Below are 51795 nucleotides of genomic sequence, written 5' to 3'. Positions count from 1 at the left end.
ATGCAATGAGTCTCAGCCGAAACGGATCAAGCCCGACCGCCTCTACCCGCTCGGGGCTTTGCCGCGCCGCGTTTAGCGCAAGCCCAAAGGGCGATTTTACGAGCCGCACGTTTAGCCAAAGGACTAAGCCCAGAATTGCAAAACAGATTCCGAAGAACTGTATGGGATCAAGCGTGTTCATACCCGGGAACGAATTTCGAATGTAGATGGAAAGGCCGTCTTCTCCGCCATAGGCGGGCCAGCTGATTGCAAAGAAAAAAAACATCTGCCCGAAGGCCAGAGTGATCATGATGAAATAAACGCCTGAAGTTCGAAGCGACAGAAGCCCGATAATAAAGGCGGTAGCACCTGAAAACAGTATTGCCACCAACCAGATCACAGGCATTAGCTTGGTGCCAGAAATCGTGAACGGCCATTCCATCAATGGCGAATACGTCTGCGCGTGAAAAGCCAGAATACCCATCGCATAGCCGCCAATCCCAAAGAAGACCGCGTGTCCGAGGCTCACGAGTCCTCCCAGCCCAAGCGCGATATTGAGACCAACCGCAGACAGAGCGAAGATGACCGCTCGGGTCGCCAATGTAATTGTGAATGGTTCGTCCGAGACCCAAGCCCAAAGCGGCACACAAAGAAGCAGGCTCATGAGAATGACGTTTAGTGCTTTTTCTGTGATCATGCTCTTGCCCCGAACAGCCCGGTCGGTCTCCAGATCAGCACGCCGGCCATAAGAACGTAAATCGACATTGATGCCAATGCCGAACCAGTCGACGTTGCAACATCTGGCGCCATGAACAGTTTGAACAGTTCCGGCAAGAAGATGCCGCCCAGGGTATCGGTCAAACCAACCAGCAAACTGCCGATAAGCGCCCCCCGAATGGACCCGATGCCCCCGATCACTATGACGACGAAAGCGAGTATCAGGATCGGCTCACCCATTCCGATCTGGACCGATTGGATGGCACCTACAAGTGCTCCCGCTAATCCGGCGAGCGCTGCTCCGAGCGCGAAGACAAACGTGTACAAGCGACCAATATCAACGCCGAGTGCTGCAATCATTTCGCGGTCATTTTCTCCGGCACGAATCTGAATGCCAATGCGGGTCCGTGAGATGAAGAGCCACAGCCCAACCGCCACGAAAAGCCCTACAAGGATGAGCACGAGGCGATAGAGCGGATACTGAATGCCGCCTGGCAATGAAACGGGACCGGACAGATAGCTTGGAATTTCGAGAAACAGCGGGAATGAACCGAAGATCCATCGCGTACCCTCGGAGAAAATCAGTATCAGCGCAAAAGTCGCAAGCACTTGCTCGAGGTGATCACGGGCATAGAGCCGACGAATGACTGCCAATTCGACGATGACCCCGGCCATGGCCGCCGCAGAAATGGCAGCTGCAACGGCCGCCAAGAAAGACCCCGTCGCCGCAGCGGCCGCCGCAGCTGCAAAAGCGCCGACCATGTAGAGTGATCCGTGCGCAAGATTTATTAGGCCCATCACGCCGAAGATCAGCGTCAGGCCTGCTGCCATGAGAAAGAGCATGAAGCCGAACTGTATTCCGTTCAGAATCTGCTCGGCGATAAGGATGAAAGTCACGGTTTGAGCAAAAACGGGCCGCCGCCATTTAGTTGGGGGCGGCCTCAGGTTACATTTTACAATCTGCCGCGTAGGCGTCCGAGTGGTTTTCCAACGCCACACCAATGATCCGGTTGGTGAAAACATCCCCTTCCTGAATGACTTCGCGCGCGTAGATAGTCTGAATCGGATGGTGGTTTGGACCAAATTCAAAGTCGCCACGCGTGCTGTCGAATTCGGCCGCGCGCAATGCATCTCTGAACGCGTCTTGATCCGAGACATCAGCCGATCCGAGCGCCGAAACGATCAACTGTGCCGTGTCAAAGCCCTGGCTTGCGTAGAGAGACGGAAGCCGCCCGTACTCGGCCAAAAAGCTTTCAACGAACGCGGCATTTGTTGGATTGTCGATATCCTTGTTCCATTGGCTGGTATTCACAATCCCAAGTGCTGCGGGCCCGACGGCTTGAAGGATGCCCTGATCGAACGAAAACGCCGGACCCACGACGGGCAGATCAACCCCGCTATCTGCGTATTGCTTGAGAAACGAAATCCCCATTCCGCCGGGAAGGAAGAAAAAGACACTGTCTGCGCCGGACGCACGGATTTGAGCAATCTCGGCAGCATAATCCGTTTGGCCAAGCTCGGTATAAATCTCACCGGCAAGATCGCCTTGGAAGAACCGCTTGTACCCAGTCAAAGCGTCCTTGCCCGCCGGATAGTTCGGCGCGAGAATGAAGCTATTGCTATGCCCTGCTGTGTTGGCATAGGCGCCAGCTGCTTCGTGCAGGTTGTCGTTCTGCCAAGCAACGTTGAAGTAATTTTCGTGACAGCCCTGACCGGCCAGCGCCGACGGCCCCGCGTTCGGCGACAAATAGAACTTACCTTGGGCCGTTGCCGCCGGAACAACCGCCATTGCGAGGTTCGACCAGATTATGCCCGTCAGGATATCCACCTTCTCGGATTGGATCATCTTGTCAGCAAGCTGTACGGCAACGTCGGGTTTTCGTTGATCATCTTCGACGACGACCTCGATATCATCTCGCCCAGATTGCTTGATACCCAGCATGAAACCGTCGCGCACATCGATCCCCAAGCCGGCTCCACCGCCGGACAGAGTGGTAATCATGCCAACCTTGGTCTCTGCGAATGCCCCTGTGGCCAGCAACCCTATGGATGCGGCAATGGCAATCGATTTATACGTCATAAGTTTCCCCTATGTTATTTTTCACTGTCACCGGCAGGATTTGTCCGGCCAGGTTTGAAGTTGTACAGCGATTACAGCTTTAGCAATCAGTCATTATTGAGATGCTTTCCTGCTCAGAAAGGCAATGTCCAGTGCAAGTTTTCAATATCTAAGGCCCATATTGGTTATTAGTACCTAAATTCTCAGAAATTGGGGACGCATTGCGAGGCGGAAAGCTAAGCTGGAGCCCCTTATCCGTTATCCTAAAATGCTATTTGCTAAATTGCCGTGTCGCCACACGGAGACAACGGTTGCGGTCAATTAGTATGCTGCAGGGATAGAACCAGACACTTGCTGCGACGTGCATGAACGTCTAATTTGCGGACAAAGCGATGGTTCGCTGCGACTGCGCAAGTGTCCGCCCCCGTTCGGTGAGGTTAGGAGGATCGTTTTTGTCCCTCAGGACGTTTCAGCCAGTACAATTCGAAGCACTACGGCACAGACTCTACCATGCGCACTGCCAACGCATATGTTATCATGAATTTGTGGCACAACTTCAATGACCCGCGCGCCAAGCGTTTAGAGATTCTTCGCAGCATATTCCTGACAACCGCCGCATCTTCGTGCATGATGAAAAAATAGGCAGACTCTTTTTTGCCTTCCTGGAAGTGCTTGAATTCTCAAGGGGCGCGCTTTGGAAATATTGGTTAACGGCATAAACACGGTTCTTTGGAACTACGTATTGATCTACGGTCTTCTTGGGACCGGTATCTTTTTTACAATTCGACTCGGTGCGCTTCAGTTTCTCCATTTTGGGGAAATGTTGCGCGTCCTGACGTCTGCGAAGAGCACGGACAAAAGAGGTATTACTCCTTTTCAAGCGCTGACAGTAAGTTTAGCCTCACGCGTCGGCACTGGAAACCTTGCTGGCGTAGCGGTCGCTCTGACCTTGGGAGGTCCAGGCGCAATCTTTTGGATGTGGATCGTGGCATTGGTTGGAATGGCCACCGCGTATTCCGAAAGTACTTTGGCTCAACTCTACAAAGTCACGTCTTCTAACGGAAGGTTCAGGGGAGGTCCTGCGTTCTACATGGCCAACGCCCTGAACGCTCCTTGGGCTGGAGTCATTTTCTCAATCTGCCTGATTGTCAGCTTTGGTTTGGTTTTTGTCGCCGTCCAATCCAACTCGATTGCTGAAGCTTTCGAGGGCGCGTTCGGGTTAAACAAATTGGTCGTTGGCATAGCGCTGGCCGCAGCCGCAGCGGTAGTCATATTCGGTGGAATAAGAACCATCGCAAAGTTTGCAGAGATCGTTGTACCGCTCATGGCAGGTCTCTACCTCTTGCTTGCCTGTATTGTCGTAGTCCTGAACATTTCCGAAGTACCCGCTATGTTGTGGTCGATTGTTGCAGGTGCGTTTGGCCTTCAGGAAGCTGCAGGAGGCGTGACAGGAGGCGTCATGGCTGCTGCGCTTAACGGTATCAAACGGGGGCTTTTCTCCAACGAAGCGGGCATGGGCTCAGCACCAAACATTGCAGCAGTTGCAACACCTGATCCCCACCACCCTTCCAGCCAAGGTTTCGTCCAGGCATTTGGGTGTTTTGTGGATACGATTTTGGTCGCAACGGCAACTGCACTGCTTATTCTTCTGTCGGGCGCGATCGAAATTGATGGACCTACCGGAATGCGACTGACTCAAGACGCGGCAGCGGTCCATCTCGGCGAAATCGGCCGCCACTTTATCGCGATTGCTATCGTCTTTTTTGGCTTCACATCCATACTTGGTAACTACTCATATGCCGAAAACGCGATGACCTTCCTAAAATTGGAAGGCAAATTACCGATTTACATCTTGCGTTTGGGTTGCCTTGCAATGGTTGTCTGGGGCGCTGTGCAAGCTGTTGCCACTGTGTTCAACTTCGCGGATGCGGCCATGGGAATAATGGCGACCATCAATTTGATAGCAATAGTGCTGCTGTCTGGAACCGTCTACAGACTAACGGTCGATTATTTCTCGCAACGCCGACAGAACGTTGAACCTCGCTTTGTCGCAAGCAAATTTCCCGAGCTGAGTAAGGGCGTAGATCACACTGTCTGGACGGAGGAGATCCATGCCGACAATCAAAACCACTGAAAGCGAAAGGCTTCAGGAAGTCTTGGACGATATCGCAGATCGCATTGCCGGCATGTCCGACAGGGGGAAGGTAGCACAGTATATTCCAGAACTCGCCACAGTTGATCTGAACCAATTCGGTATTGCCGTTGCACCCATCAACGGTCCGCTAGTGTCTGCTGGGGACGCGGGCACGCTGTTTTCAATCCAAAGCACCTCAAAAGTGTTCTCGCTTACTTTGGCGCTGCAACAGGTTGGCGCCACCTTGTGGCAAAGAGTTGGCCGAGAACCTTCCGGCGATCCGTTCAATTCGATCGTTCAGCTTGAACACGAGCGCGGAATTCCAAGGAACCCGTTTATCAACCCCGGTGCGATCGTAGTGGCCGATATTCTGCTCGAAAACCGTTCTGCTGACGAGGCTATCAACGACCTTTTGACGTTGTGCCGAGAGCTTTCGGAGGACAACTCGATTGAGGTTGATGTGTCGGTTGCGGACTCAGAGATCCGAACCGGTTCCAGAAATCGTGCGCTTGCCCATTTTATGCAGGCGGAAGGCAACCTTAAGGCTCCCGTAGAGGATGTTCTGTCGCTCTACTTTCGACAGTGTAGCATCGCCATGTCTTGCGAACAGCTGGCGCTAGCAGGTCGTTTTCTTGCGGCGGCGGGTCAAAATCCGGCTACCGGCGCCACAGTATTGTCAGCGCAAAGAGCAAGAAGAGTTACTGCGCTCATGATGATGTGTGGATCCTACGATGCCTCGGGCGAATTTGCCTTCCGTGTTGGCCTTCCAGCGAAAAGCGGTGTTGGCGGCGGAATCCTGTGCGTTGTACCTGGTATCGCATCTGTTGTCGCCTGGGGCCCCGGGCTCGATCAAAAAGGCAATTCCCATTTAGCAACAATCGCCTTTCAAGAACTTGTACGCGCCACGGGGTGGTCCATTTTCGGACCAAGTGTATGACCCGGATTGGGTGAACCGGTTCCAAATGAATTTAGTTCCACTTTAGTGACCGGCAGAGGACACAACTGAAGTCAGACCGGTATGGGTGGCGGCGATGTCAGACGAGTGATCCGAGAATAGGTTTACAGCACTTTGAGCGGCGATCATCTTTTCATGGATAGAAGCTTAGAAAGCCCCCTACCCGCATCAAACCAAGTTCTTATGACAAGACTGCTCCAAGGGTAACTTCTCGGCAATCAACTCGCGCGACTTGTTATCCAATGGTTATAAGGCCTTAGCTAGATTTTCTGGCAAGACCGAGGCGCTGCTGTCAATCACTCCGCTTTCTGCAAACTGCCAATTAAGCCTGCCTCACAGAAACTCAAAAGGTTCAAGGTCATGCTCTCGCGATCCGCCTCGCCAATGTTTCCGCTTAGGGCCAAAATTCGCCACTGCGACGTACACAGGGCGAGCATTGAAGACACGGCAAACACCAACGCGCCCGCAACTCGTTCTGGACTAGCCTCAGGGTGTTTTGAGCACAGCTTTTCTACAACCCTCATGGCCACAGGATCAAAGTGTGTTTGAGCCAATTCTCGCCACCGTGTATCAGCCGATACAATCGCCACTATTCGAGCATAGGCAAGCCACTGAGGATCTCCGCTGAATGCTCGCGAAACGAGCGGCAGCATGAAGGCTGACAACAAATCACCGACACTCCAGTCCGACTGTGCGTCCAACAATTCAATTCTAGAGAGTCGCTCTTCAGAGAGTTCGGAAGCCCGGCGCGCCACTATGCGCTCGAACAGCTCTTCTTTAGGACCCCCGTGAAAATTCACATTGGCCTTTCGAACACCTGCGCGTTCAGCAATGTCTCGAATTGAAGCGCCCTCGAATCCCCTCTCAGCAAAAACCTGTTCTGCAGCATCGAAGATTCGTTCTCTCGCGGCGACGGATCGCCGCGACGGAGCTCTTTTTCTTTCTTTTACAGCATGTTGTGGCATCTCAAAAACCAGTTTGCCTTATTTAGAACGTTCGTTCAAGATAAATACTGTCGCAGGAGGAGACGCGAATGGAACAGGCGCAGGTGAGAGCGGGCCAGCTGGTTGAGGCAAAGGCCCGCCCCGAAGAGTGTTTTGCTTTGATCGGTGCGGGGCCAATGGGCCTTGCAATGGCAAAGACGCTTGTCGAGCAGGGAGTGCCATTTCAAGGATTTGAACTGGCCGACGATGTGGGTGGTCTGTGGAACATCGATGCACCTCGGTCCACGATGTACGAGACCGCCCATCTCATTTCTTCTAAGCGCATGACGGAATTCACTGATTTCCCGATGCTGGAGGATACGGCAGAATATCCGTCACATCGCGAAATGAAGACCTATTTCCAAGACTTCGCAAAAGCGTTTGACCTGTATCAGCACTTTCATTTCGGAGCTGAAGTTCTCAAGACCGAACCATTGGAACGCGGCGGATGGGAAATAACCTGGCGAGACAAGACCGGCACCCATCATATCCAAAATTTTGCAGGGTTAATGATTGCCAACGGCACGCTGTCAGAACCCAACATGCCCGAATTCCAGGGTGAATTCACAGGTGAGCTCATCCATGCGTCCGAGTACCGCTATCCCACCCAATTTGCCGGTAAGCGCGTTCTGGTTGTTGGCGCGGGCAACTCCGGTTGCGACATAGCGGTCGATGCCATTCACCATGGCGTATCTTGCGACCTCTCTATGCGCCGCGGGTACTACTTTGTTCCCAAATATGTCTTCGGAGTCCCTGCTGACACCATGGGGGGTAAGATCCGCCTGCCCATGTGGCTTAAGCGAAAAGTCGATGGCGCGATCCTGAAATGGTTTGTCGGTGATCCGCAGAAATACGGGTTTCCGAAGCCGGACTACGCTCTTTACGAGTCGCATCCAGTGGTCAATTCCCTCATTCTGTTCCACGCGGGTCATGGCGATCTGAAGGTCCGTCCGGATATTGAGCGTTTGGACGGCAAAACCGTTCATTTCCGCGATGGAACCTCGGCTGAATACGACATGATACTGGCCGCGACCGGGTACAAGCTTCACTACCCATTCATCGGCAAGAAACATCTCAATTGGAAGGGTTCCGCGCCTCACCTCTACCTAAACTGCATGCACCCAGAACGAGATGACCTGTTTGTTCTTGGCATGGTTGAAGCATCGGGGTTGGGCTGGCAAGGACGTCATGAGCAAGCCGAAATGATCGCTCGTTACATAGCTGGATTGCGGTCAGGCAACTCTGCGGCGCAGGCAATCCGCTCCACCAAGTCCGATGGATATGAGAGAGCAACAGGAGGTATGAACTACATCGACCTTCCGCGCATGGCCTACTACGTGGACAAAGCGACCTACCGGAGAGAGGTAACGGGCCAAATCGCTGCACTCAAGGCGGCTGAAGTATGAACGGAATAGATCAGGTCGTTCTGAATTTTGATGCCGGAAATCTTAGGGTTCTCAATGCCATCCTAGCGATCGTCATGTTCTCGATCGCGCTGGATTTGCGTACGGACGACTTTCGACGCATTGCAGGTGCACCCAAGCCCCTCATTGTTGGTCTTGTGTCACAGTTTCTGGTACTTCCAGCGCTTACTTTTCTAATGATAGTCGCACTGCGGCCGATGCCATCTGTTGCGATGGGCCTTATCCTCGTTGCTGCGTGCCCTGGTGGGAACATATCAAATTTCATGACCCACCGGGCGAAAGGAAATGTGGCGCTATCGGTTTCAATGACCGCTTTCGCGACGGTCGGAGCCATCGTCGTAACACCCGCAAACATTGCATTTTGGGGTAACCTTTATGGCCCGACGCGCGAGATCCTGCAGCGCACTGAAATCGACCCAGTCGCCGTCGCAATAACGGTCGGGTTCATGCTGATCCTACCATTGGTCCTGGGAATGCTAGTAAACGCGCGGTTAAAACCATTGGCTGATCGCATTCGCCGCCCAATGCAATGGCTCTCAATGGCCATCTTTATTGCCTTCATTGTGCTCGCGCTGGCTGCCAATTGGGCGAATTTTCTTCAGGTCGCCGGAGCCGTCATTGGTCTCGTAGTTGTCCACAATGCGCTGGCATTCCTTGGAGGGTACACAACGGCAACGATCACAGGGTTGTCCGAGCGGGATCGCCGTTCAGTTACAATTGAAACAGGTATTCAGAATTCGGGGCTGGGGCTCATCCTGATCTTTGCCTTTTTTGGAGGAATGGGAGGTATGGCTGTTGCCGCCGCTTTGTGGGGCATATGGCACGCGATTTCTGGCTTGGTTCTTGCGGGCTTCTTCGCAAGGCAGGAGCTTCCGGTATGAAGCGCCTTCTCATCACTGGCGCTGCTGGTGCAGTCGGAACAGCGCTGCTAAGTCGTCTGGCGCATAAGGACAACTATGCCGTCATAGCTACGGATATCCGAGAACCAGCAAAATTGCCGCCTAACGCGCGGTTCATCAAGATAGATGTGACCAGTAGCGACCCACACGACGTCATCATGTCAGAACGCCCCGACACGGTCGTGCATCTTGCTTCGATTGTAACCCCCGGGCCAGACACAACGCGGGACCTCGAGTACCAGGTCGATGTTGAAGGTACGCGGAAAGTTCTTGATGCCTCCATCTCCGCGGGAGTACAGCGACTGGTCGTTACGTCCTCTGGCGCGGCCTATGGCTATCACGCCGACAATCCTGCGCTATTGCGAGAAACGGACGCAATTCGCGGCAATCGGGAATTCGCGTATTCTTGGCACAAAAGACTGGTCGAGGAGATGCTGGCAGACGCGAGAAAAACAGCCCCGGAATTAGAGCAAGTCGTATTGAGGGTTGGGACGGTTCTCGGGAACCATATCGAGAACCAGATAACGTCTCTGTTCCAAAAGCCTCGCCTACTTGGGCTGAAAGGATCAGAAAGCCCCTTTGTCTTCATATGGGACAAGGACCTGGCAGAAATACTGCTGCGCGCATCGACAAACGGGCCTGCGGGCATTTTCAACGTCTCTGGCGACGGTGCGCTTACTGTTTCCCAAATCGCCAAGGCCATGGGCAAGACTGTGCGCTGGTTGCCGCCAAAGTTGGTCAAGATGGCACTGGCCGTGGCCCGACCCGTAGGGCTTTCTCGCTATGGTCCTGAACAAGTTCGATTTCTGCAGTTTCGACCTGTGCTGGACAACACTGCACTTAAGGTGAAGTTCGGCTATCAACCCAAATACTCAAGTGCAGAAGCATTTGAGCTCTGGTGGGAGCACGCGAAGTGAAAAAAACTGCAGTCATAACTGGCGGTGCTGGCGGACTGGGGCAGGCTTTATTTGAGGCATTGCGAGAACAAGGTTGGCATACCGTAATCATTGACCTTACAGGCCCACGCCTCGACGCTTTGGTTGATGACAAAGATCTTAGTGTCTACGCTTGTGACCTGACAAAACCTAAGCAGTGTGCAGATGTATGCACTCAGATTTTGAAGGATAGACCTTCAATTGACATGGTTATTTACAACGCAGGGGTTACGCAAATCTCGGCGTTTTCCGACAGTGACATGAGCTCTCATCGCGACCTCTTTGAGATCAATTATTTTTCTGCAATTGAGTGCGCTCGGCATTTCCTATTTGCACTAAGAAAGTCCAAGGGAACGCATCTGGCGATCTCATCAGTCGCGGGGTTTGCGCCACTCTTCCATAGAACTGCCTACGCCGCCAGCAAGCATGCAATGGAAGGGTTTTTTAAGTCTCTGAGAGCCGAGGAAACCAGTCACGGGGTGTCCGTTACTATTGCTGCACCTTCCTTTGTTGCAACGAACATCGGGCAAACAGAAAAAGATGCTAAGGGTTTCGCCCGTCCGGGATCCGCAACTGACGGTGTTGACTATATGACGCCACAAAACGCAGCCCAGATCATTCTTGACGGGACTCGAAAACGAAAAGCATTTGTGCCCGTTGGTCGAGTTGCAACCCTATCGAACGCCATGAACCGGTTAGCTCCGTCGCTATTCTTCCGCCAAATGATGCGCACAATTGGAAGGAGTTAGTTCTCTGAGGGTGCCATCAGATGAATTCGAAACAGTCTCAACTAGGCCAGCAGAGCTTTCTTTCATTCCGCGCCAAGTTCGCGTCAATCGGCGAGAGCAGCGGCGCGTGTCAGCTTGAAGGCACCTAGGCTGGTGAGAGACCGCTCCTGGTTAAAGTGGTTGTAGAGGGAGGAGTGAATGGCGGCGAATTTCTGTAAACTTTGCATACGCCAAAAACGCTGTATCCCGCGTTCTTTTCCTCAATGTTATTCATGCCACCGACTATCGACCTTCCTTCTTCCAATCCAGCCCGAGACAAAACTACGACCGTTTAGAAATGCCAAAAGCGGTCATTCTGGCTCATTGCAGCATCCCACAAAATGGGCTCTGAGCGGAAGATAAACCGGAGAGTTCGAAAGTCTGCTTGGGAGCGGCGAGCGGACGATCCCGTCCGCCTATTTGGTTACATATCGATGCTTTCGGCAGCATTAAGGGCGTCTTCAAGCTCGACGCCAAGGTAACGGACTGTGCGGTCTACTTTGCTGTGACCGAGCAGAAGTTGAACGGCACGTAGGTTTCCAGTTTTTCTGTATATCAAAGCCGCTTTTGTGCGCCTCAGCGAATGCGTGCCATAGTTAGATGGATCGAGACCAATCGCTAACAATCATTCCCGGACAAGCCTAGCGTATTGCCTTGTTGAATTATGCGTTAAAGCGTGTACACGACTCGGAAAAATATACCGTTTTCCTCTCGTGGACGGCGAAGAGATCTAATGCGATACGACTTCACGTTTATTCTCTGTCACTTCAAAATGCACTGGCTTTGAAGTTTTGCTTTGAACAACGGACACCCGATCACGAACAGTATTGCCAACGGCGAGATCGTTAAACCTAAGGCGGACGAGATCGCACCCGCGCTTACTTGCTATCGACGCCAAGATTATACTCAACGAGGTTTCTCAGCTTGTTTGCGAGTTTGAGCCGGGCACGAATGGCCCAGACCTGCTTCTACTGCGATAGCCGCTTCTGTCCGACTAGTCTGCCTTTATCCCAAGGCGGGCGGCGCGTTGTGACAACGGGAAGTAGAATTTTTGGCATCTTCGGTCTCCGCCCATTCCCCTTCGTCCCAAACATCGAGGCCGTGCCGACAGTTGAAGTCTAGTTGCTGCTCGCGTGCCTTCAGCACAGGAAAGTCCTCAGGTTTCAGGAACTGCCACCGCCGGTCTACTTAACCATCAAATCAGCTGCCTGCCGCAACGGGTCGGTGCATTCGTCGAGATTGAACCTCAGCGGGCCAACACCATGATGGAGACTGCCCGCAACGTGGATATGACCAACGGCATAGCTGGTCTGGAAGAACTTGCATCCTCGTTCTACGAACTGGCTGACAGGTTAATGCCCAACGAGACCCACGAAGCCCTGGCCGAAGCGGTGTACCAACACCAAGCTGGGTGTGATGGACGGAAGGTGATGGTTGGCGGCACACCTGTATCACTTGAAGTTGCTGTGAAGCAGCAGATCATACGTTTCATCCGACGTTAGCAACAGCGGGCCTGAGTATCTTGCATGGGGGGGGACGTCACTCAAAATTGGTAGGATATCCAAAAACATTGACCGGATTTCAATAGTTAAGTCACTCCGCAAGGCATTACCTAAAAGCTAGCTCGGAATACCGAAACAACCGTAAGATACTTAAGTGATGTATTGACGGAAACTTTTGCTGATTTCGCTCTAGTCATCGCACTGCTGTTCACGCTGTGGCTTTACGTCTATTTGCCCATGCGTATGGCAAGCAACAGGCATCGCAACCCATGGCTGTGGCTTTTGATCAGCATATTTTTCACACCGATTTTCGCAATAATCGGGATACTTTTGTTACAGGAAATCTGCCCCAAAAACCGACGCGAAGGACACGAATTATGCCCGACCACGAAGAAAACGACCTTGGATGGAACAACGCCGTGAATCGCCCTAAGACAAAATGGGAAGCTCGGGCTGATGGGGTAGTCGCCGCGACAAAGCTGACGATACTGGGCGTGATCGTTCTCGCAGCCATTATTGCGATGCTTTCCTAGTGTTTCGCCCTGCTTAGAGAGAAATAAACGAAGCCATCAATTGTTAGAAAAATGAAGAAAACTGAGGTCCGACGTGAATTCCCTTTCAAGCCAGCTGACTAACAAAGGGGCTTCTGCACAGGCAATGGATACACACTAAGGCAAGCGAACGACTGCTAAGGCCGCGGTTCTAGCTACAAGCGTATCAGTTACAAAACGTCCCGCGGTAGCAGCGGGTCGACACGCAGACTCGGTCGCCGAGCAGTCTATATGTGAACAACATCACTGAACACAAAACCGAAAGCCGCCATAGTCAACACTGTAACGAGTTAGCGTTCATGGTGTGTTTCGAACGCGAGATCGGTTTCTCCTCCCTGAGATAGGGGCGCGCTTTGTTTCCAGCGCGCCCCGTCTTTTTTTGGAACGATGTCACGTTTACCGGCCCAACTCGGGCTTGCGTAGAAGCCGCGCGGTACGACTTTGTCAAACGCTCTCACCGTCCTACAATTTGGGTGTGAACAAACGAAGCGAATGGCCATGCTGGAAGACAAGCGCAAAGATCTTGACTCGGAAAAGCAGAAACAACTCCTGCGGAAGTTGGTTGAAGATCTGAGTAAACAGCAGATCGACCTCTACTATCAGCCCACAAGCGAAATCGCCGCGTTTCTTGAGAAACAGATCGAAAGCGGTGAGTCTCTGCTGGCAGAAGACAGGGCGCTTCTACGTCGGTTGAGCCGCCGCGATATCGAAGTGCTTCTCAGCCTACACTGATAGATTTGCCAAAATTTTCTGCTAGAGAAAGTGGTGGGCGACCCTGGAATCGAACCAGGCGTGCGTCTCCGCGAGGGAGTTACAGTCCCCTGCCACACCTTGCGGCCTGTCGCCCACTGTCAGGCGTTGCACCTGACGTGGAGGCGTGATTACTAGCGCACCAAAGGAGCGTCAACAGGAAAATACCGCTTTGACGCAGGAAATCGAACGCCCGGCCCGGAGGCCAATAAAATGAAGAAACCCAAGTGGGTCGTGGAAAAGGAACAGGCGCGCAAAGCAACCGCTTCGGAAACGGTTTGGCTGTTTGGTCTGCACGCCGTGCGCGATGCGTTGATGAACCCGAAACGGCAGAAATTGCGCCTGATTGTGACCCGAAACGCCCGTGACAAGCTGGCAGACGCCATTGATTTTGCGGGCACCGAGGCCGAGATGGTCGATCCAAGAAAGTTCAACGCTCCGATTGATCAGGGATCAGTCCATCAGGGTGCCGCCCTTGAGGTCAAGCCGCTGGAATGGGGCGGGTTGACCGAAAACTGTATCGGGCGCGAACACCCTCGCGTGATTTTGCTGGATCGGGTGACAGACCCGCACAACGTCGGGGCGATTCTGCGCTCGGCCGAGGTGCTGGGCGCCAGTGCTGTGATCGGGACTCGGCACCATTCCGCGCCTGAGACTGGGGCGCTGGCCAAAACCGCGAGCGGCGCTTTGGAGCGTCAGCCCTATTTGCGGGTCCGCAATCTGGCCGACGCGATTGTCGAGTTGCAGGGCATGGGCTTTCTGGTGCTGGGTCTCGATGGTGAGGCCGAAGATACGATCGAGGCCGCCATAGGGGATCAACGTGATCGTCCAGTGGCGCTGGTGCTGGGTGCAGAAGGCCCTGGATTGCGGCAAAAGACCAAGGAAACCGTGGACAAACTGGTGAAAATTGACGCAGCCGGTGGTTTTGGATCTTTGAACGTCTCAAATGCGGCGGCGATCGCCCTATATGCCTCACGGTATACAGGATAGGAGCGCGTCATTTCTGGCCCATCGAAAATCGCCACCTGCTGCTATTGCGGGACCCGAGCGGCGCTTGTCCTGAAGGGAAAGCAGCGGCATGAGCTGAGCTGCTCCAGCTGCGGCGCGCCGTTGCATGACCTCAAGATGTTGCCCAAGCGCAAGGTGATCGAAAGCGCGCGAAGAAAACATGCAGTATCCCATACCGCCCCGCCGAAATCCAACCGCAAGAAAAAGAAGAAAACCTTGTTTTCGCGCGTGATGGATGAGGCCTGGGATGTGATCGAGGATATCTTCGACTGATCCTCACGCCTTGGAATGATCACAACCGCGTCATCTGGGGTGTCTCGCAGCACAAAACGTTGCAGGTTGAGACGCTGAGTCCATGAATCCGTTATGCCTATGCCAATCCGCCACGCTCTCATTGGCGCGCTGAGCGCCACTCTTCTCACTTCTGCCGCTATTGCGCAGCCCATGCCCGTATATTTCGCGCCCGAGGGGGCTGCGATGGCGGGATACGATCCAGTGTCCTATTTTCAGGGTGACGTACCCGTGCAGGGCCGCCCCGAAATTTCGGTGACCTGGAAGGGAGCCGAATGGCATTTCGCATCCCTCGAAAACCGCGCGCTGTTTGAGTCGAATCCGCGCGCCTTTGCCCCTCAATTCGGGGGGTATTGTTCCTACGCGATGGCACAGGGCATCCTCAAGGGAACCGATCCGGGGGCCTGGCAGGTGGTAGATGGGCGCCTATACTTGACGTTTTCGCCTGAAATTGAGCGGAAATGGCGTGAGGATCAGTTGGAATACATCCATCAGGCCGAAGGGAACTGGCCTGAGATTCTGTATCGAGAATAGGCAACCTTCCGCCATTTGTGAAAAGTCATCACAAAAATGAGCGCTCCCTCTTTTTTTTAACCAAAACATGCCTAAATGTCACAGTGACCGCGGAACGGAACTGCCGCGGGTCATTTCACTGTCCCTCGTTCCAACAACTAGCGCCCAAGGTTTCTTGGGCGCTTTTTTCTTTTTCAGCCGTCGCATAGGGTAGCGGTATGGCTGACTATTCTGATGAGTTCCTGAGATCCATACTGAAGCACACCAAGACCGTTGCCGTGGTCGGGGTGTCCATGAACGAGGTGCGGCCGAGTTTCTACGTGGCCCGCTATCTGTCGCTGAAAGGCTTTACAGTAATCCCGGTCAATCCCGGCCATGCGGGAAAGCAGCTTTTCGGTCAAACCGTGCGCGCCAGCCTGTCAGGTATCACAGAAGATGTTGATATGGTGGATATCTTCCGCCGCTCTGAGGCTGTGCCTCCGATCGTGGATGAGGCGCTGGAGGTATTCCAATCCCTGCGCACCATCTGGATGCAAATCGGTGTTGAACACGCAGAGGCTGCCGCCAAGGCTGAGGCGCGCGGCGTGGATGTGGTGATGAATCGCTGCCCCAAAATCGAATATCAGCGCCTGTTCGGAGAACTGCGCATGGGCGGCTTTAGCACTGGTATCATTTCATCCAAGCTATAGCGTTACTGCGCCTGGTAGGGTTTGAGGCGGGCCACCTGCTCTTGCCTGCGCTTTTCCAGAACAACCTCGCGCGGGACCCAGTCATATCTTGTGTCTTCCTGCAGCGGAGACCAGAAAAGAACCCCGCCATAACGCCACGGGTCCAAAACCACGCCATCATAGAGCGACTCGCCGCGCGCGCTGATAATGGCTGTACTGTGGTCGATTCGCAGTGGATTGTCGGCATTGGCGATGGCGCGATGCATGTCCAGCGTTTGGAAGTTCTCTTGCTTCAACCGCCGCTCGATATCTTCGGCCCAGTGCCAGCATAACCCACGCGGGCGCAGGCCCTTGTTGACCTTGGCATTGTGGATCAACGGAGGATCGGTGATCTCGTATTCCTGCACCAGCTGCGCGGTGTAAGAATACGCAATGCGGGCGGCCCGGTTGGCCTCAGCCGGATCAATATCGGGGCCGAGGCTTTGGATTTCCGAAGCAAGACGCTGAACTTCATCCCCGGTGGACGGCGGCGGGGCCGCACAGGCGCCCAAAGTCACGAGGGCCAGAACGCAGGCCAAAGCTCTGATCATTGTGATGTCCCTCGCCCGATAGACCGTGAAACATGATCATAGAACCGCTTCGGCGCGGACGGAAGACTGAGCTTAACTTTTTGGGCGTGCGGCCTTTTCGGCGATACCGCTAAGGCCCTGACGCCGAGCCAGCTCCGACAGCACATCGTCCAGCGCAACGTCGCGCGCGGCCAGCATGACCAGAAGGTGATACAGCACGTCGGCGGCCTCGGCCGTTAGCCCGTCCTTGTCGTTCTTGACGGCTTCGATGATGGCCTCAACAGCCTCCTCGCCGAATTTCTCAGCGCATTTTTCTGGGCCCTTGGCCAGCAGCTTTGCTGTCCAGCTGCTCTCCGGGTCCGCCCCTTTGCGCGCCTCGATTGTGGCGGCCAGATCGTGCAGAATGCTCATGTCAGCCTCATCGGGATACCGGCGGCGGCCATGCGTTCTTTGGCCTCGCGGATGGTGTATTCACCAAAATGGAAGATCGAGGCCGCAAGTACGGCGCTCGCCCCGCCCTCGGTGACGCCTTCGACGAGATGGTCCAGATTGCCAACCCCACCCGATGCGATCACAGGCACATCCACCGCGTCGCTGATTGCGCGGGTTAGCGGCAGGTTGAACCCTGACTTGGTTCCGTCCCGATCCATCGAGGTCAGCAGGATTTCTCCAGCACCTTTGGCAACCACGGTTTTCGCGAACTCGACCGCGTCGATGCCGGTGGGCTTGCGGCCACCATGGGTGAAGATCTCCCATTTTCCGGGGCTGACGGTTTTGGCGTCGATCGCGCAAACGATACACTGGCTGCCGAACTGGTCTGCCGCCTCGGCAATCACATCTGGGTTGGCAACAGCGGCGGAATTGAAGCTGACCTTGTCCGCCCCCGCCAGCAGCAGGGCACGCACATCATCCTTGGTCCGCACGCCACCACCTACGGTCAGGGGAACAAAGCACTGCTCGGCCGTGCGCTGAACCACGTCGAACATGGTGCCGCGGTTTTCATGCGTGGCGTGAATGTCCAGAAAACAGATCTCATCCGCGCCGGCGGCGTCATAGGCCTTGGCCGATTCCACCGGGTCGCCTGCATCGCGCAGACCCACGAAATTCACACCTTTGACCACGCGGCCATCGGCGACATCCAGACAGGGAATGATACGGGTTTTCAGCATGCGCTTTCCTTTGTTGCCCGCACCCTTACCGGCAAAGCCCCGCCGATGCCAGACTTGTGATTGTCACCCCTCTCAAACCTGTGAAAACTGTCCCCAAATTCATCAGGAGATCAACAAGATGCGAAACCTTATTCTGACCACTACCTTCCTTTTTGCAGGAGCAGTTGCCGCAATGGCTGACGATATCATCAAAGTAGAAACCGCAAAATCCGTGCCCGAGGCGCTGGACGCCCTCGAAGCCGCAGTGGGGAACGCAGGCGCGACGGTCTTTGCCCGCATCGACCACGCAGCCGGTGCCGAAAAGGTTGGTACGCCAATTCCGCCCAATCAGGTGCTGATCTTCGGCAACCCAGCCCTCGGGACACCCGCGATGCAGATCGACCCGCGTGCAGGCCTGTTCCTGCCGCTAAAAGTGCAGGCCTATGAGGATGCGAACGGGCAGGTCTGGCTGGCCTATGAAGACCCAAAAGAGACGATGGATGAACTTGACGAAGTCGAAAACTCGCCCGTGATCGAAAAAATGCGCGGCGCGTTGAAGAAACTGACCTCGGCTGCCGCGCAGTAAGGCATTTAGCTCAGGGCGCGAATGGCCTCAGCCAAGTCAATCGCGCCATCATACAGCGCCCGGCCCGAGATAGCGCCGTTCAGTTCAACTCCGCAATCGCGCAGGGCGATGAGATCGTCCAATGAACTGACACCACCCGAGGCAATGACCGGGATGGAGACGGCTTGGGCCAGCGCGGCTGTGGCTTCGATATTCGGGCCTTGCATCGCGCCATCGCGGTTGATGTCGGTATAGATGATTGCCGCAACGCCAGCATCTTCGAAGCTGCGGGCCAGATCGGCGACCTGCACGTCCGTTTCCTCGGCCCAGCCTTTGGTTGCGACCATGCCGTTGCGGGCGTCGATGCCCACTGCGACCTTGCCGGGGAAGACGTTTGCGGCCTCACGCACCAGATCGGGGTTTTCGACTGCAACGGTGCCCAGAATGACCCGTGCCAAACCCTTTTCGATCCAAGTCTCGATCGTTGCCATGTCGCGGATGCCGCCACCCAATTGGGCGGGCACGTTGCAAGCCTTCAGGATCGCCTCGACCGGAGCGGCGTTGACCGGCTCGCCCGCGAAGGCGCCGTTCAGGTCGACAAGGTGCAGCCACTCACATCCTGCATCAACAAAGGCACGGGCCTGCGCGGCGGGGTCCTCGTTGAAAACGGTGGCTTTGTCCATTTCTCCGCGCAGCAGGCGAACAGCGTTGCCGTCTTTCAGGTCGATGGCGGGATACAGGATCATGTCGGGCGGCCTTATCTGAATGTTACACGGGCGGCGTATCGCACAAGCGGGTTAGCGACGCAAAGTCAATCTTGCCCGTAGCCCGACACCGGGCCAGAGTGAACCCAAATCAGGGAGGTTATCATGAAGAAACTTGCACTTTCGATTGCTTTTGCATCGCTGGCCACAGGCGCGATGGCGGCAGATCCGGCGGATGGGCTTTGGAAAACACAACCGGGCGACACAGGTGGGTACCTGCACGTGTCGATCAGCGAATGCGGCAGCGCAATTTGCGGCACTATCGACAGCGCCTTTGATGGAAATGGCGACCAGATACTGGACTATGAAAACCTGGGCAAACAGATCATCTGGGACATGGTTGCAGAAGGCAGTGGCAGCTATGACAACGGCAAGATCTGGGCCCCGGATCGCGACAAGACCTACAACTCCAAAATGACGCTGGACAGCCAGAACCAGCTGACGGTCAAAGGCTGTGTCGCAGGCGGGTTGGTCTGCCGGGGGCAGACCTGGACCCGCATTCAGTAACGCCCTAGGGCGCCCAAGTCAGGAAGTTGCCGATCATGCGCAGGCCAATATCCTGGCTTTTCTCGGGGTGAAATTGCATCCCAAGCATCGTGTCGCGGCCGATCACGGCCGTGACGTCCTGCCCATAGTCCACATAAGCCAGCCTTTCCGCCGGATCCGTGACACGGAAATGGTAGGAGTGGACGAAATAGACATGATCGCCGGATTTCACACCATTAAACACCGGGTGATCGCTATCCAAAACCAGATCGTTCCAGCCCATATGCGGCACCTTGAGCGAAGCGTCCGAAGGCTCAATCCGCAGCACGTCCCCAGCGACCCAATCCAAACCATCGGTTGCGGTAAATTCATGGCCTTTCGAGGCCATCAACTGCATCCCGACGCAGATACCAAGGAAAGGGCGGCCTTTCTGTTCGACCGCTTCAACCATCGCGTCATAGATGCCCTTGTGTCCACGCAGCTCGGCGGCGCAGGCCGGGAACGCTCCGTCTCCGGGTAGCACGAGCCGGTCCGCGCGCGCGACAACATCCGCGTCCGAGGTCACAACGACCTCACCCGCGTTCAGTTCTTTCGCCATACGCTGAAAAGCTTTTTCGGCCGAGTGCAGGTTGCCGCTCTCGTAGTCGATGATCGCGGTGAGCATTTGAGTCCTTTCTGTGCGCAACTTGTCCGAAAACCGGTGCCCACTTTTCGGGCTACGCTTACAACGCGCCCTTCGTTGACGGAATCGCATCCGCCTTGCGCGGGTCGGTTTCGACCGCATCCCGCAGGGCGCGGGCAACGGCCTTAAAGGCAGCCTCGGCGATGTGGTGGCTGTTGAAACCGTGCAGCTGATCAATGTGCAGTGTGATGCCGCCATGGGTGCTGAGCGCCTGAAAAAACTCGCGCACCAGTTCGGTGTCGAACGTGCCGATCTTCTGGGTCGGCAGGTCCACGTTCCAGATCAGGAACGGGCGCGCTGACAGGTCCAGCGCACAACGCACCTGAGCGTCGTCCATGGGCAAGTGACACTCGCCGTAGCGGCGGATGCCTTTCTTGTCGCTCAGTGCCTGCGTCAGAGCCTGACCCAGCGCGATGCCGGTGTCTTCGACCGTGTGGTGGTCGTCGATGTGATAGTCGCCCTTGGCGCGGATCGTCATGTCGATCAGCGAATGACGCGCCAACTGATCCAGCATGTGGTCAAAGAAGCCAACGCCGGTCTGGTTGTCATACTGGCCGGTGCCGTCCAGATTGACCTCGACCGAGATCTCGGTCTCGGCGGTCTGACGGCTGATCTTTGCGCTGCGCATGGGCGAATTCCTTTTGCTACAGGCGCGCTTATAGACGGGGTTGGGCGGGTTGATCCAGTGCCCGCAGCGCATTCGCTTCAAACTGTTGCAGGGGATTGCACACAGGTCCGGGCCGTGCCAGCCTGCCTGAAACTCAAGTCAAAAGGCCCGGCACATGTCCACCTGCGTTTTTATCCAGATCCGCTGCAAACCCGGTACCACCTACAAGGTCGCCGAAGAGATCGCCCTGCGCGAGATTCACTCAGAGCTTTATTCCACCAGCGGCGAATACGACCTGCTGCTGAAGCTCTATATCCCCGAAACCGAGGATGTGGGCCATTTCATCAACGAACACCTGCTGGTGATTCCAAACATCGAACGATCCTTGACCACGATGACGTTCAAAGCGTTCTGATCTGAACCTGCACTCTTGATGCAGCAGAATCGGCCCGGTAGCGAAAGACATCCGGGCCACAGCTAAACACAGACGCTCAGGCACCGCGTTCACATCGAAATTGATCAGTTGGAAAAGTTTGCATCTGGAGCGGGCGAGGCGATTCGAACGCCCGACCCTAACCTTGGCAAGGTTATGCTCTACCCCTGAGCTACGCCCGCATCAGATACATATGTTGGTCCGAAGACCTTAACTCAATGGAGCGGGCGAGGCGATTCGAACGCCCGACCCTAACCTTGGCAAGGTTATGCTCTACCCCTGAGCTACGCCCGCGCCGTTGAGTGAGGAGGGATGTATAAATTCCCGCGCGAGCCTGCAAGCGGAAAAAGAAAAAAACCTGTAAAAATCTTTCGACGGAAATTCGGAGCTGACGCGTTGAATGGGTAATGAGGCTTACAAGGCGAAGGGACGCGTGATGAAATCAAGGGCTTTGGCAGAAATGAAGACGGCACTGTTGGCGGCGCTGATTGTTTTCGCGGTATTGCTCTGCCCGCCCGAGGACGATCCGTTGGCCGAGGCCCCCTCCCCTATGTATGAGCAGCAGGTTTTGACTGGTTAGGCCACCTTACCAGGTTTTGCCAAAAGGGTACCGCATTCGGCGCAGGTGTAATTCACGCCGGCCTCTGCGGACAGGTGGCACGCCTCGTTTTATTTGTGATGACTCCAGCAGCTAACCACCTGCCTGCCAGTTACGGCATTTACCGATGAAGGCGCAGGATGTAACACCGGAGAAAGGAGCCCGGCAAGAACAGGACGAAGATGCAGGTTGTTATCCACGCAGGCGTGGCCTTTTCCGACAATGACCGGTTGATCGAAACCCTAATGGCGAACACCGCGGTTCTAAGCCAGCAGCGGGTCATCCCTCTGGACCTCGCGCAGGGGCGGCAGTTTGTGAAAGTCGCCTCGGATTCCATGACAACCGGAGTGCCTCTGCCAGATGTCCTGATGGGCTTGAATGAGGTTCTTCCCGACCGCAACACCTGCGATCGCGTTGTCCTGTCGAGCGACAAGGTTTTTGGCCCCAGACGCACCGCGATTCTGCACGGGCAGTTTTATCCAAATGCGGCCGAGCGGATTGCGTTCCTGGACCGTGTTCTAGAGGCTGATCAAATCGAGCTGTGTTTCGCGCTGGTCAACCCAGCGAGCTTCATCTCGAAATTGCTGATGTCACTGCCCGAAGAGCGGCGGAAAGCCGTTCTAGGGAATACCGACTTGAGCAACCTGAACTGGCTGACCATGATCAACGACCTGCGAGAAAGAGCTCCGAACGTTCAGATCACGCTCTGGGCCAATGAAGATACTCCGCTTATCTGGGGCGATATCCTCAGAACGCTTGCCAGACTGCCTGACAAGGCGGCCCTGCAACATGAATACGCGTTCATTGCCTCAGTGCTGACGGACGCGGGCCGTGCAGAGCTGACGCAACTGCTGGAACAAATTGCCTGGCAGGATCGGGATATGCTGCGGGAAAGTCTGACCCATCTGTTCGATGAACATGCCGACCCCGCGCAGATCGAAGAAGAGCTTGAGATTCCAGGCTGGAATTCCGACGTGGTCAGCGCGTTTTCCGAGATCTATGAACAGGATCTCGCGGCACTACGCGCCATGCCGGGCGTAAGGGTGCTGCAGCCCTGACACGGGCTGCATTGCATTACATACCCAGCGCTTCCTTATACATTTCGAGAACCGCCTCTTCTTCGGCGATATCATCCTTGTCGCGCTTGCGCAGAGCGACCAGTTTGCGCATGACCTTGGTGTCGTAACCGCGCGCTTTCGCTTCGGCCATGACCTCTTTCTGCTGCTCGGCCAGATCTTTCTTTTCGGCATCCAGACGCTCGATCCGTTCGATGAACTGGCGCAGCTCGCCTGCTGTCACGCGGTAGTTGGCGGCGGCCTGATCTTCGGTCATGTCTTCCATGTAGGTCTCTCCCAGAGGCTGAATTGCGATGCTGAGACATCGGGCATGGTGCCGGATACATTGCCGGTGCCCGGGTCGCAAGCACCCAATCCCATGGGCGGGCTTGTCGGCAGGCCCCTGATCCGCTAAGCGCAAAAACACGGCACCAGCAAAGGCAGGCAACCATGTTCGAAATCATCACCTGGGGCGGCGCCGCCCTGTCAGTGGCCGGGCTTGTCGGTCTGATCTGGTGTATTCTGCGCGTAATGAAGGCCCGCAAAGCGGGCCTTTCAGATGACGAATTACGCGCTGTTGTTCAGGGTGTTCTGCCCTGGAACCTAGGGGCGTTGTTTCTGTCGGTCATGGGGCTGATGCTGGTCATCCTCGGCATATCGCTGGGATAACCCGACCGATCAGATCGGCAAATTGTCGAACCGCGCTTCCATCGCGTCCTCGCACAGGGCCGCATCCAGTCGGCGCATGCGCGACGGAACATGCATCCCTTGCTGACGCATGCGATCTACGATCTTGCTGAAACTGGGCTGCAGCGCCAATCGGGTATCCAGACACGCGTTCTGAAGTTTTTGCTCTAGCTCTTGCGCTTCGAAATAGAGGTTATCTGTCGTCATTGTGATCCTCCCAATTGTCAGTATCCCCGATATAGGTAACGCGGATACGACACGAAGATGCTACCGGAAACGATGGCGGTTTATTGCCCGCTAAAATAGCCTGTTCGGCAAATCTGCGCGTCCGGGTTAAAGTTTAGGCAAATTTCATATGTCGTGCCTTGACGGACATCAAAAGCCGAACTGACTCTTGTATCACATTCTGCTTTTCCTATATGTCGTCTAAGTGGAGGAAACCATGAAGCCAAAAGTGAAAGCGTTCTTCGACGACCAGACCTTTACGGTCTCGTACGTCGTCCACGAAGACAGCAGCCGCGCTTGTGCGATTATCGATAGCGTTCTGGATTTCGATCATGCCTCGGGCCGGACGGGGACAAGCTCTGCCGATGAGATAATCGCTTATGTGCACGCCAACGACCTCAAGACCGAATGGATTTTGGAAAGCCATGTGCATGCAGACCACCTCTCGGCTGCGCCATATCTGCAGCAGGCACTGGGCGGCAAAATCGGGATCGGACATCATATCGTCGAGGTGCAGGAAACCTTTGGCAAAATCTTCAACGAAGGGACCGAGTTCCAGCGCGATGGCAGCCAGTTTGATGCCCTCTTCCGCGAGGGCGACAGTTTCCACATCGGACAGATGCGAGGCGATGTGCTGCACACACCCGGTCATACGCCGGCCTGCTTGACCTATGTGATCGGCGATGCCGCTTTTGTCGGCGACACCTTGTTCATGCCCGACTTCGGCACCGCACGATGCGATTTCCCGGGCGGCTCATCCGAGGTGCTTTTTGAGTCGATCCAGAAGATCCTGTCTCTGCCCGATGAGACCCGCATTTTTGTGGGGCACGACTACAAAGCTCCGGGCCGGGATGAGTATGCGTGGGAGACGACGGTGGGCGAGCAAAAAGCGCTGAACATCCATATCGGGCAAGGTCGCAGCATCGAAGAGTTTGTGGAAATGCGGGATGCGCGCGACGCGACACTCTCCAAACCCCGGCTGATTCTGCCGTCGCTTCAGGTCAATATGCGCGCGGGCCAGATGCCCCCGGCCGACGAACAGGGCGATGTTTTCCTGAAGTTGCCGATCAACAAGCTGTGACCCGCGCCAACAGTATAGGATGGACATAGAATGAACCCGGACTGGATATGGGGCCTTTGTGGCGGCATCCTGATCGGCTGCGGCGCTGCGCTTTACCTGCTTGGCAATGGCCGGATCATGGGGGCCAGTGGCATTCTGGGAGGTTTAATCGACGGCCCGGCAAGGCGCGAGAAACTGGTATTTGTCGTGGGGCTGATCGGTATGCCGCTGATCATGAGCCGTCTGATGAGCGAACGGCCTGAAACGCACCTGACGGAAAATCTAGGCCTTCTGGTCGTGGCCGGGCTTTTGGTTGGCATCGGCACGCGGCTGGCAAACGGGTGCACTTCGGGTCATGGGGTCTGCGGCATCTCTCGGTTTTCGCTGCGCGGGATTGTTGCAACCCTAATCTATATCGCTGCCGGAGCGGTGGTTCTGGCCCTGTTCCGCCACGGTTTGGGGGTGATCTGATGCGGTTGTTGATCGCTTTGATATCGGGCGCGATGTTTGGCGCGGGGCTGTTGCTATCGGGAATGACGGATACCCAAAAGGTTCAGGGCTGGTTGGATATCTTCGGTGCATGGGACCCGACACTGGCCTTCGTCATGGGAGGCGCGATTCTGCCCATGTTGGTCGCGTGGCGCATGACCAAGACCCGCCAACCATTGACTGGCGGCACATTTCCCGCACCAGCTCGGTCCGAACTTGACCGAGGGTTGATCCTCGGCTCAGTCCTGTTTGGCGCAGGCTGGGGATTGGTCGGTCTATGCCCCGGCCCAGCCATGGCAGCACTGTCCTATGGCGGGACCAGCAGCGCCGTCTTTCTGGTTGCGATGGCGGCGGGGATGCGGTTGGCGCCGGGGCTGCGCGCACAACTGGACAGGGCGGCCAACGCGGCCTAATCAATTGGCATGGAGATTCGACCAATAACCCCCCGCTACGCCGTGTCCCCGCAGATCACTGTCGAGGACGTGCCCGCCATTGCCGAGGCCGGCTTCGTCAAGGTTATCTGCAACCGACCCAATGCCGAAGTTCCCGAGATCATGCAATCGGATGCCATCGGAGACGCGGTCCGCGCAGCCGGGCTGGAATACGAGGTGCTGGAACTGACCCACCAGACCATGACACCCGAGAATGTCGCCCGGCAACGCAATATTGCCGAAAATAGCTCTGGCCCGGTTCTGGCATATTGCGCGTCCGGCACGCGTTGTTCGGTTGTTTGGGCTCTGGGTCAATGCGACCAGATGAGTACGGATGAGATTCTGACTGCCACCACCAATGCCGGGTATCAGTTGGAGCAGCTGCGCCCTACTCTGGATCAACTGCGCAACACGTCAGACTAGATCAGACTTCCCCATACTTCGGGCTATCGAGGCCCGCCAGTTGCGAGATTTCTGCAGTCATTCGATCGGGTTCAACAAGGCTCAGGTCGTCGTCGACCGGATCGGCAATCGAGGGGTTCGCGACCAGATCGAGAGGATCGGACAGGATATCTACGCCCGTGTCAGCCATATCGCCCCGGACACTGGCCGGTCGGCTTTCTATGAATTCAGCGGACTCCGACGCATCCAGCGCAGGCAGCGGTACGTTTTCATTCAGCCGAACCGCGCGCATCCCGCCCGACTGCCCCAGACGCCCGACCGAGGCGCGTGTGCGCTCGATGGTCAGAATCTCAGTCCGGTCCAACCGCGCGCCAGTCAGCGGTAACAGGCTGCCCACCTCAAGCGCCGACAGATGCGCCAAAGGCAACCTCGTCCGGCACACCACGGCGTTCAGCTCGGCCCGGATAACGCCTGATGACTGCTTCAGCCGAGGGCCCGTATCGACGTCCAGCTCGGTCTCAGCCTCATCGGGCGCGGGCGGATCAGGCAGCACAATCGTGATCTGGCCCTGACGCAACCCGCCAGCAAGCTCCACTGTCAGATCAAAAACGCGGTAGCTGTCGGCCACCAGCGACAAGGTCAGGCCGCGCAAATCCGCCGCCCGTGAGGTATACTCATACCCAGTCAAACCCTGCTGATCTGCCGCATCGACCAGACCGACGGCACGGCGCAATGCATCCTCGACCAGCGGGGCGGCCATGGCGGCGTCCGTATCCGTAAAGCCTCTCGCGGCGGGCGCGTCCGGTGTAACCTCACCAATTGTTTGGGTCTGAACGATGGCCGAGACGCAGTTCAAATCCAGACAGGCCGCCGCAACCCCTTCGGGACCCGTAAATTTCAGCAGTAACCAATTCTCGGCCAATGTGGCCGCAAGGCCAGCCTGCGCCCGATCTGCCTGTTTCGCCCCGATAACAGCCAGCGGAAGGTTCAAACGCTCACCCGCGGCCCGCGCAAAGCCCAGACGCAACGCCCGCAGGATCGAGCGGGGTCGATCCCCCAAATCCCCCTGCCCCAATGACAATTTACGCGCCAGAGCGGCGCCGGCCGTGTGTGCCATGGCTTCGGTACCATCCGATTTCTTGTCGTGAGTCTTGGTGTAACCCGGCAGAGGTTACGAACTTCTTTAAACCGGACTATTGCGCCGCTTGCCGGTAGGCCAAAGGCAGGCTGACGCGGAACGCAGCACCGCCCTGCCCCGGCAGATATGTGATATCGCCGCCCAAACGGTGCATAATCTCGCGGCAGATCGCCAATCCAAGCCCGGCGCCGCCAGCCTTGTCCCCTCCGACCCGCGCGAATTTCTCAAAGATCATGGACCGCGCCTCAGGCGGGACACCGCTGCCATTGTCGATGAAGTCCACAACCAGCTGCCCGCCCACATCATGCGCCGAGATCGTCAGAACGGGTTCATCGGCATCACAGTATTTCCGCGCGTTGGAGATGAGGTTGATAAACACCTGCCCCAAGCGGTCGAGATCAGTTTGCAAGGGAATACGCTCAGACGCCTTGCTGCGCCGCACAACGAGCCGTTGATCCGTGCCCGCCAGTGCGCTGGAGATCGACCGATCAAGAACCGAACGCAACGTATCGTCGCCAAGGTTCAGCCTGACCTGCCCGTTCTCCAGAACGCTGAGGTCGAGCAGATCGTCCAGCAGACGTGTCAGGCGCAGCGCCTCGTCGTGAATGATGGCGGCATAGCGGGTTTGTTCTTCACCGCTCAGCCCCTGGGTGTCGCGCATGATCTCGGAAAAGGCCCGGATTGAGGTCATGGGCGTGCGCAATTCATGACTGACTTGGCTGAGGAAACTGTCTTTCTGCTCGGATATTTGGGTTAGCTTGGCGTTGGCATCGCGCAACTGGCGTGCCGTGCGGCTAAGCTCGGCAGATTTTTCTTCCAACTGGCTGGAGTATTCCAGCAATTGCGCAGATTCGTCGGCGACTGCCAGGAGGTCCTCGACCGAAACCGAGGCTCCTCCCACGATCTGCCCGATCATCGCATGCGCGGTGGCCGCCCCCACTGAGCCGCTGAGTTCCCTCTCAAGTCGGGCCAGAAATCCGGGCGTTGGCTCGGGCAAGGGCGAGCGCCCGCCCTGAAGCTCGGCCTCGCGTTGGAATAGTTCCTGGGCGGGCGATGTGCCCAGAATGCGCTGGGTCATGATCATCAAGTCTTCACTTTGCGCAACCGACCCGGTCCAACCGCGCGGCGCGACCGAGTGGTCAAAGACATTGACGAATTGCGCGCCCTGAAGCCGCTCCAACGGGCTGGGAAAGCTCAGCAGGGATACGACGCAGAACACCACGGCATTCAAGGAAATCGACCACATCACGGAATGCACCATTGGGTCGATACCTTCGATCCCGAAAAGGGCCTGAGGTCGCAGCCATGCAATACCAAATGGTCCGTTCAGCAGCACAGTCTCGGGCATCCATGCCGCCCCCATTCCGGGAAGAAGCAGGGTGTAGATCCACAGAACAAAACCCACGGTCAAACCTGCCAATGCACCGGTTCTGGTGGCTCCGCGCCAGAACAATCCGCCGACCATCGCGGGCAGGATTTGCGAAATACCGCTAAAGGCCACCAACCCGATCGACGCCAGCGCCGCGCCGCCGCCGGACAGACTGTAGTAGAAATAGCCGAGAGCCATTATCGCAGCGATCGAGATACGCCGCGCCATCAATACGATGTTGCGCACGTCTCCGGGGACAGACCCGACCCTCTCATGCGTGTTCAGCCAGATCGGCATTACGACGTGGTTCGACACCATCGTCGACAGGGCCATTGCCGTTACGATCACCATCGAGGTCGCCGACGAGAACCCCCCGATAAAGGACAGCATCGCCAACCCGTCCTTGCCCTGCGACAACGGCACGGTCAGCACGAACAGATCCGGGTTCGACCCTTCCGGCAACATATCGAGCCCGATAACGGCGATGGGGACGACAAACAGGCTCATCAGCAGCAGGTAGAGAGGAAAGGCCCAGGCGGCGGTGCGCAGATGGCCCTCATCATCATTCTCGACAACCATCACCTGGAACATGCGGGGCAAGCAGACGAAGGCGGCGGCGGACAGGAAAATAAAGGTCGTCCAGCGTCCGGCATCCACTTGCCACGTGCCAATTTCCGAGGCGTCGATCCGCTCCATCATCGGGCTAAAGCCACCCGCAACGCCCCAGACCACGAAGATACCGACCGCGACCAGCGCAAACAGTTTGACCACCGACTCGACCGCAATGGCCGTGACCACGCCGTGGTGGCGCTCATTGGCGTCCAGGTTGCGGGTGCCGAACAGAATCGCAAACATCGCCAGCCCAGCCGCCACCCAGAAAACGCTGGAGCCTTCGCGATAGAGGCCCGAGGGGTCGGCCTCGGCAAAGATCGAGAAAGACAGGGTAATCGACTGCAATTGCAGCGCTATATAGGGCGTGCCGCCAATCACGGCCAGAATCGTGACGCACACCGCCAGCGTGTTCGACTTGCCATAGCGCGAGGACAACAGGTCCGCGATCGAGGTCACGCGCTGGCTGCGCCCGACCCGCACCAGTTTGCGCAGCCCCCACCACCAGCTGATCATCACCAGCGTCGGCCCGAGATAGATTGTCACGAACTCCAACCCCGACCGCGCCGCATTGCCGACCGCGCCGTAAAAGGTCCAGGCTGTGCAGTAGATCGAGAGGGACAGCGTGTAGATCAAAGGGGAGCGCAGCCATTTGCCCCGTCCGGCCGCCGCCATCCTGTCTGCGGCAAATGCCACGCCGAACAGCAGAACGACATAGCCCAGACAGACCAGAATCAGGACGTTAAGCGTTGCCATCAGCCTGCGTCCGCCTCAGAGCTGTCATCCGCGCCGGTGCGCCGGGCGACGAAGCCAAAAAACAGGCTGACCAAAATCAAACCGATCCAGCAGGCGAATATGTAGGAGATGGCTGAAGACAGCGGCACACCGCCGGTTTCAGACTCGGCGTCCGGCCAAAGCAGCGGCAGCACCAGCAACGCACCGCCCAGAAATGGCAGCAACCGAGCCGAATCCGCCAGCCTGCGCCGGCGATAGCTTTGCCGTTCCAGAAACAACGAAGGCCGCGTACCGCGCGACGTGCGGTCCTGACCTTCGGGCGACGTCATAACTGCGTCGCCTGTGCATGCAGATCGCGTACAGCGGTCAGAACCTCGGCGTTGGAAAACGGTTTGGTCATGAAGCGGCTGACGCCCGCATTCTCGGCCATCTCACGATCTCTGGACTGCCCGCGCGCTGTCAGCATCAGAACCGGCAGGTCCTGCATGTCGTCCAAGGCGCGCAGATCGCGGAGAATGTCCATCCCACTCTTGCCCGGCAGCATTACGTCCAGAATCACCAGATCAGGCTGCGCGCCCTGAATGACCTGAAGCGCATCAGCACCATCGCCATGTGTCTCGACCTGCCACCCCTCGCGAGTCAGCAAGAACCGGATGGCCTCGGCGATGTTGGGCTCATCCTCAATTAACAGAACCTTACGGCTCATTTGTGTATATCCTCCCGATGACTGGCCTCCACCCCGGAACCAGTCATCGCCAGATTAAGCGGTTGTTCGGGAACCTGTCAAAAGCCTTCGCTCAGAATTGACGGCTCGCGACGAGAACCGCAATCACCGCTTGGGCAAATCCGGCAGCTTGGACCGACGCGTGTCGTCTCAGGGTTCGGCTCGGCTTCGACCAGAGGCTGTATCAGCATGGCCGCGCGATATGAGGGTTCCTGATCATATCCGGACACGCCGTGCGGCCAGGCATAAGCATGACATTCGAACATTGCAGCAGCACGCCCCTGCTGCGCGACCTGCCGTCTGATCGGAACCAGAGGCCGGTTCAGCGCAGAAAACAGCGGCCAATGCGGGCAGGCCTCGCCATGGCGTGGCAGTGACAGGCCGGGGACAGGCTTCAGAAACAGGATACTGCCCGAGCCGTCGCAGATCACCAGCCCTACTGGGCGGTTCAGCACCTTTTCGGGCAGGCTGGCGAGGCGTCGGAACACTGTCGGCAGATCGACCGAGAATCGCTGGGCCAGTTCCAGAGGGTTCGGATCACCATCTGCAAGCGTGGTTTTGAGGGCATCAAGCGGCATGGCCTTGGCGTCAGCCTCACTCTGCTTAAGCCATTCCCCTGCAAGGTTACGTGCAGCCGAGGTATTTAGACCCTCTAGATCTATGACCTCTGCCCCTTCCCCGGCGTCGAGTTCTGGAAAGCTATAGCCGCGCGCATCAAGAAACACCTCAACCTCTTCCAGCGGTGCGCCACGCGGGTCTTTCGACGTATCGCTTTCGTCTAGGTAGGTCACCAGCGCCTTTGAACTGTCGGCCAGTCGCTCGGCATCCTGATGAAGGTTCTGGTGGAACCGATCCTGCCACTCGGCGTCGATATCCTGCGGGTCGGCCAGAATCGCTGCGGTCGACCGAATCGCCGCTGCGGTCGAGAGCACTTCGTGCATCGAGGCCGCCAGATGCGGGTCATGGGTCAACCGATCCGACAGGGTTGCAACCGTTCGTTCCAACGACACCACACGTCGGTGCATTTGCGCCAAAACCCCGGACCAACCGGGAAAGCGGCCTGCGAATTCCTCAAGCGTTTCAATCTCGGCCTGCTGGCCCACCGCATCGGCCGCCGCTTCGCGCAACGCCGATATCAAGGTCGCTTCGATCCCTTGCGTCAACACGGAGGGCTCAACTGCCAGCGCCGCGGCAATATCGACCAGCAATTTGCCCCCGATCCGGCGGCGGTTGTGTTCGATCAGGTTCAGATAAGAGGCCGAGATCCCCACTTGTCGCGCAAGTTCCGCCTGCCTCAGACCCGCGATCTGCCGTCTTTCGCGGATCCGGCTACCGGTCAGCAAATCCCGCATGATCAAGGTCCTCAGTCACGTTTAGCTATCTCTGGTTAGTCGTATTTTCAGTTTATTCTATCATTTTCTTGATGTTATGCATCAGTTTTCAGGATGAGTTGACAAGATTAACAACTTCCGGTTCTCGACGGCACCGCCAGACGCGCTTCGCCCCTTCTCATTTCCTGCATTTACCGCCACCATATGGGTATGAGCGATCCTGCTTTTGAATATGCACCCATCGGCCTTGTCGAATTGGAAAACCGCATCATTCGACGGTGCAATTTGCAATTTGCGCGCACCTTTGGCGGGGATGAAGCCGAATACAACAACATGCCCTTGCTGCACCTCTACCCCTCGGTCGCGGATTGGGAGAGAATCGGGCAACGCAGCCTGCAAGTGATGCGCGATACCGGCTATTACACCGATGAACGGGTGATGCGACGTCGGAACGGAGACCTGTTCTGGTGCCGCGCGCGTGGACGCTCGCTTACACCTGACGACCCGTTTCGCCATGGAATCTGGAGCTTTTCCGACATCTCGGAGGAGCGGCCGCTGGTGGAACTGACCGTGCGCGAGCGCGAAGTGGCGATCCTGTCCTGCCGCGGCCTGTCTGCTAAGGAAATCGGGATGGAACTGGGCTTGAGTTACCGCACGATTGAGGCCTACCGCGCCCGGCTGCTGGAAAAATTCGGCGCCCGCAAACTGCCGGAACTGGTTGCAAAGCTCTCTGGTATGCCCCTGTAGACACAACTGCCCGTCACAAACCATCCAAACCCCCTATTTTCAGGCACAAACGGCGCTTTCCATGGCTGCTCGCTTGGCTTATAACGCTGCGTAATCAGATCGAAGCCCGCGTAGATACAGACGGGCCAAAGGGGAACCTTCGAGGATACTCATGACAGATACCAAACACGAAGCGGATGTGGCGTTCATCAAAGCCTTGGCCGAACTGCTGCGCGAAAATGACCTGACCGAACTGCAGGTCAAACGCGAATATGGCGAGGAAGACAGCCTGAACGTGCGCGTCAGCCGCGCAACGCAAACGGTTGCCGCTCCGGTTCAGGTTGCCGTTCCGGCCGCAGCTGCAGCGCCTGTCGCTGCCGCGCCGGCCCCTGCAGCAGCCCCCGCAGCCGCGGTCGCGGATGTGGAAGACCCGGCCAGCCACCCCGGCGCTGTGACCTCGCCTATGGTCGGCACGGTTTACATGCAACCCGAGCCCGGTGCGCCCTCTTTCGTTTCGGTCGGTGCGTCTGTTTCCGAAGGAGACACGCTGCTGATCGTCGAAGCTATGAAGACGATGAACCACATCCACGCGCCCAAATCGGGCACCGTGAAACGCATTCTGGTCGGCGACGGAGACGCTGTGGAATTCGGCACCCCTCTGGTCATCATCGAGTAAGGCGGGCCCATGTTCGACAAGATCCTGATTGCCAACCGAGGCGAGATCGCCCTGCGCGTCATCCGCGCCGCGCGCGAGATGGGGATTAAGACGGTCGCCGTCCACTCCACCGCCGACAGCGACGCGATGCATGTGCGCATGGCGGACGAATCGGTCTGCATCGGCCCCCCGCCCAGCCCGCAAAGCTATCTGTCTGTCCCCGCGATCATCTCGGCCTGTGAGATCACCGGCGCGCAGGCGATCCACCCCGGCTATGGCTTCCTATCCGAGAACGCCGAGTTCGTGCAGATCGTCGAAGACCACGACATCACCTTCATCGGCCCCACCGCCGAACATATCCGCGTGATGGGCGACAAGATCACCGCAAAGGACACGATGAAAGCGCTGGGTGTACCGTGTGTTCCTGGCTCCGACGGTGGTGTCCCGACATTGGAAGACGCAAAGCGTATCGGTGAGGAATTCGGCTATCCCGTCATCATCAAAGCAACCGCCGGTGGCGGCGGACGCGGCATGAAAGTCGCGATGAGCGCGGATGAGATGGAAAGCGCCTTCATGACCGCACGTGCAGAAGGTAAAGCCGCCTTTGGCAACGATGAGGTCTATATTGAGAAATACCTCACCACACCGCGCCATATCGAGATTCAGGTCTTCGGTGACGGCAAAGGCAACGCTGTCCATCTGGGTGAGCGCGACTGTTCGCTTCAGCGCCGTCACCAAAAAGTGTTCGAAGAGGCCCCCGGCCCCTGCATCACCCCCGAAGAACGCGCCAAGATTGGCAAGATCTGCGCCGACGCGGTGGCCAAGATCAACTATATCGGCGCTGGCACCATCGAGTTCCTGTACGAAAAAGGCGAGTTCTACTTCATCGAGATGAACACCCGCCTACAGGTGGAACACCCGGTGACCGAAGGCATCTTCGGCGTCGATCTGGTGCGCGAACAAATCCGCGTGGCCTCGGGCTTGCCGATGTCGTTCGGACAGAATGACCTAGAGATCAATGGCCACGCCATCGAAGTTCGGATTAACGCAGAAAAACTGCCCAACTTCTCGCCCTGCCCCGGCAAGATCAGCGCGTATCACGCACCGGGTGGCCTGGGCGTGCGGATGGATTCGGCGCTTTACGATGGCTATTCAATCCCGCCCTATTACGACTCACTGATTGCCAAACTGATCGTTCAGGGCCGTGACCGCGCCGAAGCGCTGGCCCGTCTGGAACGCGCCTTGGGTGAGTTGATCGTTGACGGTATCGACACCACAGTGCCTCTGTTCCACGCTCTGTTGCAGGAGCCGGACATCCATAGCGGCGATTACAATATCCACTGGCTGGAGCATTGGCTTGCGGAGAATATGGCCGACTAACCCCACAGGGCCGGTAGGCGCGCGCCGCCCGGCCCTTGGATGCTTCTCATGAGCCTGTCACCAGAACTTTTGCTGCACGGCTATTCGATCGGCATTTTCCCGATGGCCGAACACCGCGATGACCCGGACCTGTTCTGGGTCGACCCCAAATTCCGCGGGGTTTTCCCGCTGGACGGTTTCCACATCTCACGCAGCCTTGCAAGGCGGATACGGAGATGCGGCTTTTCCATCTCGATCAATCAGGATTTCGAAGGTGTTGTAGATGGGTGTGCCGATCGTGCCGACACATGGATTAACGCCGAGCTGCGCGACCTGTATCGGCAGGTGTACAACGCAGGCCAAGCGCATTCTCTGGAAGTATGGGAAGACGACCAGCTTGTCGGAGGCGTTTTCGGAGTAGCTCTAGGCGCCGCGTTCTTTGGCGAGAGCATGTTCTCACGTCGCACTGACGCCTCGAAAATCGCGCTGGCTTATCTGGTGGACCGCCTGCGACAGACCGGTTTTCAGCTGTTCGATACACAGTTTCTGACCGCACATCTGGCCTCACTCGGCGCGATCGAAATCCCCCGGAGTGACTACCGAAAAGCGCTGGAAGAAGCGATTGGCGATAGCGCCGACTTTGCCGCCGAGGTGCCTCAGTCCGCCGATGGGGTGATACAGCGGATCACCCAAACGTCGTAGCGCGAATGATCTAAGGCATTCAGTGCCGGAGAGGTCGCGATCATCCACCCGTCAAACAATTGCTCCGCCTTGCCCTGTTCCCAGATGGTCAGGAAGGCAAACGCATCCCCGGTCGGGTTATCGACGGGATAGCGGCAATCCCCCAAAGCGACATCCAGACCAAAGACGGCCTGTGTCTGACCAGTCTGCAGCTCAACATCCACGGTCTGACCATTGACTTTATCCAAACCGCGCAACATAGCGCCGGGCCCGGACTGAACCGTTTGCTGAGCTGTCGCGGATGTCGCGGCCAGCGCCAACGCAAATGCCAAAGCGCGCATCATTCGCTGCCGTCTCCGGCGACGAACTTCACCAGCAACGAGATCAGGCTGACCGCGCCCTGCGTATCTTCGATCTGATCGCCGGGCTCAAAATAGAATGGAGAACCGCCGGGCATCACCTCAACAAAATTGCCCCCCAATAAGCCTTCGGAGGAAATCACGATGGCACTGTCATCGGGCACGAGAACACCATCCGCGACCGAAAAAGTCGTATCAGCGCGGTAGGTCTCAGGGTTCAGGGTCACGTCGGTAACGGTCCCGATTTTGACACCCGCAAGGCGCACATCTGTTCCGACATTGACCCCTTCCAGCGACCGAAAGGACGCCCCAAGCTCATATCCGGCACTGCCTTGTGACAGGCCGGTGGATTGGCTGGCATAAACACCAAACGCGACGGCGCAGGCCAAGACGGCACCGCCGACGAATACTTCGGTCCAGTTGTGGGTCGACATTGCTCGCCTCGTCTTATTCCGGGCTCCAGGCCTCGTAGTCCTTGCGCTCAACAGGCTCCGCACGACGCAATGAACCCGCAGGGGTGTACGCAAGCGCGGTACCTGTCAGGTTCTCCTGATGCGGTTTTTCCCAGGCCTTATGAGCCAGCGGTTTGTCTGTTGGCGGCTCATCCCAGGTGCGGTGAAGCCACCCATGCCAATCGGGATCAACCCTGCTGGCTTCAGCCTCACCATTGAATATCACCCAGCGTTTGCTGTCATCGGCAGTTCTATAGAAGACGTTGCCTTCATTGTCCTCGCCAACTTTAACACCTTTGCGCGAAGTAAAAATCTGCGTGTTCAGGGTTGCCCCGTTCCACCAGGTTACGGCCCGTAAAAGAGTGTTCAGGATGCCCATGATCCGCCTCCGGCATTTCGGTCCCAAGGAGTTATGACCCAAAGGCGCGCCAAGGTCCAGTACCCGCCGCGTGACTGCGTCACTGCGGCAATAAAGCGGTCACTTCGATCTCGATCCGGTATTTGGGGTCGATCAGACCGCATTCAATCATCGTCGCGGCCGGCGGATTGGCTCCAAAAACCTCGGATAACACCGGCCAGCAAGGCTCGAACTCGGTCCGGTCGGGCAGCATGTAGGTCACGCGAACAACATCGGCGAAACCTGCGCCAGCCTCGACCAATGCTTTCCCGATGATGTCCAAGGCTGATCTGCATTGATCGACAACGCTCTCACCCTGTCCAACAGTGCCGGAAACGTGCACCCACCCTCCGGCCACCACTGCTCGGCAATAGCCGACCTTGCCCTCAAATTCACCACCTGAAGAGATACGCTTGATTGCGGACACGGCTCATTTCTCCGAGAATTTGAATGTCATGAGATTTTGCGAGGCTCTGCCTCGCGCTCCGGGATATTTTTGGCCAGATGAAGTAACGGATCCTCAATTCATCTGGCTGGAAATACCTCGGGGGAGTCGCCTGAAAGGCGGCGGGGGCAGCGCCCCCTTACCCCTTAACCAGCTGACGCCGATTCCGGCACGGCATCCGCATAGATGATCAACGGCTGTGAATCAGAGGTAACGGCCTCTTCGTTTACAACCACTTCGGTCACATTCTTAAGGCCCGGAAGTTCGAACATCGTATCCAGCAAGATATCTTCGAGGATCGAACGCAGCCCCCGAGCGCCGGTTTTACGCTCGATCGCTTTCTTGGCGATCGATTTCAGCGCCTCATCGGTAAAGGACAGTTCCGCGTCCTCCAGCTCGAACAAACGCTGGTATTGTTTGACCAGAGCATTCTTGGGTTTGGTCAGGATGGTGACCAGAGCGTCCTCGTCCAGATCCTCCAACGTCGCCAGAACCGGCAGACGACCGACGAATTCCGGGATCAACCCGAATTTCAGCAGATCTTCCGGCTCGAGGTCTTGGAAGATTTCGCCAACGCCACGCTCGTCATTGTCGCGCACGTCAGCGCCAAAGCCCATTGCCGAGCCCTTGCCGCGTTGCGCAATGATCCTATCCAGACCGGCAAAGGCGCCGCCACAGATAAACAAGATGTTGGTGGTGTCCACCTGCAGGAACTCCTGCTGCGGATGCTTGCGGCCACCCTGAGGCGGAACCGAAGCGACAGTCCCTTCCATCAGTTTCAGCAGCGCCTGCTGCACACCTTCACCCGAGACGTCACGGGTGATCGAGGGGTTTTCGGACTTACGGGTGATCTTGTCGACCTCGTCAATATAGACGATGCCGCGCTGTGCGCGTTCCACATTGTATTCGCTGGCCTGGAGCAGCTTCAGAATGATGTTCTCAACATCCTCACCCACATAGCCAGCTTCGGTCAGCGTCGTCGCGTCGGCCATAGTGAACGGCACATCCAGAATACGTGCCAGCGTCTGGGCTAGCAGCGTCTTGCCGCAACCGGTCGGACCGATCAGCAGGATGTTCGACTTGGCCAGTTCAATATCACTACCCGCTTTCTGGGCGTGGTTCAGACGCTTGTAGTGGTTGTGGACCGCAACCGACAGAACCCGCTTGGCTGTGGCCTGACCGATCACATAGTCGTCCAGAACCTCACAGATATCCTTAGGTGTCGGTACCCCGTCCGAGGATTTCAGACCGCTGGCCTTTGTTTCCTCGCGAATGATGTCCATGCACAGCTCGACGCATTCATCACAGATGAAAACGGTCGGGCCTGCGATCAGCTTGCGCACCTCATGCTGGCTTTTTCCACAAAAGCTGCAGTAGAGCGTGTTTTTGCCGTCACCGCCTGAATTCGTCGCCATGATCTACCTTTCGGGCTTCGTCTCTGCGCCCCTACCTGTGGGGCACGCTTGCGCATGTTCGTGCAGCTTAGGCCAGCGCTCTGGCGGCTACAATCTCAAAATGGCCCTGCGCTTGGCGCGCGGGACGCGTTTCTTAGGCCTCTTCCGTATCCATCTTGGCACGGTTTTCGACGATCTCGTCGATGTGACCCCAATCCTTGGCCTCTTCGGGACTCATGAAATTGTCACGATCCAGAGCCTTTTCAACGGACTTCTTGGTCTGACCGGTGTGACGTACGTAGATGTCATACAAGCGATCTTTCAGCTTCTGTGTTTCAGCGGCATGGATCATGATATCGCTGGCCTGACCCTGATATCCGCCGCTGGGCTGGTGAACCATGATCCGGCTGTTGGGCAGCGAAAAGCGCATGCCCGCCTCGCCGCCAGCCAGCAAAACCGACCCCATCGAGGCCGCCTGACCGATGACCAATGTGGAACATTTCGGCTTGATGTACTGCATTGTGTCGTAAATCGACAAACCGCTGGTCACCACACCGCCGGGCGAGTTGATGTAGATCGAGATTTCCTTGTTCGGGTTTTCCGCCTCAAGGTGCAGCAACTGCGCGACGATCAGATGGCTCATACCGTCGTGAATCGGACCGTTAATGAAGATAATCCGTTCTTTGAGCAGGCGCGAGAAAATGTCATAGGCGCGCTCCCCCCGGCTGGTCTGCTCAACGACCATGGGCACGAGCGTATTCATATAGGTATCTACTGGATCGAACATTCGGAACCTGCCTGCTTTGCTATGGATCGGGACATTATCCCAACAAGAGTTACCCGAGTCTTAGTGTCGCCACTGGGGGGCTGCAAGGGGGGCCAGCAAGAACGACCTTGCAAACTGTTCGCAAGATACGGCAGAGCTTGTCTTTGGCTCACCTTGCACAGAGGCCGAAAACGGCGCTTTTTTGTTCACCGCTTCTTTGATCACAGTATTTTGATGCATGCATATGGGCGTAAAAGTGCAAAACAAGTAAATTGGATGTACTTATCCGGAAAGAAGTATATCTCTGGCTCCACCCACAGCGGGATAGTAAGGAACGAAGTTTAGATGGCACTCCCCCAAGTAACCCAGGACACCCCTTCGGCAGAGCTTGACCACATGGTCGAAAACGCGTCGCGGGCGGCGAATTTTCTGAAGGCGATTAGCCACGAAGGGCGTCTGATGATCCTGTGCCATCTGGCGTCGGGCGAGAAATCTGTTACCGAGCTTGAGACCCTGTTGTCCGCACGCCAGGCCGCCGTGTCGCAGCAATTGTCGCGCTTGCGGCTGGAGGGGCTGGTGACGCCCCGACGCGACGGCAAAGCGATCTATTACCGACTGGCCGATGACAAGCCCCGTCGGATGCTGGAAACCGTCTATGAGCTGTTCTGCAGCGAAAACACAGGACACTAACAGTTTGCCCGGCAGGCCGCAGACGTAGACCCAGCGCGACCCCCGGTAAACCGCAAAAGTGCTAGCCTCCTCAGTAAGATACTGCTACCGAAGGCCTGATCGAGCATGAAGGAGAAAAACATGATCCGCGCAATTCTGATTGGCCTGAGCCTATTTGCATTGACCGCCTGCGAAACTGCCAAAGGCGCGGGCAAAGACATCGAAAAAGCGGGCGATGCGATCCAAAACGCAGCCTCGGACGTGCAGGAAAACCTCTGATTTATGCCCTCATCTTGCGGGTCGCAGGATGACGCACGCAATATATTGTTGATGCGGCGGGCTGAACTGAGTATTATGTACGAACAGGTGCATAGACGCGGCATTGCATCATCTGACGTTAACACGGGGCTCTTTTGCACATGCGAAAGAGCCCCGCTCCCATTCTGACGAGGGGTGGGTGGTAGCCTGCATGAAGCCAGCAAGGGAAAAGGCGTCAGGTGCGCAGACGCGGTCTTTGCATGCGCCCTTGCGGGCATCCCCTGACGCCTTACCCGGACGAAGTTTGTCCTAAGACCACTTCGAACCAGTTGCCCCGGCCCCCGAAGGGACCGCAGCCGCCGCCACAAACTCGAAAGTCGCTGCGACGCACAAAGCCCATTTGAGAGGATGATCCGTCGACCCAAGGCACGAAGCCCCAACTCGATGCACCACCCACCGGTAAGCCCTTGCAAAAGAACGTCAATCCTAAGATCCACCTCCCCTGCGCAGACCCCCTTGGCCTTTGCATCCCGCCTTCTGATCCGAGGAACTCCAGCGGTGGAACCAATCTTGCATTGCACCCGTTATCGGGCAAGAAAATAGCACTGCAGCATGGAAATCAGTCGGGGATAAGTTGTTGATATCTGCCGGGAGGTTACTGTGGATAACTCCGGATTTCTCGACAACCACGTAGGGTTAGAATTGCAAAACTCTTTTCGCCAAATTCTGACCGGAATGTTGCGATTTGCTGCAGGCGCAAAGGGCAACAGACGATAAACTGATCGCAAATTTCAGAAACTGGCAACGCCACAACGTTCGCAAAACCGAATCGTTCGGACTGAAACAGGGCTAAACTCCCTACCTAATCACCTACGCTGTCGAACATATGAGCAAGACGGTTTTCAGAGCGAGGCTTGCGCCCGGTATTGATCCTTAGCCGACGCTTTAAAAACACCGACCGTGCTGATGTCGGTCGAGGAGGCAAAGCAGATATCTTCGCAAAAGATCGACTGGGCAAATCCTCCCAGCAGAATCTGCGGCATACTGCGGATAGGATGCCATTCTGAAATGGGGCTTGGACCGGACGGCGAATTTTTCACCGCGGGCGACCCCGCGCTGAAGGTTCGCGAGATCCGAATAACCCGGGCCGAGGAACACCGCGTGTAAACCCGGTATGAACTGGATCCTGTCGCGAGCAGCGAAATCACCGTCCGGTCCGCCTCCTCCCTGTGGAGACGAGTTTGCGATATTGAGAAGCGTTCCGACCCGGACGGTTTACCTACTATTCTGTCGTCGTCAAAATCGGACGACAGTCTGTACCCCCTACAGTCCGGCCGGGCCGGAAACGCTTCAGTTCACCTGACGTTCCAGAACGGTGCTGTAGGTTGTTCCAGTCCGCAGGCTACGGAAATCCGCATAAATTCGCCCATCCTCGTAGCGCGCATCGATCAGAGCGTTTACGCCAATCGCCGGCTCGGCCGAGCTTTCGACGATCCCGATCTTTCCAGAACCATCCTGGCTGATGGAACCGGTTGCCTCGTACATCGTCCAGTCATCCATGGCATTGCGTCGCCACATACTCGGCCCCCAGAACACATTGTCGTTCTGAGCCTGAATTTCGAGCACCCATTCCGACTGGTTAAATCGCGGCGCATCACCGGTAGCCGAATTCGACGGCGAAACCGTAGTCTGGCTGGCCGTCCAAATACCGCGCAGATCAGGCGTGGTTTCGGCGACAGCGGCAGTGCCAAGGGCTAGGCTCGTAGCCAGAGCGGCTGCTCCGGCAGTCATAAATCTGGTCATGGTCTCTTTCTCCCTGAAATCGGTGCCATCTCTGGCTGTGTTCAACAGATTGGGAGGAGTGCGACGGGTTACAACTTTCCTGAAGGAACCTTCATCAAGCGTTCATGCTGTGTTTGATCGTGCAGCCCGCTTTCCGCTCTATACATCCGGCGCCTCACTCGGTAAGGAGAGCCCTTCGACGATCATCCGCGTATAAGACGCTCTGAGGGTGACCGCAGCATCCCAATGAGCCGAGCCATGAAACAAACACTTCAAGACGCCCTTGATCGCAAAGGGTATGACACGCTGACCCCTGTCCAAACCGCTGTATCCGCGCCCGACCTGCAAGGCCGCGACATGTTGGTTTCGGCGCAGACTGGATCGGGGAAAACCATTGGCTTCGGCCTTGCCATCGCCCCGACCGTTCTGGGCGACGTGGATGTATTCGATACGGCGGGTGCGCCCTTGGCACTGGTCATCGCACCAACGCGCGAATTGGCGATGCAGGTCAAACGCGAACTGGCATGGCTTTATGCGGATGCAGGCGCGTTCATCGCCTCCTGTGTGGGCGGCATGGATATGCGTGATGAGCGGCGGGCGCTGGCCCGCGGTGCGCATATCGTGGTCGCAACGCCGGGCCGCCTGCGCGACCATATCATGCGCGAGTCGATTGACCTGACCGCTGTGCGCGCCGTGGTTCTGGATGAAGCCGACGAAATGCTCGACCTGGGCTTTCGCGAAGATCTTGAGTTCATTCTGGAACAGACCCCGTCTGAGCGTCAGACACTGCTGTTTTCCGCCACGGTTCCCCGCGCCATCGCCTCCCTCGCCGCCCGCTACCAGCGCGATGCCGAGCGGGTCAGCACCGTCAGCGAGCGCACCCAACATGCCGATATCGAATACCGCGCAATGAATGTGGCCCCGCGAGATGGCGAGAATGCAATAATCAACGTGCTGCGCTTCTATGAGGCCCCCAACGCCATCATCTTTTGCAACACCCGCGCCATGGTCAGCCGCCTAACGGCGCGGCTGTCGAATCGTGGATTCTCGGTCGTGGCCCTGTCCGGAGAGCTGACGCAGAGCGAACGTTCGAACGCGCTGCAAGCCATGCGCGACGGGCGCGCCCGCGTTTGTGTGGCGACCGATGTAGCCGCGCGCGGGATCGACCTGCCGAACCTTGATCTGGTGATCCATTCAGAACTGCCGAACAGCCATGAAACGCTGTTGCACCGCTCGGGCCGAACCGGACGCGCCGGACGGAAAGGCGTCAGCGCGCTGATCGTGCCGCCCGCGTCGTTCAAAAAGGCGCAACGCCTGCTGAAATTCGCCAAGCTGACTGCCGATTGGGGGTCTGCGCCCTCGGCCGATGAGGTTCAGGCGCAGGACATGCAGCGGATGTTCAGCTCGGACGACTGGACCGTGGATGTGACCGAGGGCGAAAGTGCGCTCGTCGACGATCTGGTCTCGCGCTTTTCACCGCAGCAACTGGCGGCGGCCTATCTGCGTCAATACGGGCGCAAACACTCCGCCCCGGAGGAACTGAGCGACGCACAAGATACCGCGCCAAAGCCGAACGTTCCCTTCGGCCCAAGCGTGTGGTTTTCGCTGTCGGAGGGTCACAACGAAAACGCCTCACCCCGCTATCTGCTGCCCATGTTGTGCAAGGCGGGGAAGATCACCAAGACCGATATCGGTGCGATCCGCATTGCTGACACCGAAAGCTATATCGAGATTCGCGAAAGCAGCGTTGAAGGTTTCCTGAAGGCCATTGGCCCCGAGATGACGGTCGAAGGTACCAAGACCCTGGTGCAACTGGACGCACCGCCCGCCCTTTCCGGTGGTGGCCGCAAAGGTCCCAAGCGCGACTTCAAAGGCAAGAAGCGCCGCGAACGCCCGGCCCGCGCGGCTGAGCCTCAGCCCGCAAAACCACGCCGCAAACCTGCCGAGAAACCCAAGCTAGAGACGCGGCCCAAACGGGATGAGGCCCCCTCGGGCGATCAGCACAAGAAACCTGCGCGCCGTCCGAAAGGCCCGCCTCCGCCCAAAGGCAAGCCAAGCAGCAAGAAAAACCGCGCACGTGCGGCTGCGATGAAGGGTGGCAACGCGATGCCCAAGCGGAAAAAGTAAACCGCCTTAGCGCACGCGGCAGGTTGTGCAAGCGAAGAAATTTATTTTCTTCGCCACACCATATATTGACAACACGCCACCACCAACCCCAATATGGTGTTGCTTCGGTTCTTTCGATTCCTGTTGAAAGCTAAGAGGGAAACCGGTGAAAAACCGGCGCTGCCCCCGCAACTGTAAGCGGAGAGTTCGGCTGAATACGCCACTGAAAGCGTGCTTTTGGGAAGGTCAGTCCGAACGTCAATCCGCGAGCCAGGAGACCTGCCGCAAGCAAAGAAAGAGAACCGCGAACGGAGGGTTCGGGGGCGTGTTCAGGGGTCATTTTGCCCGCAGCGTCCTCGGCATTCATTAAAAGGACAGAGGACGACATGAGCATTACCGTATATTCCAAACCCGCATGCGTACAATGCACCGCCACCACCCGCGCGCTGGATGCAAAAGGCATCACATATGACGTCATCGACCTGACCCAGGACGACAGCGCCATGACCCACGTGACCGAGCTGGGTTATCGTCAGGCTCCTGTCGTTGTGGCGGGCAGTGATCACTGGTCGGGGTTCCGCCCGGACATGATCGCCCAACTGGCCTGATCCATGGCCGCGCCGATCCCGGCGCTGGTCTATTTTTCATCGAAATCCGGAAACACCCACCGCTTTGTCTCGCGGCTGGGCCTGACCTCTTTCCGCATTCCGAATGGAATGGACCCGCTGCCCGACGCCGGACACCCCTATGTGCTGATCAGCCCCACCTATGCAGATGGCGAAGGACGCGGGGCGGTTCCGAAACAGGTGATCCGGTTCCTGAACGACCCGGACAGACGCGCCGGGATCGTTGGAGTGATCGGCACAGGCAATCGTAATTTTGGTGCGACCTACGCTTTGGCCGGTCGCATCATCGCCCAGAAATGCAACGTACCGCTGCTCTACACGTTTGAGTTGGCCGGAACAGAGACCGACATCGCCCGCGTCCGCGCCGGGCTGGAAAAACTAGGGAGACACCTATGCTCGACAGCAGCGTAAACGAGCAGGACTATCACGCATTGAACGCGATGCTGAACCTCTACGATGGTGAGGGTAAGATCCGCTTCGATGCCGACCGTATGGCCGCGCGGCAGTATTTCCTGCAGCACGTCAACCAGAACACTGTGTTCTTCCACTCGCTGGATGAAAAGCTCGGGTATTTGGTGTCCGAAGGCTACTACGAAGAGGCCGTTCTGGACCAGTATTCCAAGAACTTCATGCGCAAGATCTGGGATGCGGCCTATGCCAAGAAATTTCGGTTCCCGACCTTTCTAGGCGCATTTAAGTATTACACCTCATACACGCTGAAAACCCGTGACGGGCAGCGGTTCCTGGAACGCTATGAGGACCGCGTCGTCATGACCGCGCTGGCGCTGGCGCGCGGCGATGAGGCGCTGGCCCTGTCCTTCATGGAGGAAATCCTCGACGGTCGCTTCCAACCCGCCACGCCTACCTTCCTGAACGCGGGCAAAGCCTCACGCGGCGAGCTGATCTCGTGCTTCCTGCTGCGGCTTGAGGACAACATGGAAAGCATCGGGCGCGGCATCAACTCGGCCCTGCAACTGTCTAAGCGCGGCGGAGGTGTGGCGCTGCTCCTGACCAACATCCGCGAGCACGGCGCGCCGATTAAGGGCATTGAGAACCAATCCTCGGGCGTGATCCCGGTGATGAAACTGCTGGAGGACAGCTTCTCCTACGCCAATCAGCTTGGCGCGCGGCAAGGTGCGGGTGCGGTGTATCTGAACGCGCACCACCCGGACATCATGCGCTTCCTCGACACCAAGCGCGAAAACGCGGATGAGAAGATCCGTATCAAAACGCTGAGCCTTGGCGTGGTGATCCCTGACATCACTTTCGAGCTGGCGAAGAAAAACGCCGATATGTATCTGTTCTCGCCCCATGACGTGGAAAAGGTCTATGGCGTGCCGTTCTCGGAAATCTCGGTGACCGAGAAATATCACGAGATGGTCGATGACAAGCGCATCCGGAAATCCAAGGTCAATGCGCGTGAATTCTTCCAGACCATTGCCGAGATCCAGTTCGAATCCGGCTATCCCTACGTGATGTTCGAAGACACGGTGAACCGGATGAACCCCATTGCGGGCCGGATCAACATGTCAAACCTGTGCTCCGAGATTTTGCAGGTCAATGAGGCGTCGGAATTCAACGATGACCTCAGCTATGCGCATCTCGGCACGGATATCTCTTGCAACCTCGGCTCGCTGAACATTGCCAAGACGATGGATGGCGGTGATCTGGGCCGTACTGTCGGCGCTGCGATCCGCGCGCTGACGGCGGTGTCCGAAATGTCAGCAATCGACTCGGTGCCGTCGGTACGTCGAGGCAATGATGAAAGCCACGCAATTGGTCTGGGGCAGATGAACCTGCACGGGTTCCTTGCCCGCGAACATATCCACTATGGCTCGCCTGAGGGGGTCGAGTTCACATCCGTGTACTTCGCAACCGTGGCGTATCACGCGATCCGCACCTCTTGCGATCTGGCGCAGGAACGCAACGCATCATTCAAGGGGTTCGAGAACTCCGACTACGCCTCGGGCACCTTTTTCGACAAATACACCACCCGTGACTGGCTGCCCGAAAGCGAGCGGGTGAAGGCTCTGTTCGATGGCATGACCCTGCCCACAAGCGACGACTGGGCAGCGTTGAAGGCAGATGTGATGAAACACGGCCTTTATAACCGCAACCTTCAGGCGGTGCCGCCGACCGGCTCGATCAGCTATATCAACAATTCGACCTCTTCGATCCATCCCATCGTCTCGAAGATCGAAATCCGTAAAGAGGGCAAGATCGGCCGCGTCTACTATCCGGCGGCTTTCATGAACAATGACAACCTCGAATACTACCGCGACGCCTATGAGATCGGCCCCGAGGCGCTGATCGACACATATGCCGCGGCCACCGAGCATGTGGATCAGGGCCTGTCTCTGACCCTGTTCTTCCCGGCCGAAGCCACGACCCGCGACATCAACCGCGCGCAGATCTACGCGTGGAAGAAAGGCATCAAAACCATTTATTACGTGCGTCTGCGCCAGGAGGCCCTTGAAGGGACCGAGGTGCAGGGCTGCGTATCCTGCTCGCTGTAAGGGGCCACTGACATGAAAGACATAATCCAAACCAAGATCCCCCGCGCCATCAACTGGAACCGGCTGGAGGATGACAAAGACCTTGAGGTCTGGAACCGCCTGACGGTCAACTTCTGGCTACCAGAGAAGGTACCGCTGTCCAACGACATCCAAAGCTGGGCCACGCTGACGGATCACGAAAAGCAGCTGACCATCCGCGTCTTCACCGGCCTGACCCTGCTGGACACGATCCAGAACACGGTCGGTGCCCCTGCTTTGATGCCCGATGCCGTCACTCCGCATGAAGAGGCCGTGCTGACCAACATCGCCTTTATGGAGGCGGTGCACGCGCGCAGCTATTCCTCGATCTTCTCGACGCTCTGTTCGACCAAGGAGATCGACGAGGCCTTCCGTTGGTCCGAAGAAAACCCGCATCTGCAGGCCAAGGCCGAGGCGATCCTGAACACATACGCTCCGGGCAACGATCCGCTGAAACGTAAGATCGCGTCGGTGTTTCTGGAGAGCTTCCTGTTCTATTCCGGCTTCTACCTGCCAATGTACTGGTCCAGTCGCGCCAAGCTGACCAACACCGCCGACCTGATCCGCCTGATCATCCGCGATGAAGCCGTGCATGGTTATTACATCGGCTACAAATTCCAGCGCGGCTACGAGAAGCTCTCTGAGGCCGAACAGCAGGAGTTGAAGGACTATGCCTTTGGTCTGATGTTCGAGCTTTACGGGATCGAGAACCAATACACCGAGGAACTGTATGACGAGCTCGGCCTGACCGAGGACGTGAAGGTCTTCCTCCACTACAACGCTAACAAGGCGCTGCAAAACCTTGGATTCGAGGCCCTGTTCCCGCCGGAAGTTTCCGAAGTGAATCCGGCGATTCTGGCCGCCCTCAGCCCGGATAGCGAGAACCACGACTTCTTCTCGGGCTCTGGCTCCTCTTATGTCATCGGCAAGGCCGTAGCGACCGAGGACGAAGATTGGGATTTCTGATGGCAAAGGACACTCTAACCATCGTTCGGGACTGGCACGAAGCCTTCGAAGTGCCGGTCGTGGACGCACCCGCAATCCCCGAGACGCGCGCACAGATGCGGTTGGCGATCCTCGAAGAGGAAGTCGCGGAGCTGCGCGCAGCGGTGGAGGATGGCAATCTGGTCGAGGTGCTAGATGCCCTGTGTGACATCCAATACGTGCTGGACGGCACCTTTCTGGAATTCGGCCTACACAGTGTCAAACAAGCGGCGATGGAGGAGGTCCATGCCTCGAACATGTCCAAGCTGGGCGCCGATGGGAAACCGGTTCTGCGCGAAGATGGCAAAGTGCTGAAAGGTCCGGCCTTCCGCCGGCCCGACCTCGCCCGCATCCTTGAGGATGGCTAACACCGCCTTGATTGGGACGAATAGCGATCAGTGCAAATGAACAAGGCGGGGAAATCCTCGCCCTTTTACACTTCAACTGATTTTCAACCGGATCAGCTGCAGTTCAACGGCACCGCAAAGCCTGAGCTGCGATCGGATGAGCCCTTGCTGTAGACATCTCCTGCAGGCAGGCAACCGGTAAAGCGTTCGGTCTCTCTGCCAAACGCCGCCCCCACAGAGTTATCGACCCGAGTGCTGTTTGAGCGTGTCCGAACAACTCCGAACAGGGTGCCGTTCACATTCACTGTGCTCAGATACAGGTTCTGGCTGCTTCCCGATAGCTCCACCGCGTTTGCAGGCGACTGACCGCCATTTTCGATTGCCACACCGGCAATCTTATCGATCCCGACCTTGTCGGACAGGACCGAGACGGTGGGCAATTCCGCAAGCTCGGCCGGGACATTGGTCGCTGGCGGTAAGAAGGCAACGGCTCCCGGAACATCGGACACCGTGCGCGGTTCACCATCAATCCCGGTGAACCCGACACCTTGGCGATTGAAGGGGTCTTCACAAGCCGCGAGGGTCAAAACGGCGATTGTCGGTAGCAAGATTTTTTTCATGACGGTCAACATTTTGTGGCGATTTGCTAAACCGTAGCGGTAGCGAGATGCAAAAAGCAAGCCGCGGCAGGTGCGAAGGGGCGTGGCGCTGATGCGTCCCTGCAACGGACCTGTTCCTTTGGCCTGGCGACACCAGCGTATGCGTCACAAAGAAAAAGGGCTCTGACAATTCAGAGCCCTTTTCAAAATATCCAATTGGAACGGCAGATTACTTAATCTTGCCTTCCTTGTACTCGACATGTTTCCGAACGACCGGGTCGTATTTACGAATGGTCATTTTCTCGGTCATCGTACGCGCGTTTTTCTTGGTCACGTAGAAGTGGCCCGTGCCCGCGGTCGAGTTCAGGCGGATCTTGATTGTCGTCGGCTTCGCCATGGTTATCTCCTGCGTCCGAAAAGGCAGGGCCTTCCGGTTGAATTCCTATGAGCGTGCGCTTTTACTCCGTCGCGCGCCCGAGTCAACCGGATTCCGCAAGTGAGGTGCACAAAAGCTGAGTTGCACGCTTGCACCGGATTTGGCGCAATCACGCTTTCGTGATATGGTCGCGCAATTCGGAAGACCCAAAAGCCGGCGCCAAGCCCGGCCCTCGAGGCATCCATATCAGGCTCGACCCTAAAACGGCAGATTACGTTTAAGCGTGTTTGGGGGTTAATCATGACAGAATGGAAACTGCAGGCCGAAGAGCTGGCCAATTGTAACTGCAACTTCGGCTGCCCTTGCCAGTTCAGTGTTCTACCCACCCACGGCAATTGCGAAGCCGTCGTCGTGTTCGATATTGAATCCGGCCACTATGGCGAAACAGATCTTGCCGGTGTGCGGGCAGCAGGCGTGTATCACTGGCCCGGCCCGATCCATGAAGGCAATGGCCAAATGCAGTTGATCATAGATGAAAGCGCCTCTGCCGATCAGCGCGCCGCGTTGCAGGCGATCATGTCCGGCGAAGACACGGATGAAATGGCGACCATGTGGTACGTCTTCAGCGCAATGGCGCCCAAGAAACACGAAACTCTGTACGTTCCGATCGAACTGGACTGGAGCCGCGAGGACCGGACTGGCTATGCGAACGTGACCGGTGTGTTCGATGTGAAAGTCAGACCGATCCCCAATATCGTGACCGGAGACCCGCATCGTGCGGCGTTCCATCTGCCCAACGGGTTCGAATATCGCACCGCCGAGGCGGCGTCGGGTTCAGCCCAGACCACGGGCGCAGCGATCAGTCTGGCCTTTGATGCGACCCACGCGCATCTAGCGCATCTCAACATCTCAGGACATGGGGTTCTGGGCGCTTAGGCAGGATGTCCAATGACTGATTCCCCACCACCGAGCCATTTGGTCGATCGGGTGCTTCGGCATGACCGTAGCGTTGTTCTGGTCTGTGTCGCGCTGATCATTTTGGCGGCATCGTGGTATACGATTGCCGGGGTCGGCATGAACATGACCGCTGTGGACATGACGCGGATGGCCCGCCCAATTGGCAACCCAATGCAGATGGCGACCGAGGTGCATTGGACGGCAACTTATGCCGTGCTGATCTTCCTAATGTGGTGGGTGATGATGATCGCGATGATGACACCCAGCGCCGCCCCTACTGTTCTGCTGTTCATGGCGTTGAAACGGGTCGGGCCGGACAAGGCCAATACGGCGCGGCTGAGCCTGTTTTTTTTGGCCGGCTATCTGGTGGCCTGGGCCTTGTTCAGCGTGCTTGCAACCGGCGCACAATGGTTGCTGGAAGTTGTTGGGCTGTCCGATGGCCCGATGATGACCATCCGCTCTCGGACGGCGGCCGGGTGCGTTATGATCGCAGCGGGGCTGTACCAACTGTCCAGCCTCAAAACCGCCTGTCTGCGCCACTGCCGTAGTCCGGCGCGTTTTCTAGCCGATCACAACAGACCCTACGCCTTCGGCGCATTCCGCACCGGCGCGCTGCACGGAGCTTATTGTCTAGGCTGCTGCTGGGCCCTGATGCTGCTGCTGTTCGTGGGCGGAGTAATGAACCTCTATTGGATCGTCGGCGTCGCCATTTACGTCGCGTTGGAGAAGTTGATGCCGCGCGCCATGTGGCTGGTGCCCACGACGGGCGCGGTGCTGATCGTTCTTGGCGTCTGGCTGGTGGTCGTGCCTTAGCGCACGCCTCGGATCGGATTTCAGGCCACAGGACCGGCCCAATCAAAGGTCCCTAAACTTCAGTCAGGAGGCATCCATGCCTATTTTTATCACCTATGCATCCTATTCACAGAAAGGCGCGAAGGGGATGGTCAGCAAACCATCCGATCGGACGGACGCCGTCAAAGCGCTGTTGAAAAAGGTCGGTGCCAAGCTTTTGGCCTTCTACATCACGACGGGGGATAACGACGTGGTTGTCATCAGCGAAGCACCGGACGAGACGGACGCA

The 51795-nt window shown here is 57.0% G+C and carries 64 protein-coding genes, 3 tRNA genes, 2 pseudogenes and 1 riboswitch (2 of these 70 running past the window's edge); of the genes and pseudogenes, 38 read left to right on the top strand and 31 right to left on the bottom strand.

Annotated features, from left to right (window positions below; translation table 11 throughout):
• The 3 genes in view from ACR3FB_RS04730 to ACR3FB_RS04720 are tightly spaced (at most 49 nt apart) and all read right to left on the bottom strand, a layout consistent with a single transcriptional unit that may run on beyond the window.
• Positions 1 to 676: the 5' portion of a branched-chain amino acid ABC transporter permease gene (locus tag ACR3FB_RS04730; RefSeq protein WP_480564572.1), read on the bottom strand. Its footprint begins 302 nt before the window's first position; 676 of the gene's 978 nt are visible here — the first part of the coding sequence; its start codon is at positions 674 to 676; its stop codon lies beyond the left edge, outside the window.
• On the bottom strand, positions 673 to 1593 hold the full coding sequence (locus ACR3FB_RS04725) for a branched-chain amino acid ABC transporter permease (protein WP_480564569.1): 921 nt from the start codon (positions 1591 to 1593) through the stop codon (positions 673 to 675). The genes ACR3FB_RS04730 and ACR3FB_RS04725 overlap by 4 nt, the downstream gene beginning before the upstream one ends.
• A 49-nt stretch (positions 1594 to 1642) precedes the next feature.
• Entirely contained in the window at positions 1643 to 2776 is a 1134-nt protein-coding gene (locus ACR3FB_RS04720; RefSeq protein WP_425084934.1) for an ABC transporter substrate-binding protein, read from the bottom strand.
• A 673-nt stretch (positions 2777 to 3449) separates the two neighbouring features.
• On the opposite strand from ACR3FB_RS04720, the gene ACR3FB_RS04715 reads away from it, so the two are divergent.
• Together ACR3FB_RS04715 and ACR3FB_RS04710 are read left to right on the top strand one after the other, a co-directional pair.
• Complete coding sequence (locus ACR3FB_RS04715) at positions 3450 to 4889, top strand: alanine/glycine:cation symporter family protein (RefSeq protein ID WP_480564566.1); 1440 nt, start codon at positions 3450 to 3452, stop codon at positions 4887 to 4889.
• The gene (locus ACR3FB_RS04710) at positions 4867 to 5826 is read left to right on the top strand and encodes a glutaminase (protein WP_480564563.1); all 960 of its coding nucleotides are present in this window, start codon (positions 4867 to 4869) and stop codon (positions 5824 to 5826) included. The genes ACR3FB_RS04715 and ACR3FB_RS04710 overlap by 23 nt, the downstream gene beginning before the upstream one ends.
• 314 nt (positions 5827 to 6140) lie before the next feature.
• Here the strand turns inward: ACR3FB_RS04710 and ACR3FB_RS04705 are convergent, their stop codons facing one another.
• Entirely contained in the window at positions 6141 to 6809 is a 669-nt protein-coding gene (locus ACR3FB_RS04705) for a TetR/AcrR family transcriptional regulator (RefSeq protein WP_170665875.1), read from the bottom strand.
• Positions 6810 to 6877: 68 nt separating this feature from the next.
• Here ACR3FB_RS04705 and ACR3FB_RS04700 point away from each other — a divergent pair, with 68 nt between their 5' ends.
• From ACR3FB_RS04700 to ACR3FB_RS04685, 4 genes are read left to right on the top strand one after another with little or no spacing between them, the layout of a single operon-like run.
• On the top strand, positions 6878 to 8233 hold the full coding sequence (locus ACR3FB_RS04700; protein WP_480564560.1) for a flavin-containing monooxygenase: 1356 nt from the start codon (positions 6878 to 6880) through the stop codon (positions 8231 to 8233).
• Positions 8230 to 9132, top strand: coding sequence for a bile acid:sodium symporter family protein (locus ACR3FB_RS04695; protein ID WP_425085541.1), 903 nt, complete (start codon positions 8230 to 8232; stop codon positions 9130 to 9132). Before ACR3FB_RS04700 ends, ACR3FB_RS04695 begins: the two co-directional genes overlap by 4 nt.
• On the top strand, positions 9129 to 10067 hold the full coding sequence (locus ACR3FB_RS04690; protein WP_425085542.1) for an SDR family oxidoreductase: 939 nt from the start codon (positions 9129 to 9131) through the stop codon (positions 10065 to 10067). Before ACR3FB_RS04695 ends, ACR3FB_RS04690 begins: the two co-directional genes overlap by 4 nt.
• Positions 10064 to 10834: an SDR family NAD(P)-dependent oxidoreductase gene (locus ACR3FB_RS04685; RefSeq protein WP_480564557.1), complete on the top strand. Its 771-nt coding sequence runs from the start codon at positions 10064 to 10066 to the stop codon at positions 10832 to 10834. Before ACR3FB_RS04690 ends, ACR3FB_RS04685 begins: the two co-directional genes overlap by 4 nt.
• Positions 10835 to 10917: 83 nt before the next feature.
• Here ACR3FB_RS04685 and ACR3FB_RS04680 read toward each other — a convergent pair.
• Positions 10918 to 11070: pseudogene (locus tag ACR3FB_RS04680) on the bottom strand (IS6 family transposase); the annotation flags it as partial.
• A 206-nt stretch (positions 11071 to 11276) separates the two neighbouring features.
• Positions 11277 to 11805 (bottom strand): annotated as a pseudogene (locus tag ACR3FB_RS04675) (tyrosine-type recombinase/integrase).
• 309 nt (positions 11806 to 12114) lie between these two features.
• On the opposite strand from ACR3FB_RS04675, the gene ACR3FB_RS04670 reads away from it, so the two are divergent.
• From ACR3FB_RS04670 to ACR3FB_RS04660, 3 genes are all read left to right on the top strand, one after another.
• Positions 12115 to 12354 (top strand): hypothetical protein, encoded by a 240-nt coding sequence (locus ACR3FB_RS04670; protein WP_425085544.1) that lies wholly within the window; start codon positions 12115 to 12117, stop codon positions 12352 to 12354.
• Positions 12355 to 12731: 377 nt separating this feature from the next.
• Entirely contained in the window at positions 12732 to 12887 is a 156-nt protein-coding gene (locus tag ACR3FB_RS04665; protein WP_425085545.1) for a hypothetical protein, read from the top strand.
• 516 nt (positions 12888 to 13403) lie between these two features.
• A complete protein-coding gene (locus tag ACR3FB_RS04660; protein ID WP_170374937.1) occupies positions 13404 to 13637 on the top strand; it encodes a hypothetical protein in 234 nt (77 codons plus the stop codon).
• 31 nt (positions 13638 to 13668) lie between these two features.
• Here the strand turns inward: ACR3FB_RS04660 and ACR3FB_RS04655 are convergent.
• Positions 13669 to 13752 (bottom strand) — tRNA-Tyr (locus ACR3FB_RS04655).
• 116 nt (positions 13753 to 13868) lie between these two features.
• Between ACR3FB_RS04655 and rlmB the strand changes: the two genes are divergently transcribed.
• The 4 genes from rlmB to ACR3FB_RS04635 all read left to right on the top strand — a co-directional run bounded on the left by rlmB (position 13869) and on the right by ACR3FB_RS04635 (position 16156).
• The gene (rlmB, locus tag ACR3FB_RS04650) at positions 13869 to 14645 is read left to right on the top strand and encodes a 23S rRNA (guanosine(2251)-2'-O)-methyltransferase RlmB (protein ID WP_480564554.1); all 777 of its coding nucleotides are present in this window, start codon (positions 13869 to 13871) and stop codon (positions 14643 to 14645) included.
• Between the two features lie 9 nt (positions 14646 to 14654).
• Entirely contained in the window at positions 14655 to 14936 is a 282-nt protein-coding gene (locus ACR3FB_RS04645) for a hypothetical protein (RefSeq protein ID WP_480565856.1), read from the top strand.
• Positions 14937 to 15107: 171 nt separating this feature from the next.
• On the top strand, positions 15108 to 15488 hold the full coding sequence (locus ACR3FB_RS04640; protein ID WP_480564550.1) for a YHS domain-containing (seleno)protein: 381 nt from the start codon (positions 15108 to 15110) through the stop codon (positions 15486 to 15488).
• 197 nt (positions 15489 to 15685) lie between these two features.
• Positions 15686 to 16156, top strand: a complete 471-nt coding sequence (locus ACR3FB_RS04635) for a CoA-binding protein (RefSeq protein WP_480564547.1) — start codon at positions 15686 to 15688, stop codon at positions 16154 to 16156.
• Positions 16157 to 16158: 2 nt separating this feature from the next.
• Here ACR3FB_RS04635 and ACR3FB_RS04630 read toward each other — a convergent pair whose 3' ends face one another.
• The 3 genes from ACR3FB_RS04630 to hisF form a co-directional block, all read right to left on the bottom strand.
• A complete protein-coding gene (locus ACR3FB_RS04630; protein WP_170374931.1) occupies positions 16159 to 16725 on the bottom strand; it encodes a hypothetical protein in 567 nt (188 codons plus the stop codon).
• 72 nt (positions 16726 to 16797) lie between these two features.
• Positions 16798 to 17115: a phosphoribosyl-ATP diphosphatase gene (locus ACR3FB_RS04625; protein ID WP_170374929.1), complete on the bottom strand. Its 318-nt coding sequence runs from the start codon at positions 17113 to 17115 to the stop codon at positions 16798 to 16800.
• Entirely contained in the window at positions 17112 to 17873 is a 762-nt protein-coding gene (hisF, locus tag ACR3FB_RS04620; RefSeq protein ID WP_425085550.1) for an imidazole glycerol phosphate synthase subunit HisF, read from the bottom strand. The genes ACR3FB_RS04625 and hisF overlap by 4 nt, the downstream gene beginning before the upstream one ends.
• Positions 17874 to 17991: 118 nt before the next feature.
• On the opposite strand from hisF, the gene ACR3FB_RS04615 reads away from it, so the two are divergent.
• Positions 17992 to 18438: a DUF302 domain-containing protein gene (locus tag ACR3FB_RS04615; protein ID WP_425085551.1), complete on the top strand. Its 447-nt coding sequence runs from the start codon at positions 17992 to 17994 to the stop codon at positions 18436 to 18438.
• A 5-nt stretch (positions 18439 to 18443) separates the two neighbouring features.
• Here ACR3FB_RS04615 and hisA read toward each other — a convergent pair whose 3' ends face one another.
• Positions 18444 to 19163, bottom strand: coding sequence for a 1-(5-phosphoribosyl)-5-[(5-phosphoribosylamino)methylideneamino]imidazole-4-carboxamide isomerase (gene hisA / locus ACR3FB_RS04610; RefSeq protein ID WP_480564544.1), 720 nt, complete (start codon positions 19161 to 19163; stop codon positions 18444 to 18446).
• 123 nt (positions 19164 to 19286) lie between these two features.
• Here hisA and ACR3FB_RS04605 point away from each other — a divergent pair, with 123 nt between their 5' ends.
• A complete protein-coding gene (locus ACR3FB_RS04605) occupies positions 19287 to 19688 on the top strand; it encodes a DUF2147 domain-containing protein (protein ID WP_170374923.1) in 402 nt (133 codons plus the stop codon).
• A 4-nt stretch (positions 19689 to 19692) separates the two neighbouring features.
• Here the strand turns inward: ACR3FB_RS04605 and hisH are convergent, their stop codons facing one another.
• Positions 19693 to 20331 (bottom strand): imidazole glycerol phosphate synthase subunit HisH, encoded by a 639-nt coding sequence (gene hisH / locus ACR3FB_RS04600; protein ID WP_480564542.1) that lies wholly within the window; start codon positions 20329 to 20331, stop codon positions 19693 to 19695.
• Between the two features lie 58 nt (positions 20332 to 20389).
• A complete protein-coding gene (gene hisB / locus ACR3FB_RS04595; protein WP_480564539.1) occupies positions 20390 to 20977 on the bottom strand; it encodes an imidazoleglycerol-phosphate dehydratase HisB in 588 nt (195 codons plus the stop codon).
• Positions 20978 to 21131: 154 nt separating this feature from the next.
• On the opposite strand from hisB, the gene ACR3FB_RS04590 reads away from it, so the two are divergent.
• Positions 21132 to 21371, top strand: a complete 240-nt coding sequence (locus ACR3FB_RS04590; RefSeq protein ID WP_050602861.1) for an Lrp/AsnC family transcriptional regulator — start codon at positions 21132 to 21134, stop codon at positions 21369 to 21371.
• 125 nt (positions 21372 to 21496) lie between these two features.
• Here ACR3FB_RS04590 and ACR3FB_RS04585 read toward each other — a convergent pair.
• A tRNA-Gly gene (locus tag ACR3FB_RS04585) sits at positions 21497 to 21571 on the bottom strand.
• Between the two features lie 37 nt (positions 21572 to 21608).
• Positions 21609 to 21683 (bottom strand) — tRNA-Gly (locus tag ACR3FB_RS04580).
• Positions 21684 to 21789: 106 nt separating this feature from the next.
• Between ACR3FB_RS04580 and ACR3FB_RS04575 the strand changes: the two genes are divergently transcribed.
• Both ACR3FB_RS04575 and ACR3FB_RS04570 read left to right on the top strand, forming a co-directional pair.
• The gene (locus tag ACR3FB_RS04575; protein WP_480564536.1) at positions 21790 to 21969 is read left to right on the top strand and encodes a hypothetical protein; all 180 of its coding nucleotides are present in this window, start codon (positions 21790 to 21792) and stop codon (positions 21967 to 21969) included.
• 200 nt (positions 21970 to 22169) lie between these two features.
• Positions 22170 to 23045, top strand: a complete 876-nt coding sequence (locus ACR3FB_RS04570; RefSeq protein WP_480564533.1) for a hypothetical protein — start codon at positions 22170 to 22172, stop codon at positions 23043 to 23045.
• A gap of 16 nt (positions 23046 to 23061) precedes the next feature.
• Here the strand turns inward: ACR3FB_RS04570 and ACR3FB_RS04565 are convergent, their stop codons facing one another.
• Positions 23062 to 23328, bottom strand: coding sequence for a DUF2312 domain-containing protein (locus ACR3FB_RS04565; RefSeq protein ID WP_170374913.1), 267 nt, complete (start codon positions 23326 to 23328; stop codon positions 23062 to 23064).
• Positions 23329 to 23492: 164 nt separating this feature from the next.
• Between ACR3FB_RS04565 and ACR3FB_RS04560 the strand changes: the two genes are divergently transcribed.
• On the top strand, positions 23493 to 23711 hold the full coding sequence (locus ACR3FB_RS04560; RefSeq protein WP_170468076.1) for a hypothetical protein: 219 nt from the start codon (positions 23493 to 23495) through the stop codon (positions 23709 to 23711).
• A 9-nt stretch (positions 23712 to 23720) separates the two neighbouring features.
• Here the strand turns inward: ACR3FB_RS04560 and ACR3FB_RS04555 are convergent, their stop codons facing one another.
• On the bottom strand, positions 23721 to 23936 hold the full coding sequence (locus ACR3FB_RS04555) for a hypothetical protein (RefSeq protein WP_170468079.1): 216 nt from the start codon (positions 23934 to 23936) through the stop codon (positions 23721 to 23723).
• Positions 23937 to 24171: 235 nt separating this feature from the next.
• On the opposite strand from ACR3FB_RS04555, the gene ACR3FB_RS04550 reads away from it, so the two are divergent.
• The 4 genes from ACR3FB_RS04550 to ACR3FB_RS04535 are packed head-to-tail and all read left to right on the top strand — an operon-like array spanning position 24172 to position 26357.
• Complete coding sequence (locus ACR3FB_RS04550) at positions 24172 to 25035, top strand: MBL fold metallo-hydrolase (protein WP_480564530.1); 864 nt, start codon at positions 24172 to 24174, stop codon at positions 25033 to 25035.
• 30 nt (positions 25036 to 25065) lie between these two features.
• Positions 25066 to 25485, top strand: coding sequence for a YeeE/YedE family protein (locus ACR3FB_RS04545; RefSeq protein WP_480564527.1), 420 nt, complete (start codon positions 25066 to 25068; stop codon positions 25483 to 25485).
• Positions 25485 to 25916: a DUF6691 family protein gene (locus tag ACR3FB_RS04540; protein ID WP_480564524.1), complete on the top strand. Its 432-nt coding sequence runs from the start codon at positions 25485 to 25487 to the stop codon at positions 25914 to 25916. Before ACR3FB_RS04545 ends, ACR3FB_RS04540 begins: the two co-directional genes overlap by 1 nt.
• A gap of 9 nt (positions 25917 to 25925) precedes the next feature.
• Positions 25926 to 26357, top strand: coding sequence for a protein tyrosine phosphatase family protein (locus tag ACR3FB_RS04535; RefSeq protein WP_480564521.1), 432 nt, complete (start codon positions 25926 to 25928; stop codon positions 26355 to 26357).
• Between the two features lies 1 nt (position 26358).
• On the opposite strand, the gene ACR3FB_RS04530 is transcribed toward ACR3FB_RS04535, so the two are convergent.
• From ACR3FB_RS04530 to ACR3FB_RS04510, 5 genes are all read right to left on the bottom strand, one after another.
• Entirely contained in the window at positions 26359 to 27453 is a 1095-nt protein-coding gene (locus ACR3FB_RS04530) for a FliM/FliN family flagellar motor C-terminal domain-containing protein (protein ID WP_480564518.1), read from the bottom strand.
• Between the two features lie 76 nt (positions 27454 to 27529).
• Positions 27530 to 30208 (bottom strand): ATP-binding protein, encoded by a 2679-nt coding sequence (locus ACR3FB_RS04525; RefSeq protein WP_480564515.1) that lies wholly within the window; start codon positions 30206 to 30208, stop codon positions 27530 to 27532.
• Complete coding sequence (locus ACR3FB_RS04520) at positions 30208 to 30516, bottom strand: hypothetical protein (protein WP_480564512.1); 309 nt, start codon at positions 30514 to 30516, stop codon at positions 30208 to 30210. The genes ACR3FB_RS04525 and ACR3FB_RS04520 overlap by 1 nt, the downstream gene beginning before the upstream one ends.
• Positions 30513 to 30893 (bottom strand): response regulator, encoded by a 381-nt coding sequence (locus tag ACR3FB_RS04515; RefSeq protein WP_170468096.1) that lies wholly within the window; start codon positions 30891 to 30893, stop codon positions 30513 to 30515. The genes ACR3FB_RS04520 and ACR3FB_RS04515 overlap by 4 nt, the downstream gene beginning before the upstream one ends.
• 77 nt (positions 30894 to 30970) lie before the next feature.
• Positions 30971 to 32263, bottom strand: coding sequence for a helix-turn-helix domain-containing protein (locus tag ACR3FB_RS04510; RefSeq protein WP_480564510.1), 1293 nt, complete (start codon positions 32261 to 32263; stop codon positions 30971 to 30973).
• Between the two features lie 189 nt (positions 32264 to 32452).
• Here ACR3FB_RS04510 and ACR3FB_RS04505 point away from each other — a divergent pair, with 189 nt between their 5' ends.
• From ACR3FB_RS04505 to aat, 4 genes are all read left to right on the top strand, one after another.
• Positions 32453 to 32989 (top strand): LuxR C-terminal-related transcriptional regulator, encoded by a 537-nt coding sequence (locus ACR3FB_RS04505; RefSeq protein WP_170460784.1) that lies wholly within the window; start codon positions 32453 to 32455, stop codon positions 32987 to 32989.
• Between the two features lie 151 nt (positions 32990 to 33140).
• Positions 33141 to 33644, top strand: a complete 504-nt coding sequence (accB, locus tag ACR3FB_RS04500) for an acetyl-CoA carboxylase biotin carboxyl carrier protein (protein WP_480564507.1) — start codon at positions 33141 to 33143, stop codon at positions 33642 to 33644.
• 9 nt (positions 33645 to 33653) lie between these two features.
• Positions 33654 to 35003, top strand: coding sequence for an acetyl-CoA carboxylase biotin carboxylase subunit (gene accC, locus ACR3FB_RS04495; protein ID WP_480564504.1), 1350 nt, complete (start codon positions 33654 to 33656; stop codon positions 35001 to 35003).
• Positions 35004 to 35051: 48 nt separating this feature from the next.
• Positions 35052 to 35684 (top strand): leucyl/phenylalanyl-tRNA--protein transferase, encoded by a 633-nt coding sequence (gene aat, locus ACR3FB_RS04490; protein WP_480564501.1) that lies wholly within the window; start codon positions 35052 to 35054, stop codon positions 35682 to 35684.
• Here the strand turns inward: aat and ACR3FB_RS04485 are convergent.
• From ACR3FB_RS04485 to ACR3FB_RS04460, 6 genes are all read right to left on the bottom strand, one after another.
• Positions 35639 to 36007, bottom strand: a complete 369-nt coding sequence (locus tag ACR3FB_RS04485) for a DUF2155 domain-containing protein (protein WP_170468105.1) — start codon at positions 36005 to 36007, stop codon at positions 35639 to 35641. The genes aat and ACR3FB_RS04485 overlap by 46 nt on opposite strands.
• Positions 36004 to 36456: an outer membrane lipid asymmetry maintenance protein MlaD gene (gene mlaD / locus ACR3FB_RS04480; RefSeq protein WP_170468107.1), complete on the bottom strand. Its 453-nt coding sequence runs from the start codon at positions 36454 to 36456 to the stop codon at positions 36004 to 36006. The genes ACR3FB_RS04485 and mlaD overlap by 4 nt, the downstream gene beginning before the upstream one ends.
• Before the next feature lie 13 nt (positions 36457 to 36469).
• A complete protein-coding gene (locus ACR3FB_RS04475; RefSeq protein WP_480564498.1) occupies positions 36470 to 36853 on the bottom strand; it encodes an NADH:ubiquinone oxidoreductase subunit NDUFA12 in 384 nt (127 codons plus the stop codon).
• A 79-nt stretch (positions 36854 to 36932) separates the two neighbouring features.
• A complete protein-coding gene (locus tag ACR3FB_RS04470) occupies positions 36933 to 37298 on the bottom strand; it encodes a RidA family protein (protein ID WP_419739032.1) in 366 nt (121 codons plus the stop codon).
• Between the two features lie 164 nt (positions 37299 to 37462).
• On the bottom strand, positions 37463 to 38731 hold the full coding sequence (gene clpX, locus ACR3FB_RS04465) for an ATP-dependent Clp protease ATP-binding subunit ClpX (RefSeq protein ID WP_170374874.1): 1269 nt from the start codon (positions 38729 to 38731) through the stop codon (positions 37463 to 37465).
• Between the two features lie 133 nt (positions 38732 to 38864).
• Positions 38865 to 39497 carry an ATP-dependent Clp protease proteolytic subunit gene (locus tag ACR3FB_RS04460; RefSeq protein WP_170374872.1) on the bottom strand — a complete coding sequence of 211 codons (633 nt, stop codon included), beginning with the start codon at positions 39495 to 39497 and terminating at the stop codon, positions 38865 to 38867.
• A 324-nt stretch (positions 39498 to 39821) separates the two neighbouring features.
• On the opposite strand from ACR3FB_RS04460, the gene ACR3FB_RS04455 reads away from it, so the two are divergent.
• Complete coding sequence (locus ACR3FB_RS04455; RefSeq protein WP_170374870.1) at positions 39822 to 40166, top strand: metalloregulator ArsR/SmtB family transcription factor; 345 nt, start codon at positions 39822 to 39824, stop codon at positions 40164 to 40166.
• A 120-nt stretch (positions 40167 to 40286) separates the two neighbouring features.
• The gene (locus tag ACR3FB_RS04450; protein WP_170374868.1) at positions 40287 to 40424 is read left to right on the top strand and encodes an entericidin A/B family lipoprotein; all 138 of its coding nucleotides are present in this window, start codon (positions 40287 to 40289) and stop codon (positions 40422 to 40424) included.
• Positions 40425 to 41753: 1329 nt separating this feature from the next.
• Here the strand turns inward: ACR3FB_RS04450 and ACR3FB_RS04445 are convergent.
• Positions 41754 to 42206, bottom strand: a complete 453-nt coding sequence (locus tag ACR3FB_RS04445) for a hypothetical protein (protein WP_209255784.1) — start codon at positions 42204 to 42206, stop codon at positions 41754 to 41756.
• A 237-nt stretch (positions 42207 to 42443) separates the two neighbouring features.
• On the opposite strand from ACR3FB_RS04445, the gene ACR3FB_RS04440 reads away from it, so the two are divergent.
• The 6 genes from ACR3FB_RS04440 (at position 42444) to ACR3FB_RS04415 (ending at position 48803) form a co-directional block, all read left to right on the top strand.
• The gene (locus ACR3FB_RS04440) at positions 42444 to 44312 is read left to right on the top strand and encodes a DEAD/DEAH box helicase (protein WP_480564495.1); all 1869 of its coding nucleotides are present in this window, start codon (positions 42444 to 42446) and stop codon (positions 44310 to 44312) included.
• Between the two features lie 88 nt (positions 44313 to 44400).
• A riboswitch (cobalamin riboswitch) is annotated at positions 44401 to 44592 on the top strand.
• 85 nt (positions 44593 to 44677) lie between these two features.
• Positions 44678 to 44899, top strand: coding sequence for a glutaredoxin-like protein NrdH (gene nrdH, locus ACR3FB_RS04435; protein ID WP_170374861.1), 222 nt, complete (start codon positions 44678 to 44680; stop codon positions 44897 to 44899).
• Between the two features lie 15 nt (positions 44900 to 44914).
• Positions 44915 to 45328, top strand: coding sequence for a class Ib ribonucleoside-diphosphate reductase assembly flavoprotein NrdI (nrdI, locus tag ACR3FB_RS04430; RefSeq protein ID WP_170719245.1), 414 nt, complete (start codon positions 44915 to 44917; stop codon positions 45326 to 45328).
• Positions 45310 to 47433, top strand: a complete 2124-nt coding sequence (nrdE, locus tag ACR3FB_RS04425) for a class 1b ribonucleoside-diphosphate reductase subunit alpha (RefSeq protein ID WP_425085567.1) — start codon at positions 45310 to 45312, stop codon at positions 47431 to 47433. The genes nrdI and nrdE overlap by 19 nt, the downstream gene beginning before the upstream one ends.
• 12 nt (positions 47434 to 47445) lie before the next feature.
• Positions 47446 to 48417, top strand: a complete 972-nt coding sequence (gene nrdF, locus ACR3FB_RS04420; protein WP_480564492.1) for a class 1b ribonucleoside-diphosphate reductase subunit beta — start codon at positions 47446 to 47448, stop codon at positions 48415 to 48417.
• Positions 48417 to 48803, top strand: a complete 387-nt coding sequence (locus tag ACR3FB_RS04415) for a pyrophosphohydrolase domain-containing protein (RefSeq protein WP_480564490.1) — start codon at positions 48417 to 48419, stop codon at positions 48801 to 48803. Before nrdF ends, ACR3FB_RS04415 begins: the two co-directional genes overlap by 1 nt.
• A 92-nt stretch (positions 48804 to 48895) precedes the next feature.
• On the opposite strand, the gene ACR3FB_RS04410 is transcribed toward ACR3FB_RS04415, so the two are convergent.
• Together ACR3FB_RS04410 and rpmG are read right to left on the bottom strand one after the other, a co-directional pair.
• Positions 48896 to 49402 carry a hypothetical protein gene (locus tag ACR3FB_RS04410; protein ID WP_170374852.1) on the bottom strand — a complete coding sequence of 169 codons (507 nt, stop codon included), beginning with the start codon at positions 49400 to 49402 and terminating at the stop codon, positions 48896 to 48898.
• Between the two features lie 208 nt (positions 49403 to 49610).
• The gene (gene rpmG / locus ACR3FB_RS04405; protein WP_037309480.1) at positions 49611 to 49778 is read right to left on the bottom strand and encodes a 50S ribosomal protein L33; all 168 of its coding nucleotides are present in this window, start codon (positions 49776 to 49778) and stop codon (positions 49611 to 49613) included.
• Between the two features lie 279 nt (positions 49779 to 50057).
• Between rpmG and ACR3FB_RS04400 the strand changes: the two genes are divergently transcribed.
• From ACR3FB_RS04400 to ACR3FB_RS04390, 3 genes are all read left to right on the top strand, one after another.
• Complete coding sequence (locus ACR3FB_RS04400; protein WP_425085569.1) at positions 50058 to 50693, top strand: DUF1326 domain-containing protein; 636 nt, start codon at positions 50058 to 50060, stop codon at positions 50691 to 50693.
• A 12-nt stretch (positions 50694 to 50705) separates the two neighbouring features.
• Entirely contained in the window at positions 50706 to 51527 is an 822-nt protein-coding gene (locus tag ACR3FB_RS04395) for a DUF2182 domain-containing protein (RefSeq protein ID WP_480564487.1), read from the top strand.
• A gap of 76 nt (positions 51528 to 51603) precedes the next feature.
• Positions 51604 to 51795, top strand: partial view of a GYD domain-containing protein gene (locus ACR3FB_RS04390; RefSeq protein ID WP_480564484.1) — the 5' portion only. It continues 141 nt past the right edge of the window; only the first 192 of its 333 coding nucleotides appear in the window; the start codon lies at positions 51604 to 51606; its stop codon lies off the right edge, out of view.

This window comes from Ruegeria sp. AO1 (assembly GCF_056535985.1).
This window is presented reverse-complemented; position numbering and strand designations above follow the sequence as displayed.

Bases quoted from the DNA above. Each gene is read 5' to 3' on its own strand.
- ACR3FB_RS04720 (WP_425084934.1), bottom strand. From the start codon at position 2,776: ATGACGTATAAATCGATTGCCATTGCCGCATCCATAGGGTTGCTGGCC.
- ACR3FB_RS04710 (WP_480564563.1), top strand. From the start codon at position 4,867: ATGCCGACAATCAAAACCACTGAAAGCGAAAGGCTTCAGGAAGTCTTG.
- ACR3FB_RS04705 (WP_170665875.1), bottom strand. From the start codon at position 6,809: ATGCCACAACATGCTGTAAAAGAAAGAAAAAGAGCTCCGTCGCGGCGA.
- ACR3FB_RS04700 (WP_480564560.1), top strand. From the start codon at position 6,878: ATGGAACAGGCGCAGGTGAGAGCGGGCCAGCTGGTTGAGGCAAAGGCC.
- ACR3FB_RS04695 (WP_425085541.1), top strand. From the start codon at position 8,230: ATGAACGGAATAGATCAGGTCGTTCTGAATTTTGATGCCGGAAATCTT.
- ACR3FB_RS04690 (WP_425085542.1), top strand. From the start codon at position 9,129: ATGAAGCGCCTTCTCATCACTGGCGCTGCTGGTGCAGTCGGAACAGCG.
- ACR3FB_RS04670 (WP_425085544.1), top strand. From the start codon at position 12,115: ATGATGGAGACTGCCCGCAACGTGGATATGACCAACGGCATAGCTGGT.
- ACR3FB_RS04665 (WP_425085545.1), top strand. From the start codon at position 12,732: ATGCCCGACCACGAAGAAAACGACCTTGGATGGAACAACGCCGTGAAT.
- ACR3FB_RS04660 (WP_170374937.1), top strand. From the start codon at position 13,404: ATGCTGGAAGACAAGCGCAAAGATCTTGACTCGGAAAAGCAGAAACAA.
- rlmB (WP_480564554.1), top strand. From the start codon at position 13,869: ATGAAGAAACCCAAGTGGGTCGTGGAAAAGGAACAGGCGCGCAAAGCA.
- ACR3FB_RS04640 (WP_480564550.1), top strand. From the start codon at position 15,108: ATGCCCGTATATTTCGCGCCCGAGGGGGCTGCGATGGCGGGATACGAT.
- ACR3FB_RS04635 (WP_480564547.1), top strand. From the start codon at position 15,686: ATGGCTGACTATTCTGATGAGTTCCTGAGATCCATACTGAAGCACACC.
- ACR3FB_RS04630 (WP_170374931.1), bottom strand. From the start codon at position 16,725: ATGATCAGAGCTTTGGCCTGCGTTCTGGCCCTCGTGACTTTGGGCGCC.
- ACR3FB_RS04625 (WP_170374929.1), bottom strand. From the start codon at position 17,115: ATGAGCATTCTGCACGATCTGGCCGCCACAATCGAGGCGCGCAAAGGG.
- hisF (WP_425085550.1), bottom strand. From the start codon at position 17,873: ATGCTGAAAACCCGTATCATTCCCTGTCTGGATGTCGCCGATGGCCGC.
- ACR3FB_RS04615 (WP_425085551.1), top strand. From the start codon at position 17,992: ATGCGAAACCTTATTCTGACCACTACCTTCCTTTTTGCAGGAGCAGTT.
- hisA (WP_480564544.1), bottom strand. From the start codon at position 19,163: ATGATCCTGTATCCCGCCATCGACCTGAAAGACGGCAACGCTGTTCGC.
- ACR3FB_RS04605 (WP_170374923.1), top strand. From the start codon at position 19,287: ATGAAGAAACTTGCACTTTCGATTGCTTTTGCATCGCTGGCCACAGGC.
- hisH (WP_480564542.1), bottom strand. From the start codon at position 20,331: ATGCTCACCGCGATCATCGACTACGAGAGCGGCAACCTGCACTCGGCC.
- hisB (WP_480564539.1), bottom strand. From the start codon at position 20,977: ATGCGCAGCGCAAAGATCAGCCGTCAGACCGCCGAGACCGAGATCTCG.
- ACR3FB_RS04590 (WP_050602861.1), top strand. From the start codon at position 21,132: ATGTCCACCTGCGTTTTTATCCAGATCCGCTGCAAACCCGGTACCACC.
- ACR3FB_RS04575 (WP_480564536.1), top strand. From the start codon at position 21,790: ATGGGTAATGAGGCTTACAAGGCGAAGGGACGCGTGATGAAATCAAGG.
- ACR3FB_RS04570 (WP_480564533.1), top strand. From the start codon at position 22,170: ATGCAGGTTGTTATCCACGCAGGCGTGGCCTTTTCCGACAATGACCGG.
- ACR3FB_RS04565 (WP_170374913.1), bottom strand. From the start codon at position 23,328: ATGGAAGACATGACCGAAGATCAGGCCGCCGCCAACTACCGCGTGACA.
- ACR3FB_RS04560 (WP_170468076.1), top strand. From the start codon at position 23,493: ATGTTCGAAATCATCACCTGGGGCGGCGCCGCCCTGTCAGTGGCCGGG.
- ACR3FB_RS04555 (WP_170468079.1), bottom strand. From the start codon at position 23,936: ATGACGACAGATAACCTCTATTTCGAAGCGCAAGAGCTAGAGCAAAAA.
- ACR3FB_RS04550 (WP_480564530.1), top strand. From the start codon at position 24,172: ATGAAGCCAAAAGTGAAAGCGTTCTTCGACGACCAGACCTTTACGGTC.
- ACR3FB_RS04545 (WP_480564527.1), top strand. From the start codon at position 25,066: ATGAACCCGGACTGGATATGGGGCCTTTGTGGCGGCATCCTGATCGGC.
- ACR3FB_RS04540 (WP_480564524.1), top strand. From the start codon at position 25,485: ATGCGGTTGTTGATCGCTTTGATATCGGGCGCGATGTTTGGCGCGGGG.
- ACR3FB_RS04535 (WP_480564521.1), top strand. From the start codon at position 25,926: ATGGAGATTCGACCAATAACCCCCCGCTACGCCGTGTCCCCGCAGATC.
- ACR3FB_RS04530 (WP_480564518.1), bottom strand. From the start codon at position 27,453: ATGGCACACACGGCCGGCGCCGCTCTGGCGCGTAAATTGTCATTGGGG.
- ACR3FB_RS04525 (WP_480564515.1), bottom strand. From the start codon at position 30,208: ATGGCAACGCTTAACGTCCTGATTCTGGTCTGTCTGGGCTATGTCGTT.
- ACR3FB_RS04520 (WP_480564512.1), bottom strand. From the start codon at position 30,516: ATGACGTCGCCCGAAGGTCAGGACCGCACGTCGCGCGGTACGCGGCCT.
- ACR3FB_RS04515 (WP_170468096.1), bottom strand. From the start codon at position 30,893: ATGAGCCGTAAGGTTCTGTTAATTGAGGATGAGCCCAACATCGCCGAG.
- ACR3FB_RS04510 (WP_480564510.1), bottom strand. From the start codon at position 32,263: ATGCGGGATTTGCTGACCGGTAGCCGGATCCGCGAAAGACGGCAGATC.
- ACR3FB_RS04505 (WP_170460784.1), top strand. From the start codon at position 32,453: ATGAGCGATCCTGCTTTTGAATATGCACCCATCGGCCTTGTCGAATTG.
- accB (WP_480564507.1), top strand. From the start codon at position 33,141: ATGACAGATACCAAACACGAAGCGGATGTGGCGTTCATCAAAGCCTTG.
- accC (WP_480564504.1), top strand. From the start codon at position 33,654: ATGTTCGACAAGATCCTGATTGCCAACCGAGGCGAGATCGCCCTGCGC.
- aat (WP_480564501.1), top strand. From the start codon at position 35,052: ATGAGCCTGTCACCAGAACTTTTGCTGCACGGCTATTCGATCGGCATT.
- ACR3FB_RS04485 (WP_170468105.1), bottom strand. From the start codon at position 36,007: ATGATGCGCGCTTTGGCATTTGCGTTGGCGCTGGCCGCGACATCCGCG.
- mlaD (WP_170468107.1), bottom strand. From the start codon at position 36,456: ATGTCGACCCACAACTGGACCGAAGTATTCGTCGGCGGTGCCGTCTTG.
- ACR3FB_RS04475 (WP_480564498.1), bottom strand. From the start codon at position 36,853: ATGGGCATCCTGAACACTCTTTTACGGGCCGTAACCTGGTGGAACGGG.
- clpX (WP_170374874.1), bottom strand. From the start codon at position 38,731: ATGGCGACGAATTCAGGCGGTGACGGCAAAAACACGCTCTACTGCAGC.
- ACR3FB_RS04460 (WP_170374872.1), bottom strand. From the start codon at position 39,497: ATGTTCGATCCAGTAGATACCTATATGAATACGCTCGTGCCCATGGTC.
- ACR3FB_RS04455 (WP_170374870.1), top strand. From the start codon at position 39,822: ATGGCACTCCCCCAAGTAACCCAGGACACCCCTTCGGCAGAGCTTGAC.
- ACR3FB_RS04450 (WP_170374868.1), top strand. From the start codon at position 40,287: ATGATCCGCGCAATTCTGATTGGCCTGAGCCTATTTGCATTGACCGCC.
- ACR3FB_RS04445 (WP_209255784.1), bottom strand. From the start codon at position 42,206: ATGACCAGATTTATGACTGCCGGAGCAGCCGCTCTGGCTACGAGCCTA.
- ACR3FB_RS04440 (WP_480564495.1), top strand. From the start codon at position 42,444: ATGAAACAAACACTTCAAGACGCCCTTGATCGCAAAGGGTATGACACG.
- nrdH (WP_170374861.1), top strand. From the start codon at position 44,678: ATGAGCATTACCGTATATTCCAAACCCGCATGCGTACAATGCACCGCC.
- nrdE (WP_425085567.1), top strand. From the start codon at position 45,310: ATGCTCGACAGCAGCGTAAACGAGCAGGACTATCACGCATTGAACGCG.
- nrdF (WP_480564492.1), top strand. From the start codon at position 47,446: ATGAAAGACATAATCCAAACCAAGATCCCCCGCGCCATCAACTGGAAC.
- ACR3FB_RS04415 (WP_480564490.1), top strand. From the start codon at position 48,417: ATGGCAAAGGACACTCTAACCATCGTTCGGGACTGGCACGAAGCCTTC.
- ACR3FB_RS04410 (WP_170374852.1), bottom strand. From the start codon at position 49,402: ATGAAAAAAATCTTGCTACCGACAATCGCCGTTTTGACCCTCGCGGCT.
- rpmG (WP_037309480.1), bottom strand. From the start codon at position 49,778: ATGGCGAAGCCGACGACAATCAAGATCCGCCTGAACTCGACCGCGGGC.
- ACR3FB_RS04400 (WP_425085569.1), top strand. From the start codon at position 50,058: ATGACAGAATGGAAACTGCAGGCCGAAGAGCTGGCCAATTGTAACTGC.
- ACR3FB_RS04395 (WP_480564487.1), top strand. From the start codon at position 50,706: ATGACTGATTCCCCACCACCGAGCCATTTGGTCGATCGGGTGCTTCGG.